This window comes from Cupriavidus lacunae (genome assembly GCF_003353055.1).
In the GTDB taxonomy this organism is placed as follows: Bacteria; Pseudomonadota; Gammaproteobacteria; order Burkholderiales; family Burkholderiaceae; genus Cupriavidus; species Cupriavidus lacunae.
In genome coordinates this window covers 1-56,901 of record NZ_QKWJ01000032.1, presented here as the reverse complement: position 1 = coordinate 56,901, position 56,901 = coordinate 1, and the positions used below count along the sequence as shown (strand labels likewise).

The 56,901-nt window shown below is 63.4% G+C and carries 52 protein-coding genes and 7 pseudogenes (1 of these 59 only partly in view); 31 read left to right on the top strand and 28 right to left on the bottom strand.

Features of this window, described 5'->3' with window-relative positions; translation table 11 throughout:
* From DN412_RS23200 to DN412_RS23180, 5 genes are all read right to left on the bottom strand, one after another.
* Positions 1-264, bottom strand: partial view of a PDR/VanB family oxidoreductase gene (locus DN412_RS23200; protein WP_115213719.1) — the 5' end (the start) only. 714 nt of this gene lie to the left of the window's left edge; only the first 264 of its 978 coding nucleotides appear in the window; it begins with the start codon at positions 262-264; its stop codon lies beyond the left edge, outside the window.
* Positions 265-294: 30 nt separating this feature from the next.
* Positions 295-1,743, bottom strand: coding sequence for an NAD-dependent succinate-semialdehyde dehydrogenase (locus DN412_RS23195; protein ID WP_115213718.1), 1,449 nt, complete (start codon positions 1,741-1,743; stop codon positions 295-297).
* 31 nt (positions 1,744-1,774) lie between these two features.
* Complete coding sequence (locus DN412_RS23190) at positions 1,775-2,911, bottom strand: aromatic ring-hydroxylating oxygenase subunit alpha (RefSeq protein WP_115213717.1); 1,137 nt, start codon at positions 2,909-2,911, stop codon at positions 1,775-1,777.
* A gap of 151 nt (positions 2,912-3,062) precedes the next feature.
* Positions 3,063-4,658 (bottom strand): BCCT family transporter, encoded by a 1,596-nt coding sequence (locus DN412_RS23185; RefSeq protein WP_208647641.1) that lies wholly within the window; start codon positions 4,656-4,658, stop codon positions 3,063-3,065.
* 266 nt (positions 4,659-4,924) lie between these two features.
* Positions 4,925-5,998: a tartrate dehydrogenase gene (locus DN412_RS23180; protein ID WP_115213738.1), complete on the bottom strand. Its 1,074-nt coding sequence runs from the start codon at positions 5,996-5,998 to the stop codon at positions 4,925-4,927.
* 101 nt (positions 5,999-6,099) lie between these two features.
* Here DN412_RS23180 and DN412_RS23175 point away from each other — a divergent pair, with 101 nt between their 5' ends.
* The 9 genes and pseudogenes from DN412_RS23175 to DN412_RS23125 form a co-directional block, all read left to right on the top strand.
* On the top strand, positions 6,100-7,014 hold the full coding sequence (locus DN412_RS23175; RefSeq protein ID WP_115213715.1) for a LysR substrate-binding domain-containing protein: 915 nt from the start codon (positions 6,100-6,102) through the stop codon (positions 7,012-7,014).
* The gene (locus tag DN412_RS23170) at positions 7,011-7,997 is read left to right on the top strand and encodes a PAS domain-containing protein (RefSeq protein ID WP_115213714.1); all 987 of its coding nucleotides are present in this window, start codon (positions 7,011-7,013) and stop codon (positions 7,995-7,997) included. The genes DN412_RS23175 and DN412_RS23170 overlap by 4 nt, the downstream gene beginning before the upstream one ends.
* A gap of 493 nt (positions 7,998-8,490) precedes the next feature.
* A pseudogene (locus DN412_RS23155) lies at positions 8,491-8,742 on the top strand (pyridoxal-phosphate dependent enzyme); the annotation flags it as partial.
* Positions 8,743-8,911: 169 nt separating this feature from the next.
* A pseudogene (locus DN412_RS44075) lies at positions 8,912-9,119 on the top strand (hypothetical protein); the annotation flags it as partial.
* A gap of 33 nt (positions 9,120-9,152) precedes the next feature.
* Positions 9,153-9,434, top strand: a complete 282-nt coding sequence (locus tag DN412_RS45675) for a DUF6537 domain-containing protein (RefSeq protein WP_115213713.1) — start codon at positions 9,153-9,155, stop codon at positions 9,432-9,434.
* Complete coding sequence (locus tag DN412_RS23140) at positions 9,370-10,464, top strand: branched-chain amino acid aminotransferase (protein ID WP_115213712.1); 1,095 nt, start codon at positions 9,370-9,372, stop codon at positions 10,462-10,464. Before DN412_RS45675 ends, DN412_RS23140 begins: the two co-directional genes overlap by 65 nt.
* A gap of 265 nt (positions 10,465-10,729) precedes the next feature.
* Positions 10,730-12,127, top strand: coding sequence for a branched-chain amino acid transporter BcaP (gene bcaP / locus DN412_RS23135; protein ID WP_115213711.1), 1,398 nt, complete (start codon positions 10,730-10,732; stop codon positions 12,125-12,127).
* 462 nt (positions 12,128-12,589) lie between these two features.
* On the top strand, positions 12,590-13,687 hold the full coding sequence (locus tag DN412_RS23130) for a Leu/Phe/Val dehydrogenase (RefSeq protein WP_115213710.1): 1,098 nt from the start codon (positions 12,590-12,592) through the stop codon (positions 13,685-13,687).
* Between the two features lie 26 nt (positions 13,688-13,713).
* Positions 13,714-14,916, top strand: a pseudogene (locus tag DN412_RS23125) (2-isopropylmalate synthase); the annotation flags it as partial.
* 139 nt (positions 14,917-15,055) lie between these two features.
* Here the strand turns inward: DN412_RS23125 and DN412_RS44620 are convergent.
* From DN412_RS44620 to DN412_RS23110, 3 genes and pseudogenes are all read right to left on the bottom strand, one after another.
* Positions 15,056-15,214: pseudogene (locus tag DN412_RS44620) on the bottom strand (cupin domain-containing protein); the annotation flags it as partial.
* A gap of 254 nt (positions 15,215-15,468) precedes the next feature.
* Positions 15,469-15,600 (bottom strand): DUF6434 domain-containing protein, encoded by a 132-nt coding sequence (locus DN412_RS44615; RefSeq protein WP_244222752.1) that lies wholly within the window; start codon positions 15,598-15,600, stop codon positions 15,469-15,471.
* Positions 15,601-15,769: 169 nt separating this feature from the next.
* Positions 15,770-16,930: a DJ-1/PfpI family protein gene (locus DN412_RS23110; protein ID WP_161564031.1), complete on the bottom strand. Its 1,161-nt coding sequence runs from the start codon at positions 16,928-16,930 to the stop codon at positions 15,770-15,772.
* Here DN412_RS23110 and DN412_RS23105 point away from each other — a divergent pair.
* Entirely contained in the window at positions 16,920-17,942 is a 1,023-nt protein-coding gene (locus tag DN412_RS23105; protein WP_115213708.1) for a GlxA family transcriptional regulator, read from the top strand. The genes DN412_RS23110 and DN412_RS23105 overlap by 11 nt on opposite strands.
* Before the next feature lie 426 nt (positions 17,943-18,368).
* Here the strand turns inward: DN412_RS23105 and DN412_RS23100 are convergent, their stop codons facing one another.
* Entirely contained in the window at positions 18,369-19,496 is a 1,128-nt protein-coding gene (locus DN412_RS23100; protein WP_115213707.1) for an IS630 family transposase, read from the bottom strand.
* A 48-nt stretch (positions 19,497-19,544) separates the two neighbouring features.
* On the opposite strand from DN412_RS23100, the gene DN412_RS23095 reads away from it, so the two are divergent.
* Positions 19,545-19,859, top strand: coding sequence for a LexA family protein (locus DN412_RS23095; protein WP_115213706.1), 315 nt, complete (start codon positions 19,545-19,547; stop codon positions 19,857-19,859).
* Here the strand turns inward: DN412_RS23095 and DN412_RS23090 are convergent.
* The 5 genes from DN412_RS23090 to DN412_RS23070 form a co-directional block, all read right to left on the bottom strand.
* Positions 19,856-20,548: a porin gene (locus DN412_RS23090; protein ID WP_115213705.1), complete on the bottom strand. Its 693-nt coding sequence runs from the start codon at positions 20,546-20,548 to the stop codon at positions 19,856-19,858. The two genes, DN412_RS23095 and DN412_RS23090, sit on opposite strands and share 4 nt — an antisense overlap.
* A 181-nt stretch (positions 20,549-20,729) precedes the next feature.
* Positions 20,730-21,890 (bottom strand): MFS transporter, encoded by a 1,161-nt coding sequence (locus DN412_RS23085; protein WP_279635227.1) that lies wholly within the window; start codon positions 21,888-21,890, stop codon positions 20,730-20,732.
* On the bottom strand, positions 21,887-23,242 hold the full coding sequence (locus DN412_RS23080) for an MFS transporter (protein WP_115213703.1): 1,356 nt from the start codon (positions 23,240-23,242) through the stop codon (positions 21,887-21,889). Before DN412_RS23080 ends, DN412_RS23085 begins: the two co-directional genes overlap by 4 nt.
* Before the next feature lie 58 nt (positions 23,243-23,300).
* Positions 23,301-24,059 carry an SDR family NAD(P)-dependent oxidoreductase gene (locus DN412_RS23075; protein WP_208647643.1) on the bottom strand — a complete coding sequence of 253 codons (759 nt, stop codon included), beginning with the start codon at positions 24,057-24,059 and terminating at the stop codon, positions 23,301-23,303.
* A gap of 90 nt (positions 24,060-24,149) precedes the next feature.
* A complete protein-coding gene (locus tag DN412_RS23070) occupies positions 24,150-25,907 on the bottom strand; it encodes an FAD-dependent oxidoreductase (protein WP_115213701.1) in 1,758 nt (585 codons plus the stop codon).
* A gap of 172 nt (positions 25,908-26,079) precedes the next feature.
* Between DN412_RS23070 and DN412_RS23065 the strand changes: the two genes are divergently transcribed.
* Positions 26,080-26,877, top strand: coding sequence for an IclR family transcriptional regulator (locus tag DN412_RS23065; RefSeq protein ID WP_115213700.1), 798 nt, complete (start codon positions 26,080-26,082; stop codon positions 26,875-26,877).
* Positions 26,878-27,294: 417 nt separating this feature from the next.
* On the opposite strand, the gene DN412_RS23060 is transcribed toward DN412_RS23065, so the two are convergent.
* On the bottom strand, positions 27,295-28,326 hold the full coding sequence (locus tag DN412_RS23060) for an AraC family transcriptional regulator (RefSeq protein ID WP_115213699.1): 1,032 nt from the start codon (positions 28,324-28,326) through the stop codon (positions 27,295-27,297).
* A gap of 260 nt (positions 28,327-28,586) precedes the next feature.
* Here DN412_RS23060 and DN412_RS23055 point away from each other — a divergent pair, with 260 nt between their 5' ends.
* Entirely contained in the window at positions 28,587-29,420 is an 834-nt protein-coding gene (locus DN412_RS23055; RefSeq protein ID WP_115213698.1) for a class I SAM-dependent methyltransferase, read from the top strand.
* Positions 29,421-29,749: 329 nt separating this feature from the next.
* Complete coding sequence (locus tag DN412_RS23050; protein ID WP_115213697.1) at positions 29,750-30,700, top strand: hypothetical protein; 951 nt, start codon at positions 29,750-29,752, stop codon at positions 30,698-30,700.
* A 339-nt stretch (positions 30,701-31,039) separates the two neighbouring features.
* Here the strand turns inward: DN412_RS23050 and DN412_RS23045 are convergent, their stop codons facing one another.
* From DN412_RS23045 to DN412_RS23035, 3 genes are all read right to left on the bottom strand, one after another.
* Entirely contained in the window at positions 31,040-32,041 is a 1,002-nt protein-coding gene (locus DN412_RS23045; RefSeq protein ID WP_115213696.1) for a Bug family tripartite tricarboxylate transporter substrate binding protein, read from the bottom strand.
* Between the two features lie 205 nt (positions 32,042-32,246).
* Complete coding sequence (locus DN412_RS23040; RefSeq protein WP_115213695.1) at positions 32,247-32,744, bottom strand: bacteriohemerythrin; 498 nt, start codon at positions 32,742-32,744, stop codon at positions 32,247-32,249.
* Positions 32,745-32,945: 201 nt separating this feature from the next.
* Complete coding sequence (locus DN412_RS23035) at positions 32,946-33,908, bottom strand: PDR/VanB family oxidoreductase (protein WP_115213694.1); 963 nt, start codon at positions 33,906-33,908, stop codon at positions 32,946-32,948.
* Positions 33,909-34,156: 248 nt separating this feature from the next.
* Here DN412_RS23035 and DN412_RS23030 point away from each other — a divergent pair, with 248 nt between their 5' ends.
* From DN412_RS23030 to nadC, 4 genes are all read left to right on the top strand, one after another.
* Complete coding sequence (locus tag DN412_RS23030; protein WP_115213693.1) at positions 34,157-35,503, top strand: MFS transporter; 1,347 nt, start codon at positions 34,157-34,159, stop codon at positions 35,501-35,503.
* 45 nt (positions 35,504-35,548) lie between these two features.
* On the top strand, positions 35,549-36,541 hold the full coding sequence (locus DN412_RS23025) for a PhnD/SsuA/transferrin family substrate-binding protein (protein WP_115213692.1): 993 nt from the start codon (positions 35,549-35,551) through the stop codon (positions 36,539-36,541).
* A 196-nt stretch (positions 36,542-36,737) separates the two neighbouring features.
* Entirely contained in the window at positions 36,738-37,316 is a 579-nt protein-coding gene (locus DN412_RS23020; protein ID WP_115213691.1) for a MarR family winged helix-turn-helix transcriptional regulator, read from the top strand.
* 143 nt (positions 37,317-37,459) lie between these two features.
* Positions 37,460-38,305 carry a carboxylating nicotinate-nucleotide diphosphorylase gene (gene nadC / locus DN412_RS23015; RefSeq protein WP_115213690.1) on the top strand — a complete coding sequence of 282 codons (846 nt, stop codon included), beginning with the start codon at positions 37,460-37,462 and terminating at the stop codon, positions 38,303-38,305.
* A gap of 92 nt (positions 38,306-38,397) precedes the next feature.
* On the opposite strand, the gene DN412_RS23010 is transcribed toward nadC, so the two are convergent.
* The 5 genes and pseudogenes from DN412_RS23010 to DN412_RS44610 all read right to left on the bottom strand — a co-directional run bounded on the left by DN412_RS23010 (position 38,398) and on the right by DN412_RS44610 (position 42,372).
* On the bottom strand, positions 38,398-39,573 hold the full coding sequence (locus tag DN412_RS23010) for a Gfo/Idh/MocA family protein (protein ID WP_115213735.1): 1,176 nt from the start codon (positions 39,571-39,573) through the stop codon (positions 38,398-38,400).
* A gap of 15 nt (positions 39,574-39,588) precedes the next feature.
* Positions 39,589-40,920, bottom strand: a complete 1,332-nt coding sequence (locus DN412_RS23005) for a Rieske 2Fe-2S domain-containing protein (RefSeq protein ID WP_115213689.1) — start codon at positions 40,918-40,920, stop codon at positions 39,589-39,591.
* Between the two features lie 389 nt (positions 40,921-41,309).
* Positions 41,310-41,461 (bottom strand): annotated as a pseudogene (locus tag DN412_RS23000) (LLM class flavin-dependent oxidoreductase); the annotation flags it as partial.
* A 31-nt stretch (positions 41,462-41,492) separates the two neighbouring features.
* Positions 41,493-42,209, bottom strand: a complete 717-nt coding sequence (locus tag DN412_RS22995) for an acetamidase/formamidase family protein (protein WP_244222751.1) — start codon at positions 42,207-42,209, stop codon at positions 41,493-41,495.
* On the bottom strand, positions 42,142-42,372 hold the full coding sequence (locus DN412_RS44610) for a hypothetical protein (protein WP_244222750.1): 231 nt from the start codon (positions 42,370-42,372) through the stop codon (positions 42,142-42,144). The genes DN412_RS22995 and DN412_RS44610 overlap by 68 nt, the downstream gene beginning before the upstream one ends.
* Here DN412_RS44610 and DN412_RS44070 point away from each other — a divergent pair.
* The gene (locus tag DN412_RS44070; RefSeq protein ID WP_208647640.1) at positions 42,362-42,562 is read left to right on the top strand and encodes a hypothetical protein; all 201 of its coding nucleotides are present in this window, start codon (positions 42,362-42,364) and stop codon (positions 42,560-42,562) included. The two genes, DN412_RS44610 and DN412_RS44070, sit on opposite strands and share 11 nt — an antisense overlap.
* Before the next feature lie 235 nt (positions 42,563-42,797).
* Here the strand turns inward: DN412_RS44070 and DN412_RS22985 are convergent, their stop codons facing one another.
* Positions 42,798-43,310 (bottom strand): hypothetical protein, encoded by a 513-nt coding sequence (locus tag DN412_RS22985; RefSeq protein WP_208647639.1) that lies wholly within the window; start codon positions 43,308-43,310, stop codon positions 42,798-42,800.
* Positions 43,311-43,813: 503 nt separating this feature from the next.
* Here DN412_RS22985 and DN412_RS22980 point away from each other — a divergent pair.
* Together DN412_RS22980 and DN412_RS22970 are read left to right on the top strand one after the other, a co-directional pair.
* Positions 43,814-44,035 (top strand): annotated as a pseudogene (locus tag DN412_RS22980) (tripartite tricarboxylate transporter TctB family protein); the annotation flags it as partial.
* Between the two features lie 721 nt (positions 44,036-44,756).
* On the top strand, positions 44,757-45,083 hold the full coding sequence (locus DN412_RS22970) for a hypothetical protein (protein WP_115213687.1): 327 nt from the start codon (positions 44,757-44,759) through the stop codon (positions 45,081-45,083).
* Positions 45,084-45,356: 273 nt separating this feature from the next.
* Here the strand turns inward: DN412_RS22970 and DN412_RS22965 are convergent, their stop codons facing one another.
* Entirely contained in the window at positions 45,357-46,040 is a 684-nt protein-coding gene (locus tag DN412_RS22965; RefSeq protein WP_115213686.1) for an alpha/beta hydrolase, read from the bottom strand.
* 130 nt (positions 46,041-46,170) lie between these two features.
* Complete coding sequence (locus DN412_RS22960; protein ID WP_115213685.1) at positions 46,171-46,602, bottom strand: HU family DNA-binding protein; 432 nt, start codon at positions 46,600-46,602, stop codon at positions 46,171-46,173.
* A 76-nt stretch (positions 46,603-46,678) separates the two neighbouring features.
* Between DN412_RS22960 and DN412_RS45890 the strand changes: the two genes are divergently transcribed.
* Positions 46,679-46,891 (top strand): hypothetical protein, encoded by a 213-nt coding sequence (locus DN412_RS45890; RefSeq protein ID WP_115213684.1) that lies wholly within the window; start codon positions 46,679-46,681, stop codon positions 46,889-46,891.
* A 372-nt stretch (positions 46,892-47,263) separates the two neighbouring features.
* Here DN412_RS45890 and DN412_RS45515 read toward each other — a convergent pair.
* Both DN412_RS45515 and DN412_RS22945 read right to left on the bottom strand, forming a co-directional pair.
* Positions 47,264-47,605, bottom strand: a pseudogene (locus DN412_RS45515) (sigma 54-interacting transcriptional regulator); the annotation flags it as partial.
* 42 nt (positions 47,606-47,647) lie between these two features.
* A complete protein-coding gene (locus DN412_RS22945; RefSeq protein ID WP_115213683.1) occupies positions 47,648-49,273 on the bottom strand; it encodes a sigma-54-dependent Fis family transcriptional regulator in 1,626 nt (541 codons plus the stop codon).
* Positions 49,274-49,612: 339 nt separating this feature from the next.
* Between DN412_RS22945 and DN412_RS22940 the strand changes: the two genes are divergently transcribed.
* The 9 genes from DN412_RS22940 to DN412_RS22900 all read left to right on the top strand — a co-directional run bounded on the left by DN412_RS22940 (position 49,613) and on the right by DN412_RS22900 (position 56,739).
* Positions 49,613-49,867 carry a phenol hydroxylase subunit gene (locus DN412_RS22940; RefSeq protein WP_115213682.1) on the top strand — a complete coding sequence of 85 codons (255 nt, stop codon included), beginning with the start codon at positions 49,613-49,615 and terminating at the stop codon, positions 49,865-49,867.
* A gap of 47 nt (positions 49,868-49,914) precedes the next feature.
* On the top strand, positions 49,915-50,946 hold the full coding sequence (locus DN412_RS22935; RefSeq protein WP_115213681.1) for a ferritin family protein: 1,032 nt from the start codon (positions 49,915-49,917) through the stop codon (positions 50,944-50,946).
* 17 nt (positions 50,947-50,963) lie between these two features.
* Positions 50,964-51,236, top strand: coding sequence for an MmoB/DmpM family protein (locus tag DN412_RS22930; protein WP_115213680.1), 273 nt, complete (start codon positions 50,964-50,966; stop codon positions 51,234-51,236).
* Positions 51,237-51,272: 36 nt separating this feature from the next.
* Entirely contained in the window at positions 51,273-52,865 is a 1,593-nt protein-coding gene (locus DN412_RS22925) for an aromatic/alkene/methane monooxygenase hydroxylase/oxygenase subunit alpha (RefSeq protein ID WP_115213679.1), read from the top strand.
* Between the two features lie 19 nt (positions 52,866-52,884).
* Entirely contained in the window at positions 52,885-53,247 is a 363-nt protein-coding gene (locus DN412_RS22920) for a phenol hydroxylase subunit P4 (protein ID WP_115213678.1), read from the top strand.
* A gap of 33 nt (positions 53,248-53,280) precedes the next feature.
* Positions 53,281-54,339 (top strand): NADH:ubiquinone reductase (Na(+)-transporting) subunit F, encoded by a 1,059-nt coding sequence (locus DN412_RS22915; protein WP_115213677.1) that lies wholly within the window; start codon positions 53,281-53,283, stop codon positions 54,337-54,339.
* A gap of 46 nt (positions 54,340-54,385) precedes the next feature.
* Positions 54,386-55,303, top strand: a complete 918-nt coding sequence (gene catA / locus DN412_RS22910; protein ID WP_115213676.1) for a catechol 1,2-dioxygenase — start codon at positions 54,386-54,388, stop codon at positions 55,301-55,303.
* Positions 55,304-55,597: 294 nt separating this feature from the next.
* A complete protein-coding gene (locus tag DN412_RS22905; RefSeq protein ID WP_208647637.1) occupies positions 55,598-56,086 on the top strand; it encodes a lecithin retinol acyltransferase family protein in 489 nt (162 codons plus the stop codon).
* 101 nt (positions 56,087-56,187) lie between these two features.
* Entirely contained in the window at positions 56,188-56,739 is a 552-nt protein-coding gene (locus DN412_RS22900; RefSeq protein WP_115213675.1) for an IS607 family transposase, read from the top strand.
* Positions 56,740-56,901: the final 162 nt, after the last annotated feature.

Sequence of the window (56,901 nt, the reverse complement as noted above, 5' to 3'; positions counted from 1 at the left end):
GAGGAACGCCGAGCCGCCTTTCGACTTCTCTTCGCGCCGCACGCCGATCTGGTAGCTGCCGAGCGCGTCGGGCGAACTCATCAGCGAGTAGGCGTTGCTGTACTGGCGCTCGCCGTCGCGCATCTGCACGATGACGTGGCTGCCGCCGGTGAAGGGCGGCAGTTCGCTGCCGTCCATCGCTTCCATGGTGAAGCGCTTGATCAGCGGGGTCACGTGCTCGATGCGCGAAACCCGCACCTGGAGGGTCTGGTAGGTATTGCCCATGCTGCTGTCTTCCGGGTGTGCTGCCGCGCGTTACAGCGCCATGCAGAGGTATTTCATTTCGAGGTAGTCCTCGATACCGTACTTCGAGCCCTCGCGGCCCAGGCCCGACTGCTTCACGCCGCCGAACGGCGCCACCTCGTTCGAGAAAAGGCCCGTGTTGATGCCGACGATGCCGTACTCCAACTGCTCGGCCACGCGCCAGACGCGGCCGATGTCGCGGCTGAAGAAGTAGGCGGCCAGGCCGTAGATGGTGTCGTTGGCCATGCGGACGACGTCGGCTTCCGAGGTGAAGCGGACGATTGGCGAGACCGGCCCGAAAATTTCCTCGTCCAGCACGCGCATGCCGGGGATGACGTCCGCCAGCACCGTCGGCGCGAAGAACTGCGCACCGGCCTCATGCACGCCGCCGCCGATGGCGATGCGCGCGCCCTTGCTTACGGCATCCGCCACCAGTTCACCGACCTTGGCGACCGCCTTCTCCGTGATCAACGGACCGATCTCGCTGCCTGCCGTGAAGCCGTTGGCCACGCGCAGTTCGGCCACCTTCCTCACGTAGCGCTCGACGAACTGGTCGTACACGGCGTCGTGGATATAAAGGCGGTTGACGCAGACGCAGGTCTGGCCGGCGTTGCGGTACTTGGCCTGGATCGCGCCTTCGACCGCCGCGTCGATGTCGGCGTCTTCAAACACGATGAACGGCGCATTGCCGCCCAGTTCCAGCGATACCTTCTTGACCGTGCCGGCGCACTGCTGCATCAGCAGGCGTCCGACCGGCGTGGAACCTGTGAACGACAGCTTGCGCACCAGCGGATGACCGGTGAACTGGCTGCCGATGGCCGCCGCGTCGCCGGTGACGATGTTCAGCACGCCCGCCGGGATGCCGGCGCGCAGGGCCAGTTCGGCCAGCGCCAGGGCGCTGAACGGCGTCTCGTTGGCGGGCTTGACCACCATCGTGCAGCCGGCCGCCAGCGCGGGCGCGGCCTTGCGGGCGATCATCGCCGCCGGGAAGTTCCATGGCGTGATGGCGGCGCAGACGCCGATCGGCTCACGTACCACCACCAGGCGCTTGTCGGCGGCCGGGGAGGGAATCACGTCGCCGTAGAGGCGCTTGGCTTCCTCGCCGAACCACTCGATGAACGAGGCGGCGTAGCGCACCTCGCCGCGCGCTTCGGCCAGCGGCTTGCCCTGCTCGCGGGTCATGATGGCGGCGAGGTCGTCCTCGTTCTCGATGATGAGGTCGAACCACTTGCGCAGCAGCGCGGCGCGCTCCTTGGCGGTGCGGGCTTTCCAGGCGGGCAGGGCGGCGTTGGCGGCCTCGATGGCGGCCACGGCGCCGGCCTCGCGCATCAGCGGCACGGTGCCGACCTGCTCGCCCGTGGCGGGGTCGGACACGGCTACAGTGGCGGCGTCGGGGGCGTCGGTCCATTCGGCGCCGATCAGGGCCTGCTGGCGGAAGAGGGCGTTGTCCTTCAGTTGCATTTGTCTGGTCTCCGTTTCGGTGGGACGGGGCTCAGGCGCCCTCGTATTCCTTTGCCACCTTGCGGTGGAAATGCACGATGCCGTGCTCGCTGATGCCGCTGCGCTGGCGGTCAACCATAATCCGGCCCTGGCCGCGGTAGCCGCGCGACTTCAGGCCCTTCTGCACGCTTTCCACCAGGCGCAGGTCTTCCGGGCGGAACACGTCGCGATACCACTCGACCAGCTTCTTCTGGTCCTCGGTCAGTTCCTTGTTCAGGAAGTAGATCTCGTAGTGCTGGAGCGTGACTTCGGCGCTGGCCGGGAACTCGTAGATCACCGTCATGAAGTTGGCGCCCGGCGGCACGTTGAACATCGTGCAAGGCCAGGCCCAGAAGCCGCTGAAGCTCGGATCCTTCACCGACTCGTCCAGCTTGAAAGACTTTTCCGACGACTTGGCGTGGCCGAACTGCAGCGTCCAGTTGCCGTGCAGCGTGTGGGTGTACTTGTCAACCTGCACCGAGTCCGAGAAGCCAGGGTGCGCCGGGCCGCAGTGGTAGCACTCCATGTAGTTGTCGACGATGGACTTCCAGTTGGCCGGCGTCTCGGTGACGAAGCGGGCGCCGAGGTGGAGTTCGTCGATCACCGGGCAGGCGGCGCGCATGCGGGCTTCCAGGCCGGGGAGTTGCTCCTCGACGCTGCCGGCGTCCGGGTTCATGTTTACAAAGACGAAGCAGGCGTATTCCTCGACCTTGACCGGCACGAGGCTGGACTTGTCCTTGTCGAAGTTCGGCACGTTGTCGCAGTTGCGGGCCAGCGCCAGTTCGCCGTCGAGCTTGAAGGTCCAGGCGTGGTACGGGCAGGTGATGACGTTCTTCGCGCGGCCGCTGCCTTGCAGCAGTTGATGGCCACGGTGCGGGCAGACGTTGTAGAAGGCGCGCAGCACGCCTTCGCGGTCGCGCAGCACGACGATGCTTTCGCCGATGATTTCGCGGGTCACGTAGTCGTTTGACTCGGCCAGTTCGCTGCGGTGGCCCACGCAGATCCAGCTATTGGCGAAGATCTTTTCCTTCTCATACTCGAAGACGGCTTCCTTCGTGTAATACGAGGCGGGCAGGGTCCAGGCGTTCTCGTCGTCGGCGCAGAAGTTGGCGGGCAGCTTCACGGCGGCGTTGTCCAGAGTCTTCTCCATGATTCGGGTTCCTTTAGTTAATTTGTGGTTAAGCGTTAAATATTGTTTAACAACAAGGCGGAAGAAAATGCCCGAGGGCGGGCAAAGTGTGGGCAATGAGTCGGGTCAGGGCGGCGGCGGGGGCTGCCCTGACCATCAAACCATCAATTCATCAGACGTTGGCGACGGCGGCTTCGCGGTCGGCGGTCACGGCGCGGTTTTCGCCTTCAGGCCGGGCCGCTTCGATCAGGTGTGCCGGCGTGTCGGCGTGGTCTTGCAGCAGCCAGCGGAACAGGCCGAACAGCTTGAACCCGAGGATGACCAGGAACGGGATTGCGGTCAGCACGACGGCTGTCTTCATGGTGTCCAGCGACGCCTTGACGAACAGCATCGCCAGCGGCACCAGCGTCAGCATCACGCACCAGAACACGCGGCTGGTCGGCGACGGGTCCTGTCCTTCCTCCAGGTTGCGGGTGGTGGTGGCGGCCACGGCGTAGGCTACGGCGTCGACGTGGGCTGCGAGGAAGACGATCATGATCACCAGGTACACGGCCAGGAACATCTTGCCGGCCGGCAGCGCGCTCAGCAGCATTTCCACTGCCGTCTCGCCGCCGTGCTCCTTCAGGATGCGCGGTACGTCGATGGCCCCTGACATGAACTGGTGCATGCTGTAGCTTTCCAGCGCGCCGAAGAAGAACCAGCATCCGACGCTGCCGCCCAGCAGCAGGGCGTAGATGACTTCCTTGATCTTGCGACCCTTGGATACGCGCGCCACAAACATGGCCACGCCTGGCGAGTACGACACCCACCACAGCCAGTAGAACACCGTCCAGCCGCGGCTGAAGGCGCCGTCGCCGGTGGGGTCGGTGAACAGGCTCATGTGGACGTAGTTCTGCAACATCAGGCCCAGGCCGTTGACGATGTTGTTGCCGGAGAACAGGGTGGGCCCGATGGCGAACACGACTGCGGCCAGCAGCAGCGCGCCCCAGCAGACCATATGGCTCAGGCGCTGCATGCCGCCGTTGATGCCGATGTAGGCACTTGCGGAGAACAGCACCGACACGCCGACGATCACGATTAACTGCGTGACGAACGTATCCGGCACGCCGAACAGGCCGGACAGGCCGCGCGTGAAGGTCGATGCTGTCAGCGCGATGGAGACGGTCAGCGCCCCGAACATCGTCAGCAGGAAGATCAGGTCCACCAGCCGGCCGACCGGCCCGGTGGCGCGGAAGCCCGTGATGGCCTCGATGATGGACGCCAGGTTCAGCCCCTTGTTCTTGCGCACGTGGAAGTGGTACGCCATGGCCAGCGAGGGCAGGGCATACACCGCCCAGGCGCTCAGGCCCCAGTGGAAGAACGAGTAGCTGATGGAGTATTCCAGCGCCTCGCGCGTGCCGGTGGGCACGTTCAGGCCGGGTGACTGGTAGTAGTAGACCCACTCCATCACGCCCCAGTACATGGTCGACGACCCCATGCCGGCGCAGATGAACATGAAGACCCACGACAGCGTGGAGTACTCGGGCTTGCCTTCGCCCAGCCGCACGTTGCCGTACTTGCTGAAGGCCAGCGCCAGGCAGGCGATGACGCAGCCGAAGACGAAGATCTGGACCAGCGACCCAAAGGAGCGCGTGGACCAGTCGAAGAGTTGGGAGGCAGTGGCGGCCGCTTCGGCGGGCCAGCGGACCATGGCGATGACGGTGACCAGCACGGCGGTGAGCGTGCAGACGGTCAGGAATCCGTCGCGGCGGGGCGTGGACGTTTTCAAGTGGATCTCCTCCGATGCGTCTTGGCGCATGGTGCTTTGTGGTGGAACTTGTCTAACCGGCGCGGTTGGGTCCGCATTCTTATTTTGCTTTTAGTAAACCAATGGTTTACAGTAACCATTGGTTTACGCAAACTCTATGCAAAATTCCGGGGATGCACAAGCTCCGCGCTGAAAAAAACTACGTGTGTGTCGAATGGGCCTTCGCGCGCCAGGCGGGGAAGACGAGTCGTGCGAATTCTGCGTCACGTCCTCCAGCGCATCTGGCGTCAGATGGCGTCGGCGATGGCCTTGCCCACGTCGCTCGTCCCGGCCTTGCCGCCGGCGTCCGGCGTCAGCGGGCCTTCGCGCAGCACGATCTCGATGGCGGCGAGGATGGCATCATGCGCTTGCTTTCCTGCGGAACCGCCGAGGAAATCGAGCATCATCGCGCCCGACCAGATCATGCCGATGGGGTTGGCGATCTGCTTGCCGTAGATGTCCGGCGCCGAGCCGTGCACCGGCTCGAACAGCGAGGGGAACTTGCGCTCCGGGTTCAGGTTTGCCGAACCGGCCAGGCCGATGGTGCCGGTGCAGGCCGGGCCGAGATCGGAGAGCAGGTCGCCGAACAGGTTGGAGGCGACCACCACGTCGAAGCGCTCGGGCTGGAGCACGAAGCGGGCGCAGAGGATGTCTATGTGCTGGCTGTCCCAGTTCACGTCGGGGTATTGTGCGCCCATGGCGGCGGTGCGCTCGTCCCACCAGGGCATGCTGACGGCGATGCCGTTGGACTTGGTGGCCGAAGTCAGCTTCTTGCGGGGACGCGATTGCGCCAGTTCGAAGGCGTACTTCAGGATGCGGTCGGTGCCGTGGCGGCTGAAGATCGATTGCTGCATCACGATCTCGCGCTCAGTGCCCTCGTACATGCGGCCGCCGACCGAGCTGTACTCGCCCTCGGTGTTCTCGCGGACCACGTAGAAGTCGATGTCGCCGGGCTTCCTGTTGGCCAGCGGGCAGGGCACGCCTGGCAGCAGGCGCACCGGACGCAGATTGACGTACTGGTCGAACTCGCGGCGGAACTTGAGCAGCGAGCCCCACAGCGAGACGTGGTCGGGCACCTTGTCGGGCCAGCCCACGGCGCCGAAGTAGATGGCGTCGAAGCCGTCGAGTTGTTCCTTCCAGTCGTCCGGCATCATCTTGCCGTGACGGAGGTAGTAGTCGCAGTTGGCCCATTCGAAGTGACGCACTTCGATGGGCAGGTTGAACTTGCGCGCGGCGGCTTCGACGACGCGCAGCCCTTCGGGGAGGACTTCATTGCCGATGCCGTCGCCGGCAATGGCAGCGATGCGAAAAGGTTTGGTCATGGCGGTGTCTCGCTCGTGTCTGGTGGTCAGGACGCGATCGAGGATGCCGGGAAACCCCGCGCGGATCATCCGTGCAACCGTGGATACAGGAAACACGAATCGTGAACAATCTGCCCCCAATGGAAGACCTGCGGGTGTTCTGCCTGGTTGCGCAGCGCGCCAGCTTCGTGGCCGCTGCGGAGGAACTGGGCAGCTCGCCGGCCTATGTCAGCAAGCGCGTCAAGGCGCTGGAGCAGGCGATGGGTGCGCAACTGCTGCACCGGAGCACGCGCCAGGTATCGCTGACGGAGAACGGCGACCGCGTGTGCCGCTGGGCGCGCCACATGCTCGACGAGATCGGCCAGTTGATGGACGACGTCTGCGCTGGCGGCGGCGCGCCGCGCGGGCTGGTGCGGATCGGCAGCAGCGTGGGCTTCGGCAGGCGACATGTCGCGCCGCTGATCTCGATGCTGTGCGAGCAGTACCCCGGCCTGGAAATCCGCTTCGACGTGTTCGACAAGCTGGTCGACCTCGTGGCCGAGGGGATCGACCTCGACATCCGCATCGGCAACGACATCGCCCCACACCTGATCGCCCGCCGGCTGGCGCGCAACTGGCGGGTGCTGTGCGCGGCCCCAGCGTATCTCGCGGCGCGCGGCGTGCCGGAGACGCTCGACGCGCTGGCGGAGCACGACTGCCTCGTCACAAAGGAGCGCGACCATCCCTTCGGCGTCTGGCGCATGACCGGGCCGGACGGTGACCGCAACGTCAAGGTCGGCGGGCCCCTGTCGTCCAACCATGGGGAGATTGTCACGGGCTGGGCGCTGGCCGGGCATGGCGTCATGCTGCGATCGATGTGGGACGTTGAACCTGACCTAAAGGCCGGCCGCCTGGTGCATGTACTGCCCGACTACCGCCAGGACGCGGATATCTGGGCGGTGTATCCTTCGCGCCTTTCCGGCTCCACACGGCTGCGCGCCTGCGTCGAGTTTTTCATGCGGCATCTCGGGGATGCCACCGGGGAATCCAGGACATGACAGAAAACAGCTTTGCATTCCGCCTCAAGGAACTGCTCGAACACAAGAAACTCACGCTGCAGGCGGTGGCGAACGCGCTCGACGTGTCGCGCCCGGCCGTGCACAAATGGACGAAGGGCGGTGAGATCGACTACGAGAAGCTCCGCAAGCTGGCGGCGTTCCTTGGCGTCAACTGGATCTGGTTGCGCTACGGCGAGCAGGCGCGGCAAGAGGCGGAAACATCGAGCGCGGTGGAAATCCCCATGACCGACATGCGCCGCCGCTACACGGCCGAGATCATGGAGAGCGAGGCGCGCATGAAGCTGGCGCAGGAGGGCGCGCGCATCGTCACGTGGGAATGGAACCTGATCACGGACGACGTTACCTACTCGTCCAACGTCGAAGCCGTGTACGGCTGGCGCATCGTCAGCAACGAGAGCTTCTGGAAGCATGTGCATGCCGATGACGTTCCCATGATGAACGCCGCCTACGAGGAATCGCTGCGCACAGGCAAGGCGCACGAGTTCGACTTCCGCCTGTACCAGCCCGACGCCAGCATCCGCTGGATTTCGTCCCGCGCCACGCCGGTGCGTGAACTGGACGGGCGCATCGTCAAGATTGTCGGCATCAGTATGGACAACACCGCGCGCAAGCTCGTCGAGCAGTCGCTGCGCGACCAGCAGGCGCGGTTCCGGGCGGTGTTCGAGTTGACGTCGGAAGGCATGGCATTGCTGGACGGGGACTTGCGCTGCGAGTCGGTCAATGCGGCGCTGGTGGAGATGGTCGGCTGCGATGTCGGTGCTCTGCTGGGCGGCGGGTTTGCCGGACGTCTCGCCGATGCCGGGGCGCGCCTGCGCAGGATGACGCGCGCCCGGCCGCAGGCGGAGTTCGGCGCCGAGCTGCAACGGGGGGACGGAAGTGGGCTGGCGGTGACGGTTCGCGCGATGCTGGAGCGCAGCGAGGACGGCGCGTCGTACTACGCGCTGGCGATGCGCGCGGTCTGACTGGGGAGAAAGCGGGGTACGACAAGATCTATCGTGAGGATTTGCTGGCACACGCGTACGCCCAGTGCCGCTCCAACAGGGGCGCGCCGGGTGTCGATCGTCAGGACTCCGCGGAGGTCGAGGAGTACGGGGTGCAGAAGTGGCTCGGCGAACTGACGCTAGCGCTCAGGCAGGAGAGTTACCAACCGGACCCTATTAGAAGAGTGTTTATCCCGAAGGCCAATGGCAAGCTGAGGCCACTGGGCATCTCGACCTTGCGGGATCGGGAGTGCATGACAGCAGCGATGCTGGTGCTCGAACCGATCTTCGAAGCGAATCTTCCACCAGAGCAGTACGCCTACCGCGCGGGGCGATCAGGTGCAGCACGCGCCGATCAACGATGCGTCGCGCGAGCGACAACATCAGTTCGGCGTGTGGAATACTTCCGAAGTAGTCCGCGAGGTCGGCGTCGACAACGTCCGTTTGCCCTCGGTGCAGCCGCTCCTCCACCTCGATCACCTGCCTGAATCACTTCTGCACTTCCTTTTACACGGCTAAGACTCTGTATATCAATACACCGCTGCTTCGATCGCAGTCCAACTCCGTCCGTCTGGGCAAAACCGTCTGGCTGAAGATGGAGGCTCTGCAGCCTTCTGGTTCATTCAAATTGCGCGGCATTTCACATGCGTGCAGTTGGCATATGGAGCGTGGCGCCAAACACTTCGTTTCCTCATCAGGGAGCAATGCCGGTATGGCTGTCGCGTATTGCGGGCGAGTCTCGTCGGTGATCCTTTCCGGTGCCTCGCGAGACTTGGCCATGTCCATCCCTCCGCTATTTGTTTTGTGGATATCAGGTTTTGGAATTTTTGATTTTACGATGGCGCGGGCGCTTCCTACACTCCTCCGGACAAAAGAAGCATGCGGAGACAGACATCGTGAATACCCCACTATCGCCAACCTGCGCGAATCCCTGGCCGCGGCCAGCCTGGACGACAAGGACACCCTCAAAAGAGGCCGCGTCTACATGAGCGGCACCCAGGCGCTGGTGCGACTGCCACTGCGGCAATAGGCCCGCGACCGGGCCGCGGGATTGAATACCGCCGGCCTTATTCCGGGTACCGGAGCTCGCCGCTGGGCGGGCTCCATGACGGCAGTCTGCTGGCGCGGCTGAAGGGCTTGCGCGACACCGCCTTCGATATATTCGGCAGGCCTACCGAACGGCGTGCAGAGCGGCAACTGATTGCCGAGTATCTCGCCACGGTGGAGGAGCTTGCGCAGTCCCTGAGCGACGGCAAACTTGACACTGCTGTCGCACTGGCTTCACTCACCCGCCCCGACGACACTACCGCGGCGGCCAGGGCCATATGGCCCAACATCCTCGGAACACTGAAAAATGAATACGGAAAATCAACTGCAGTTCGTTGTAGAGCCTCGCCCCGGGCCCACCCCCGCCGATGAGATCGCTGCCAAGTTGGCAAATCCGACGTTCGGACGCATTTTCACAGATCACATGGTCACGATCCGTTGGACCGACGGTCGCGGCTGGCATGACGCCAAGGTCGAAGCACGCCGTCCTTTCCAAATCGATCCCGCCTGCGCAGTACTGCACTACGCGCAGGAAATCTTCGAGGGCATGAAGGCATACCGTGGCGAGGACGGCAAGATCTCGCTGTTCCGACCACAGGAGAACGCAAGGCGTTTTCGCGCCTCTGCTGCCCGCATGTCGATGGCCGACCTGCCCGAGGCCACATTTTTGCAAGCCGTGGAAGCGCTCGTCGATATTGACCGCGCCTGGATTCCAGGCGGCGATGGAAGCCTCTACCTGCGTCCATTCATGTTCGCCTCGGAGAATTTTCTCGGCGTGCGCGCGTCGGCCGAATTTGTATTTTGCGTGATTGCTTGCCCGGTCGGCCCGTATTTCAAGGCCGGCAAGTCGGCGGTGACCGTATGGGTTTCGGATCGCTACACCCGAGCGGCCCCAGGCGGCACCGGCGCGGCCAAGTGCGGCGGCAACTACGCAGCCAGCCTGATCGCGCAGACCGAGGGCTCGGCCAATGGCTGCGACCAGGTGGTGTTCCTTGACGCTGCGGAGCACCGCTGGATCGAGGAGCTCGGGGGCATGAATGTTTTTTTCGTGATGGATGACGGCTCTCTGCGCACGCCTCCATTAACAGGGACAATCCTGCCGGGCATTACCCGCGCTTCGATCATCGAACTGGCCAGGCACGAGGGTATTCCGGTCAATGAAACACCATACGACTTCGAGACGTGGCGCACAGATGCAGCCAGTGGCTGGGTTAAGGAAACTTTTGCCTGTGGCACGGCCGCGGTCGTCACCGCCATCGGGCAGGTACGTCACGCTGGTGGGGAGTTCACGATCGGCAATGGTGGGGAAGGCGAAGTTACGCAACGCCTCCGTTCGTTGTTGACCGGCATCCAGCGCGGCAAGATCGCCGACCCGTTCGGATGGGTTCATCACGTCGATTGAGACCGGCGTGTTTGACATCAGCGGCGTGCAAGGAATCGGAGAGCCGTGCGCGCCGCGTTGATTCGGTTTGACGTCTGTCCCCGTGGCCTGGGCGGTCCGGGTAATTCCAACAAATACCGGGACCGGGGCGCGACCTGCGTGCCGGCAAGCCGTGCCGCCGACCCCGGCAGCACGCTGCCCGGATGCCTTCGCGCCCGCATGACTCGTCGCCATCTCCGGCGCGGGCCCGTGCGATCGCTCGGCAGCACATGCAGGAGACACCTATATGAGCTTGTTCCGAACCAAAGACATTGACGCCATGCTGGTGGACAGACACGTTGGCAGCCTGAAGAAGGTGCTGGGTCCCGTGGACCTCGTGCTGATGGGCATCGGCGCCATCATCGGCACCGGCATCTTCGTGCTGACCGGCACCGGCGCTTTGACCGCCGGCCCGGCGCTGACCGTGTCTTTCGTCATCGCGGCCATGGCCTGCGGCTTCGCCGCGCTGTGCTATGCCGAGTTCGCCTCCGCCATCCCGGTGTCGGGATCGATCTATACCTATAGCTACGCGACTCTGGGCGAGATCATCGCCTGGATGATCGGCTGGGACCTTCTGCTCGAATACGGCCTGGCTACCTCGGCGGTGTCGGTGGGCTGGTCGGGATACTTCCAGTCGCTGGCGGCGGGTTTCGGTCTGCATTTGCCGGCGGCGCTGACGGCAGCTCCGGGGGCTGTGCCGGGCGTGCACACCTTGTTCAACCTGCCGGCCTTCCTAATCATGCTGATCACCACTTGGGTGGTGTCGTGCGGCGTGCGCGAGTCGGTCCGTCTCAACAACCTGATGGTGGCGATCAAGATTTCGGTGGTGGTGCTGTTCATCGCGGTCGGCGTCTGGCATGTCAAGCCGGCCAACTGGCAGCCATTCGCGCCGTTCGGGGTATCCGGCATCTTCAATGCGGCGGCGCTGGTGTTCTTCGCCTTTATCGGCTTCGATGCGGTGACCTCAGCCGCCGAGGAAGTGCGCAATCCGCACCGCGACCTGCCGGTCGGCATCATCGGCTCGCTGACGGTCTGCACAGTGCTATACGTGATAGTCGCGGCCATCATGACCGGCGTCGTTCCCTTCGCCAAGTTCGCCGGCATCGACCATCCCGTGTCGCTGGTGTTGCAGTACGCGGGACAGAACTGGGTGGCTGGCTTTGTCGACCTGGGCGCCATTCTCGGCATGACCACGGTGATCCTGGTAATGACCTTTGGCCAGACTCGCGTCATCTTTGCCATGTCTCGCGATGGCCTGCTGCCCGCCAAGCTGTCGTCGGTCCACCCGGTGCACGCCACGCCATTCTTTGCCACCTGGACCGTCGGCATCGTGTTCGCGATGATCGCCGCATTCGTGCCGCTCAATGTGCTGGCCGAGTTGATCAATATCGGCACGCTCTCCGCCTTCACGCTGATCTCGATCGCGGTGCTGGTGCTGCGCCGGACCCGTCCCGAGCTGCCGAGAGCTTTCCGCTGTCCCGGCGTGCCGGTGGTTCCGCTGCTATCGGTGGGCTTCTGCCTGTTCCTGATGGCGCACCTTCAAGCGCTGACCTGGATCGCCTTCCTCATTTGGCTGGGGATCGGCCTGTCGATCTACTTCCTGTACGCGCGCCGCAACGCGGTGCTGCACGGTGGCACCAGGTAGCACGCGGTGCCAGTCGTAAGGGCCTACATGGACGCCACCGTTGGTCAACCAATCCAATTCGCCTTGCGCCTAGCAGTCACGCGCCGGCGATGGGACATAATCGCCGCGACGTGAAATATCAGGGTACCGGCCTCTCGGGATCGAACACCGTCAGTTCCACCGGTGCGAAGGGACGCTGGGCGATTGCCAGCCTCCCGATCATCGCGAGCAGATGCCCGGATTCTCCCGCCGCGAGAAGTCCCGAGACACGGTAAGCGGATGTGGAAGCCGACCTTGGAGTAAGCGAAAACCCCAGCCCCGCCCGCACCAGAAGCTGGGTAAGATGCCAACCCGGCGCCGGCGCGACAAGATCGCCCGCAGCCGAACGGGATTGGGGCTCCACGCCCCATCAACGCCGCACCGCACTGCAACCCAGGCGGTGTGTCAAGGAAGGCAGAGCTACAGCTTTGCATTCCCCACGTCATGGAGAAGAAGTTGAACGACCGTACCCACGCGGCGGCCGCTGTCCGCCTTTTCGGCACCGGCGAAGGCCTGTCCCACGAGCGCGTGACGCTCGCCACCGATCCGGAATCCGGCCTGCAGGCCATCATCGCCATCTACAACACCAGACTGGGCCCCGCCTTCGGCGGCTGCCGGTACTGGGCCTATCCCGCCGAAGCCGACGCGCTGTCCGATGCGCTGCGCCTGTCTCAGGGCATGGCCTACAAGAACGCCCTCGCCGGGCTGCCGTTCGGTGGCGGCAAGGCGGTGATCCTGCGTTCCCCGGCGCAGACCGACCGCCAGCAACTCTTCCGCGCCTTCGGCCGCATGGTCGAGTCGCTGCAAGGCAGCTATATTACGGCCGAGGACGTCGGCACGACGGTGGACGACATGCGTGCCGTCCAGGCCGAGACCCGCTACGTCAGCGGCATGCCGCGCGACGGCGGCTTCGGCGGCAATCCCTCGCCGTGGACGGCATACGGCGTGTTCGTCGGCATCGAGGCGGCGGCGCTGTATCGCCTGGACCGCAAGTCGCTCGCCGGCTTGTCCGTGGCCGTCCAGGGACTGGGTTCGGTGGGCTGGGAGCTTTGCCGCCGTCTCCACGAAGCGGGCGCCACCCTGACCGTGGCCGATATCGACGCCGGCCGCACGACGCAGGCGAAACAGCAGTTTGGCGCCCGCGTCGTATCGCCGGAAGCCATCACGGCCGTCGACGCCGATGTATTCGCGCCTTGCGCGCTGGGTGCCGTCATCACCCCGGCCGTGGCCGAAAGCTGCCGCTTCCGGGTCATCGCCGGCGGGGCAAACAATCAACTCGCTTCGCTCGCCGAAGGCGACACCCTGCACCAGCGCGGGATCTTCTATGCGCCCGACTTCCTGATCAATGCCGGCGGCATCGTGAGTTGCGCCCGGGAATACCTCGGCGGTGTCGACGAATCGGCCCTGCGCGACGAAGTTGCAGGCATCCGCGAACGGGTGCTCAGGCTGGCGCAACGCGTGGAGTCGACCGGCCAGGCGCCGGCGCGCGCGGCGGTGACATGGGCGCACGAGGTGTTGTCGCGTGGCATCGGGCTGAACTGAGCGTGACGTCGACCAGGAGGAAGCCGATGAACGAATTCCCGAAGCCCCACAGTTCGACCAGCGCCAGCGACAAGCTCGTCATCCTTGATACCACCCTGCGCGATGGCGAACAGTCGCCTGGCGCGGCAATGACCGTCAGGCAGAAGATCGCGGTCGCGGAACATCTCGATGCCCTGAACGTCGATGTCATCGAAGCTGGCTTTGCAGCCAGCTCGGATGGGGACCATGACGCCATCCGGGAGATTTCCGGGCAAGTGAAGGGCAGCGTGATTTGCTCGCTCGCCCGTGCCAATGAGCGCGATATCGAGCGAGCCGCCAATGCGTTGAGGAGCGCGAGAAGATCCCGCATCCACACCTTTATCGCCACGTCGGCGTTGCACATGGAGAAGAAGCTGCGCATGACCCCGGAGGAGGTGTATCTGCGGGCGTGCACTGCCGTCCGCTTCGCGCGCCAGTTTACGAACGACGTGGAATTCAGCCCCGAGGATGGGAGTCGATCGGACCCCGATTTCCTCTGTCGCGTGATCGAAGGGGTCATCAAGGAAGGGGCGACCACGATCAACGTCCCCGATACCGTTGGCTATGCCATGCCCGTCGAATTTGCCGAGGGACTGCGGAAGCTTCGCGAGCGCATTCCCAACTCCGACAAGGCCATATGGTCGGTGCATTGCCACAATGACCTCGGCCTGGCGGTTGCCAATTCGCTGGCGGCCGTCAGGTACGGTGGCGCCCGGCAGATCGAGTGCACCATCAACGGGCTTGGCGAACGCGCAGGCAACGCGTCCCTGGAAGAGGTCGTCATGGCGGTGAAGACCAGGCGTGACCTGTTCGGACTTGACGTTGGCGTGAACACCACGCATCTGGTCGCTGCCTCCAGGGCCGTTGCCGAGGCCACGGGGTTCAGCGTTCCGGCGAACAAGGCGGTGGTCGGTGCCAATGCCTTCGCACATGCGTCAGGCATCCATCAGGATGGCATCCTGAAAGCCCGTGAGACCTATGAAATCATGCGGCCGGAAGATGTTGGATGGGACAAGGGCGCGCTCGTGCTCGGCAAGCTTTCCGGCCGGAATGCCTTCAAGCACCGGGTTCAGGAACTCGGGATGCATTTTCCCGACGACGAAGGGCTGTCCGCTGCCTTCGCCCGCTTCAAGCGACTGGCGGATACGAAGGCCGCGATTACCGATGACGATCTGAGGCACATTGCCCTCGGCGTGGCGGAATCCAGTACGGTCAGCGCTTCATAAGCGCTCCCGGCCACGCCGCCGGGAGCTACCGCAGGCGGCGCTCAAGACAGCGCCGTCTGGTCAGCTTCCCGAACGTCGGGACAAGCCGACGCCAAAGCTCCGGTAGCCGCGCGAGGCGCGCAGCATGAATGACCACCAGCGGCGCCGTCGCCACCGTCTTGCCCGGATTGGTGATGGCATGGGCGACGTCCGCGCCATAGCGGGCGGTCTACCCATGTTTCAGCCTCTCTTCTTCCCCGCCTGACCGCACCGTCATTGACCTTGACTGGACCGACAGGTGCTCGGGCTACCCCAGAGGGTCCCATGCCCGCTTCCGACACCGCCCTCCACGATCTGCTATCGGCCTGCCGCGCCCGGATGATCGGGCAGGCCAATGAAGGGAGGCGTTTCTAACAATCGGATGACCGGTTACGGGGCGGAGCCGACGCGTGAACGTCCGAATGACGACGCATGTGAACGGCGGCTTGTGGCCGAATGCGGAAGTTCGCCTCACCAAGGAGCGGATATCAAGGACTGCCTGTCGCCGGGATCGAGCGATCAACCTTCCAACAGCCCGCGCCTTCGCTGCCATTCGTCGGCGACATCGCCCATGGTCTTGCCTGAGCCCTCGCGAATCCATGCCATGACGGGTCGATCGAACGCGAAGTCCGGGGCGCACTGTGAGATCATGAATCGACGTACGTTTTGGGTTGCGGTAGGCCGTGTCTACCTGCGTATTCCGCGTGATAAGGCCGCCGAGCCAATCAAAGGGCATTGTGTCTCCGTCAAAATTTACTGGCCGAACGAGGATGATGTGCGAATCCGCAACCGCATTTGCGTTCGCTTGCCGCGCAGGCGTTCAGTATCCGCCGCGGTCATCATATTCCATGGTCAGTTCGACCAGCTTTCGCGTGTCGTCGCCATATCGCTGGCTAATGTCTGCCAACGTGTGGCGCAGTTGACTGGCTGGCAATGCGTCCGCTAGCAAGGGGACTCGATAGGCGTCGCGGTGGGCAGCGGGCGATGCGGGCACAAGCGTCAATCCGCTGCGCGTCCGCACCGGGCCGGCTGCCTCGGCCATCGCCGTGGAGCGGTAGGTTCGAGACCAGGCATCTGCTGCCAGCGCGAGTTGAAAGTCATCGACGCCATTCACCACCGGAATCGCAATGGTCTCGTGGCGCCAGAACATCAAGGCATTGACGGCCAGCGTCGTGGCGTTGCCCACGTCGATTCGAAAGGGAGCGCCATCATGTACGGCCCCCCAATCGCTCACCCCAATCGACGCGGCTACCAACTCCGCGCGTTCGCGCCCGGCGATGGCTTCGACGAGGGCCACGCTGACCGGCACCGATGCGCTCACGCCCGTCGTCGACACCGTGCCGTTGTCAGCAACGTAGCGCCGATTGGGCAGGTGGACGGCACTCGGGTGTCGGGCAAGCAGTGTGGTCCTGTCATACCAGTGCCCTGCGAACCGGCGATGATCGAGCAGCCCCGCTTTCCCAGCCACCAGGGCGCCCGAGCAGATCGCCACGATCACTGCGCCTTTTGCAGCCTGTGTGCGAATCCAGCCAGTGATGACAGGGTCGCTGTCGGAATGCATTGCGGGCACGATGACATAGTCGGCGCCCTTTGGATACCGACGGTCGAACGACGCCATGTCATGCTGCAGTTCGACAGCGAGCGCGGGCATCAGTGTCACCCGTCCGGGACTTTTTGCCACAGCCTCCACGGTGGCTACCTCGGCGCGGCGCAGCACGGCGTAAGGCACCAGGAAATCGGTCGTTTCCGTGCCTTCGTTGAGTGCGAGCACCGCAATGACCGGCTGTGGGTGGTGCGGTCGGGGAATGGAAAAATCACCGACGGAGATAGAATTCTGGCCGAGGGCTCGCGTACTTGCCATCTGCAACACAGCCATCACAACCATCGCGACGATCGTAACGAACCTGAATGGGAATGCCACGCTATTTTCTCGAAGTCCTGAACATGATTGCAGGGTACGGAGCACGGTGATGATCAACAAGGACAACGCTGCCGCGTTTTCTGCCAGTTTCGCCGCCAGTCCGGTGTCGACTCGCCACGTCGTATTGGTGGTGTTTGACGGGGTTGAGCCCATCGACGTTGCCGCACCCGCCAGCGCGCTGTCGAAGGCATCCGAGTACATCCCGGACGCATACCGGCTCACGATCGCCTCGCCATGCGGCGGCGATGTCCGAACCAACGCCGGCCTGGTCATTGCCGCGACCGAGAGCCTGGAGGACGTGACGACTCCCATCGACACTCTCATCATGGCGGGGGGCGACGAGCCGGCCTTGCGGGCAGCCATCGTGGAGCAGGGCGTTGGCGCATGGGTGGCGCGCAGGGCGCCTGCGGTTCGACGCGTTGCCAGCGTCTGTACCGGAGCGTTTGCACTGGCTGCGGCCGGCATCCTCGACGGCAGGCCGTGCACCACGCACAGGAATGCCTGTGAGACGCTGCAGTCGATGTTTCCGAAGGCTCGCGTGTTGAACGATCCGATCTATGTGCGTGACGAGAATCTCTGGACGTCCGCGGGCGTGACGACGGGGCTCGACATGACACTCGCGATGGTTGCGGCCGACCTGGGGCAGCCCGTGGCGATAGAAATCGCCCGCAATCTTTCCGTTCACATGATGCGGGGAAGTGCGGATTCGCAAGAGAGTCGCACTCTGGCCGCCCAGGCGCAGGCCACACCTCGCATGCAGAATCTGGTGACATGGATCATGCGCAATCTGACTGGCAATTTGTCGGTAGAGGCCTTGGCTCACCGTGCCCTCATGAGCCCGCGCAACCTGACCAGGGCGTTTGCGGCCGAAACCGGCAGCACGCCGGCTGCGTTTGTCACCCGTGCGCGCGTGGACCATGCGGCGACGCTACTTCTGCAAACGGATTGGCCGCAAGAGAAAGTCTCGTCGGAGAGTGGCTTTCGGTCAGTGGATGCCTTTCAGCGTGCGTTTGGCCGCGAGAGAGGCTGCACGCCGGAATCGTACCGGTCCAATCGGGGGGCGCCGGTTTGATGTCATGGTCAAAGGGAAACGATGAATTCGCGATGCCGCGTGCGAAGCGGATGACTCCCTCGCACACGCCGCATCGCTGGTCCGATCGCCGAATGTCGAGCTCAAAATGGTTCCTTCCGGATGATCAGCCGGGCATGGGGCAATCGCGCTCTGGCGAACGGGACCATTCGCGGCACGCGGATACACGTCGTCAAATGCCGGTTTCGGTCCTCTGCCTATCCGGGCAGGGCTTCCTGGTGCCAACGGCAACTATCGACCCTCCTCTGCCTTTCGCGGATCGGATGGGCAAATGGCGGCTTCCAGGCTACAGCGGTCGTCCGAGCCTTCCCGCCGGCCGGCAAGCTCGGCCGTTGCGGAAGTTCGCAGAGGCTTGACCGCCGGCTGCGTGCGATCGTCGGCGAACCCACTAGTACCTCCGCACAGAGGTTATGACGGTTTGTCAGAGGTCGGTACTGGGTAGGCTTTGGCCAATTTTCCCCGGGCCGTTTCGGTAGAGAACATCCAGTTGATGCGAGCGCCGCTGGCGTTTCGCAGTTGCTCCCAAGCCGCGACCTCGGTGATCAGCCGGTCGCGGCAGTCGATGCGGCGATCCAGGCACTGACTTCGCAGCACGCCGATTTCGATCTCGACCATGTTGAGCCAACTGGCGTGCTTGGGGGTGTAGTGGAATTCGATCCGCTGCAGGATGCGGCGTGCCTCCGCCGGTGGCAAGGCTTGGTAGAGTGCAGCAGGCGTGTGAGTCGACAGATTGTCCAGCACGATCCGGATGCGCGGTGCCTGGGGGTAGTGGATATCGACCAGGTCGCGCATGCACTGGGCGAAGTCATCTGCCGTTCTCCGTTCTGTGACTTTCACCTTGCGCCAGCTACGGTGTGCATCGAGGAAGACGAACAGATTGGCGGTGCCGTTGCGCTTGTATTCGCAGTCGTAGCGCAAGGGTTTGCCCGGCTCGGCCGGAATCGGTTGGCGTACTTCGCCGATGAGCTGGGTCGGGCTTTCATCGAAGCACACCACCGGGTGCTGCGGGTCCGGGGTTTCGGCATACAGATCGAGCACGTCTTCCATGCGTGCAACGTATTCCGCGTCGATCTTAGGGATGCACCACATGTCCTTGCGCCAGGGTTTCAGATCGTTCTCGGCCAGGCGCCGGCGTACCGTCTCGCGCGATAACTCTTCGTGCTCGGTTAGTTTGACGAACGTGTCGGCGAGCAATTCCAGCGTCCAGCGTGCACGTCCCGCTGGCGGGTTGGTGCAGGCGGTGGCGATCAACAGGGCCTCTTCCTTGCCGCTGAGCTTGCGCTGGGCCCCAGGCCGAGCCTGTTCGTTCAGCGCCGCTTCCAGACCCATCTCCACGAAGCGACGCTTGGTGCGGTACACCGTGGATTCGCCAACCGCCACGGTGGCGGCAATGCTCGCGTCATCCTTGCCAGCGTGCGCTGCAAGCAGGATCTGCGCTCGCTTGAGCTTGCGTGCCGCGTGCTTGCCGCCGCTTAGCATGGCAGCAAGCGCTTCACGCTCGGATTGGTCGAGTTCGACTCGATAGCGTAGATTCATCCGGATGGCTTCCTTCGGGGGAGCCTCCTTCGACTGCCGGGGTTCCGAATGAATCAAAAATCGCTTCCATTGTCTGGCGAGCGCTCAGCCTGCCCGAGCTTCACCGACAAGCAAGGTCAGTATCTCGCCTTCATCTGGGCCTACAGCTTGATAAATGGTCGCGCTCCGGCCGAGCACGACATGCAGCGATTTTTCGCCGTCACGGCTCCTTCCGTCCACCAAATGGTGCTCAACCTCGAACGCAATGGATTGATCCGCCGGCAAGCAGGCATCGCTCGCAGCATCGAACTGCTCGTTGACCACAACTGCTTGCCTGTCCTACAACCCAGCCAAACTGTCACAACCTCTGTGCAGCGGTACTAGGTGACGTCGCCAATGTAGCGAGACAAGGTGTCAGTCAGCAGGCCAGCCCCTTCACTTTCAGGCCTGCAAAGCCCTCTGCCAGAGTACGAGCGCTGGCGCGTGCCTGCTCCTTGGTTTGCTGCGCCCGCGACGGACCCGGGTACGACCACGCTGCTGTCCGCGCCGAAGCTGTAGAACGCCGACGCGGTCAGGCCGCCAAAGGTGCCGACATATTTGACCGTATTGTCGGCCCGCTGGATGTATGCGAGATCCTGGGTAAAGATCGAATACTTGGTCGCCAGCGTCATGGGATCGTAGTTGCCGACGAAGTCGAAGAACGCGCTTAGCTGCCTTCCCAGCAGGATTCCGCCCCACGATCCCTGCAGTCCGACATAGGCCATGCGGCCAAAGAGGCGGCCACCCTGGCCGGATTTTCCTGTGTCGACGTCGAACCCGCTCTCCAATACGAACACGCCTTGCACACCGTTTCCGAGGCTTTCGGTACTCCGAAGTCCCCAGCGGGAGCCGGCGATATTTCCGGAAGTCACGCGATAGACGCTGTCTCCATTCCCGGGCTGGTGATTGGCGTATTCGATGCCGCTATCAACTACGCCATACAGGGTCGCTTCGGAATAGGCCAATCCTGTGGCACCCAGCAGAGAGAGTGCCACGCAGCAGGTGATACCGCTTCTTGTCGTCAAGTCTTGCATCTTGGGTCCTCCAGTTGTCTTGATGCGTGCTCGTTCGGGTTCTGAAAAAAGGGATATCCTCGACGCGCCGAACGGCGCGTCGTCAGGTGAATCGGAAAGTGAAAGCCAGCAGCGATCAGCGTCGTGATCGCTTCAGGGCAAACTGGTTCGATGGCTGGCAGGTGGCAGGCATCTATGGCAGCTATCCGGGACGGTGACGGTGACCGTCTGTGCGGAGCCGTCCTCCGAATGCCATGCCGAGAAGGGGGAGAGCCACGGCCGCGGCGGCAAACAGCCATCGCTCGCCGAGGGTGCCGGCGACGGCCGCAGCGCCGCTCATGCCGAGCGCCTGCCCAAGGAACAGGCTCGCGGCAAACAGCCCGACCGCCGTACCGCGCGATGGCGGGAACACCTCGGTCGCCTGGGTCTGCAAGGTGTTGTGAAGCATGTAGAAGCCGAGTCCGCCGAGGAAGCATCCGGGCACGCTCCATTCCCACCGTGGTCCGAGCGCCACGATGGCGAAGGCGGCACCCAGGAGCGCGCCTCCTAAGGCGGCCAGCGCATCAGAGCCCAGACGCCTGATCAGCACGCCTGACAGCGCCAAATATACCAGGCCACCGACGCCATACATCGCCATCACCGCGCCGGCCGAACCCAGGCCGAGCCCGAAGCGGCCGTGCAGATAGGTCGGCACAAAGGCAAATCCCGTCAGGGTGAACAGGCCTTCGATCGCCGTCACTGCGAACACCAGTCTGGCGCCTGGCTGACCCAGCACGCTGCGGAACTGCTCCCCGAATGAACGCCAGGCAATCAGGTCGGAGACTATGCCCGATCCCTGCATCCGCACGACGAGCGCCGCGACGGCGGAGCCCGCCGCCAGCACCCAGAAGACAATGCGCCAGTGCAGCCAGTCGGCGATCAGCCCGGACATCCACTGGCCACCGATCATCCCGCCGATGGTCGCGAGGAAGAAGCGGGCAAGTATCTGCTGCCGGTCCCTGACCGGAACCGTATCGCCGATCATCGCCATGCTCATGGGGATGACACCCGCCGCGGCGGCGCCCGAGAGTCCCCGGGCCAGCGCGAGGGCGGGCATGGTCGGGGCCACGGCGGCCATGACGTTCGCAACGGCGCAGCCTGTCAGCGCAAGGGTGACGACGCGGAGTTTGCCGAAGCGGTCGCCGAGCGGTCCATATACGAGCTGCATCAGGCCATAGGCCAGCGCGAACGCGGAGATGGACCACGCCGCCACGCCAATGGGTACATCGAAGTCCGACGACAGTGCCGGAAGCAAGGCATCACAGGCGCGCATGGACGCCATGCTCATGACCGCCGCAACGGCGAGAGTTCCGAACCGCCTCACTCCGCCACCCTTGCCATCGGATAGGCGTGCCGGGGCTTCGCGATCGCGAAGACTGCCCCTGCCGCGAGCAGCGCCGGCACGGCGAGCAGGCCGAATACATCGCCGAAGCTCCAGCCAAGACCGAGAAGGCCTGCGCCGATGAAGGCGCCGGCCATGCCACCGATCCGCCCGATGCCCTGCATCCACGCCACGCCCGTCGTACGCGCCTCGGTCGGATAGAGGCCTGCGGCATAGGTGGACATCGAAGTTGCCGCGCTCGTGACCAGGGTGCCACAAAGGAAAAGCGAGATGCCGAGGAACTCCGGATGATCGACACCGCGTCCCACCACGATGACGAGCACCGCGGCCAGCAGGTAGGCTACGACGATGGTACGGTTGGCATTGAAGCGGTCCATGAGCCAGCCCGCAACAAGGTTGCCGAGCAAGCCGCCAAGGGGAAACAGGGAGGCCAGCAACGCGCCACGTTCCACGCTGAATCCGGCTTCACGGAACAGCGTCGGCATCCAGTTCGTCATCAGGTAATAGATCACCAGCCCCATGAAGCACGACAGCCAGAGCAGGAACGTGCGCCGCCGGTATCCGGCCGACAGGATGAGTGCAAGAGCCGAAGCCTTTCCCTCCTTGCCTGCCGAAGCCATCGGCGCGACGAACACGCAGTGTTCGAGCGATTGCCGAGGTGCAATGCGCTTCAGGATGCGCGCGATCCGCTCGGGCGCCCCGGCGCGCACCGCCAGGAACTGGGCCGACTCCGGAAGCAGCGCAAGGAGCAGCACGGCGAGTATCAGCGGCGCGATGCCGCCAGCCGTCAACACGCTTCGCCAGCCGAAATGAGGAATCAGCCAGGCCGATGCCGCGCCGCCAGCCACCAGCCCACCGGAGAAGCCGCAGTACATGGCATTCACCGCAAGGGAACGCAGACGCGACGGCGCGTATTCCGACATCATCGTGATGGTCGTCGGCATGGCCGCACCGAGCCCGAGTCCGGTCAGGAAGCGCAGGACGGTCAATGTGCCGACGGTCTGTGCATGGGCGGCAATGAGTGTCCATCCTCCGAAGCACGTGACAGCCGCCACCAGTACCGTCTTGCGGCCAATGCGATCCGCCACGGGTCCAGCGAAGATCGCGCCCAGGCTCAGGCCAGCCAGTGCTGCGCTCATGACGACACCGAGTTCGCCGCGGCCGATGCCCCACTCGTGCGCCAGCGACGGTGCGATAAAACCGATTGCCGCCGTGTCATAGCCGTCGGCCGCCACGACGAGGAAGCAGAAGGCGAGGACCAGCCACTGGCAAGGGGAAAAGCGTTCGGCGTCGATGAAGGACTGCACGTCGATCGTGCGGGATGCCTGTTTCATCGTTGTCTCCTGGATGGGCGGGCAAGCGCGCTGTGCGCGCTTGCCTCGTTTGTGAGAGTCAGGCGGCGAGGTACCCGCCGTCCACGGGCAGGGTCACGCCGGTCACATAGGTGGACATCGACGAGGCGAGAAACAGCACCGCGCCCACCAGCTCTTCGGGTTGCCCAACCCGGTTCATCGGGATGCGGGACATGAAGCGCTCGAGCTTCGCCGGGTCCGTACGCGTGGAAACGGTCATGGGCGTTTCGATGACGCCCGGTGCAATGGCATTGACGCGCACACCGTCGCGCGCGAGGTCGGCTGCCAGCGACTGGGTCAGCATCTTCACCGCGCCCTTCGAGGGCGAGTAGCCGAGCGTGTTCGGCTGGCCCGCAAGCGACGCGATGGACGCGACGTTGACGATGGCGCCACGGGTCTGCCGCAGGGCCGGCAGCCACGCGTGGCAGACGTTGAACGTCCCTTCGTGGTTGACCTTCATCACCCGCTGCAGGTTGGCCAGCGCATTCTCGCTGTCGATGCCCTCGCGAATGAGGATGCCGGCGTTGTTCACCAGCACGTCGACGGGGCCGACGCAGGCGGTGATCTCTTCGGCGACGGCGCGGCATTGCGCGGCATCGGTCACGTCCAGCGCGCAGGCGCGTGCCGCATGTCCATGGGCATCGATCATCGCCGCCGTTTCGTCGGCATTGGCTTCGTTCATGTCGGTCACGACGACCGTCGCGCCGGCTTCTGCGAGGCCGATGGCGATGGCCCGGCCGTTGCCCTGGCCCGCGCCGGTTATGAAAGCGACCTTCCCGGTCAGGAGTTGAGGAATCATCATGATTGCAATCGAGGGAAATTCAGGGTGAACGCCGCCACGCGGCCGCCGCAATGCGGCCGCGTGGGTGACAAAAATCGGGTAGGGAATTCAGTGCATGGCCAGAGGCTCGCGCACGGCGGCCGCGCTCGCTTTCGGGGGCGTGGCCTGAACGTGATCGGCGATGTGGTTGCCCGCGACATAGCCAAAGGTCAGACCCGGGCCGAGCGTGATGCCCGCACCGCTGTACTCGCCGCCCATGATGCTTGCCGCGTCGTTGCCCGCTGCGTAGAGGCCGGGGATCGGATCGCCGTCCCGGGAGACGACTTGGGCGTGCTCGTTCGTACGGATGCCCATGAAGGAGCCAAGGTCGCCCGGTACGAGCTTGAGCGCATAGAACGGACCATTGGCCAGCGGCGCGACGCAGGGATTGGGCGTGTGCAGCGCGTCGCCCTGGTAGCGGTTGTAGGCTTTGCTGCCGCGCCCAAACTCGGGATCGCGGCCGTACTGCGCCGTTTCGTTGTACTGGCGAACGGTGGCCGCGAGTGTCGCCGAATCGACACCGATCTGCTTCGCAAGGTCCTCGATCGTCTTGCCGCGCTTGAGGTAGCCGTTGCGCAGATGCGGTCCGAGCGGCATCGGGAACGGCTTCACGAAGCCGAGGCCGTAGTGCCGGATCGCCGCATGGTCGGCGATCAGCCAGCACGCCGTCTCCGGCTTGCCCTTCGAGGCGGCGATCATCGCCTGCACGAGATCGTGGTACGAGTTCGCCTCGTTGGCGAAGCGCTTGCCATCCAGGCTGACGGCAATCACGCCCGGTTTCGCCCGGTCGATGAAGTGGGGCATGATGCCGGTCGTGCCGTCCTTGCGCGGCACGAGCGACATGGGCGTCCACGCAGCGGCATTCGACAGGGTCTTGTCGAACACACCGCCCACCTCTTCGGCCATGCGCATGCCGTCGCCCACATTGGTCTGCGGCGTTGGCGAGAAGTGGCCGTGCCCGGCCTTCACGTGCGGGTAAGTCTCCTTGCGCCGCTCGAGGTTGTGCGGGAATCCGCCGCTGGCCAGCACCACACCGTGACGCGCCTTCACGCTGACCCGCTGGCCGTCGCGATCAAGCACCGCGCCGGTGACGCGCCCCCCCTCCTGCAACAACTGCACGGCAGGCGACGACAGCCATACCGGGATCGACAGGTCGGCGGCCGACTTCGCGAGCCGCGCGGCCAGCGCGTTGCCGTTGGTCAGCGTCATGCCTCGCCCGTACTTCATCACCTCCAGGAAATGTTTGGTCAGACGTTTGGTGACATACCAAGCGGACTGCAGCGATCGCGTCACCCGCATGAAATGGACTATCTCTTTGCCGGAACCGATCGTTACGCCGAAGACCGTCAGTTCCGGCAGCACGGGGCCGAGGGTCTTGAGCAACGGGCCGAGTTCGCGGGCGTCGTACGGGCGCGTCACCATCGAACGGCCGCCTTGCGCGGCGCCGGGCGCTTCAGCGTGGTAGTCCGGGAACGTGAGCGGCATGTCGAACTGGACGACGGTCTTCGTCATGAAGAACTCGATCGCTTTCGGGCCGTTCGCCAGAAAGGCGCGTACACGCGCCTCATCGAACCCGGCGCCGGCCTGGTTCCGGATATAGGTCAGCGCCTGGTCCGGTAGTTCGTGATGGCCGTATGCCTTGCCCAGATGGGTGTTCGGCACCCAAAGCCAGCCGCCCGAGCGGGCCGTCGTGCCGCCGTAATAGCTCGCCTTCTCGGCCACGATGACCTTCAGCCCCCGGCTGGCGGCGGTAATGGCCGCGGACATGCCGGCGACGCCTGATCCGATGACCAGAACATCACATTTTTCCTGTTGCAGTGTAGACATCGACTTCTCCATTCAAGTGCGGGCGGTACGGCCGCCAAGAGCGGCGCCACCATGTTTGCTAGATTAGTACTAGCGCGATTGAAATTATCTACATGTTAACCCTACGCTTGTTCATTAGATAATGTCTAGTGCTATACTGCGCGCACTATCCATCTCATGGCAGGGACATACCGTGGAACAGACCGACCAGGCACCCGAGCGAGAGCGCCGCGGCATCCAGTCGATTGAAGTGGGGGGAGAAATCCTGAAGGTGCTGGCCTCCGAGGCCAGGCCGATGGCGCTACGCGATCTCGTGAAGGCGGCGAACATGCCGTCCGGCAAGATCCATCCGTATCTGGTGAGCTTTGGCAAGATCGGGCTCGTCGCCCAGGACCCGGTCACAGGTCACTACCTGCTCGGCCCGATGGCCATCCAGCTCGGGCTGACCAGCCTGCAGACGCTGAACCCGATCCGCGAGGCCACGCCGTTCGCCGAAGCGCTTTCGGAAGAAACGTCGCACGCGGTCGCGCTCGCCGTTTGGGGAAACCTTGGGCCGGTCATCGTGCGGCTGATCGATGCGTCCTATCCCATCCACACGAACATCCGCACCGGCACGGTCATGTCGCTCGCCAATACGGCGACCGGCAGGGTTTTCTCGGCATTCCTGCCACGCCAGTTCACCGAAAAGCTGTTGCTGGACGATCGCATACGGCTGGGCCCCGATATTGCGCATCCGCTGGACGCCGCCGTGGTCGAGGAAATGATCAAGGAAGCGCGGGCGCGCCACATGTCCCGCGGCATCAACCATCCCACGCCAGGGATCGTCGCCTTTTCTGCGCCGGTGTTCGATTATTCGGGAAACATTGCGCTGACGATCACCATCATGGGACCGACCGGCACTGTTGATACCGATTGGGAGGGGCCGGTGGCCAAAGCATTGGATGCTTGTGCACAGGCGGTTTCGAAGCGCCTCGGCTACAGGGGCTCGTAGAAGTGCTTACAGGCGTCTAGCTTCAGGGGCTGAAATGGTCGTTTCCATGAACGGCCATTTCTTGTCCGACGACGGTCCATCTATCTTAAGGCTTGTGCGATGCGGGCGCTTGCACGTGGGATTGGACGAGCGCTAGAAACGGCCGATGACCCGTCCGACACGACCCCAGTACGGAGGTCCGTTGCTTGAGCGGAGCGGCCGCTTGAATGGCTGTCTGAGCGCGAAGGAGCACGGCTGAAGATGTGAAGCTGGCTTAAGGCGCTGGCCGGACTCGCCAGCGCCTGATGGAATCGCGACGGGTCCGGGCCGGAACCGCCGGCACGATTCGCCAATATCTGAATGCGGCGCCCGGCTGCACGCCAGACTGTGCGCGACGAGCTATGCCGGGACCTAATGTGTGCCGCTGTCGCGGGCGCGTCAGTCAGATGCAGTGCCGCCCGACACGGCGTGGCTCGTATCACCCGGATCGCGAGTCGCGTAGCCAGCGGCGTTCCTGCGCCAAGTCGCCGGCGGCACACCGAACTCGCGCTTGAACGCGCGATTGAAGGCGGCTTCGGATTCGTAACCAACATCCTCCGCAACTGACACGAGCGGCCGATCGGTGAGGCGCAGTTGCTGCGCGGCGAGTTGCAAGCGCCACTGCGCCAGGTATTGCATCGGCGGCACCCCGAGCAGGTCGGCGAAACGCTGCGCAAGCGCGGAACGCGACATGCCAACTTCGTGGGCGAGGTCTTCCACGGTCCACGGGTGCGCCGGGCGCGCGTGCATCAGCGCAAGCACGCGAGCGACGAGGCGATCGCGCAATCCCGCCAGCCACCCCTTGCGATCGTCGGGCATCGTGTCGACGTAGCGCCGCACCGCCTCGACGAACACCAGCTCCGCAAGTTTGGCCAGCACCGTCGCACTGCCGGCATGCGCTGAGGCTGCTTCCTCGGTCGCGAAGCGCAGCGATGATTCGAGCCATGACGCGCTGGACCCGCGCATACCGACCTTGAACAGACGTGGCAGCGCGGAAAGCAAGGGATTTCTCGAAATGTTCTGCGCCGCGAGAAAACCGCAGACCATTCGAGTGGTCGCCCCGCCACCGCCGTGGACGAGCCTCATGACTTCACCCTGCATTGTGTCCACTTGATTCGCCAATAACGGCGCCAAGAGTTCAGGTGACAGGTCAGTGGAACTACCGAGCACGTGGGTTTCGCCTTGCGGCACCACGATGACATCACCTGATTCCACGTGCAACGCGCTACCGGGATCATTTGGCAACATCGCCCAGCACCCTCCTTCTGTTACCAGATGGAATGAGACGACGCGCTCGGAGGGCGGCAGATAGGCCGAGCAAAGTGCTGAATCTGCGTGACCAATGACGCACCATGGCGCCGAAAATGCGCCGTCGAGATAGACGGCGCCGGTCAACTGGACGACGCGCAGTACGTCGGAGAGGGCATCCATCGTGGCGATTGTGCAATCGCGGCGTCGCGCGCAAGAAAGTTGGACGCCCGGTTATTCAATGTCGTTCCTGCTGCGCCAATACTAGCACCACTGGCGCCGTGCCAGAGGGCCGCAAACCGGCAATATCCGGGCGAAGGAGTCGAATGTGGAAGGCACTTCGCAGGTTGTCGCGAGGCACGCACCGGCCAGCTGAGACGCCGTCCGACTAACGCGCTTCTGCACCAAAACAAATCCCCCTGAATGCCATTAGGAGTGTCGCTATGCCCGCCTTCGTCACAACGCCCTCGCCCGCCATCGACCTCGCCACAGTCAAGACCCGCCAGCAAGCCGCCTGGTCCACGGGCAACTATGCCGTGGTAGGCACCACGCTTCAGATCGTCGGGGAGAACCTGTGCGAAGCACTCGATCTGCGTTCCGGTGCGCGCGTGCTCGACGTCGCCGCCGGCAACGGCAATGCCACGCTTGCGGCCGCCCGCCGCTGGTGCGATGTGACCTCCACCGACTATGTGTCCTCGCTGCTCGAGTCCGATCGGGCGCGCGCGCAGGCCGAAGGCCACACGATCCAGTTCCAGGAAGCCGACGCCGAGAACCTGCCGTTCCCAGACGCAGCGTTCGACGCGGTGATGTCCACCTTCGGTGTGATGTTCACCCCGAACCAAGACAAGGCGGCGAGCGAGCTCGCGCGTGTTTGCAAGGCCGGCGGCAGGATCGGCCTGGCGAACTGGACGCCCGAGAGTTTCATTGGACAAGTGTTCAAGACGATCGGCAAATACATACCCCCGGCGCCAGGCGTCAAATCACCGGGACTCTGGGGCACGAAGGGAAGGCTTGAGGAGCTCTTCGGAAAAACTGCACGGCAGATCCGCACGACCACCCGCGAGTTCGCCTTCCGCTACCGCTCGCCTGCGCACTGGATCGAAGTGTTCCGCACCTACTACGGCCCCGTGACCAAGACCTTCGACGCGCTTGATGCCGAGAAGCAGGCTGCCTTCACCCGGGACTTGCTTGCGCTCATGGAGCGCGACAACCGCTCGGGCGATGGCACGCTGGTGCTGCCGAGCGAGTACCTTGAAGTGGTGATCGAGCGGAAGTGATGCCTTCCAGCGGTCATCAATCTGCTGAGCAACCCTACATCAGCAAGATGGTTTACGCGCAACAACGACGCCAACGGAGGCTAGCGCGGCGATAACAAAGTCGGGGTCGATACAGACTGAGTAAAACCGCTTTGCAGTATCGCTAGAGCTTCATGTCGCATCGCCAAAATGCGCTTCGTGCTTTCCGCACCTGCACTGCTGTAGGCGGGAGCTTTTGTACCCGGAAAGGAATCATCACCATGAACACGCAAGACATTAGCCAAGCCCCAGCCGCCGACGGATTCGGCGATGCCGCAGTCGCACTCACCCAAACCTCACGGAGAACGTCCATGCCTGTTGCGCAATCCATCTCGCAACCACACTTCAGTTCCGCGCATTACGCCAAGTGCATCGAGGTGTCCAAGCGTATCCGGTGGGACATCAATCGCGACGTAATTCGCCATCGCGAACTCGACTTTACAAGGAAATTCCTGCCTGACGGCTTGTCGTTCGTTGACCGGCTGCCGTTCCTCGGCCCCGACGAGCGCCGCCTGTTGTCGCAAATCCAGGGACGCTCGTACGCCAATATCTTCGGTTTGGTCGAACGCTTCATAGGCGCCAAGATCCTCGAGGTGAGCCACGACCACTGGCTCGGTGACCAGACTGCGCTCGAGGCGCTGGTTCGCTTCACAGACGAAGAGCTGAAGCACCAAGAGTTGTTTCGGCGAATCGAGATTCTGATCGGCTTCGGGATGCCGGCGGGGTATACCTTTCTGCCGCAGCCGAACGATGTCGCGTCGGTCGTACTGAGCAAGTCGACCTGGTCGGTGCTGGCGCTGACCTGCCTCATCGAGCTATTCACTCAGGAGCACTACCGGGCTAGCATCGCGCCTGACAACGACCTTTGCCCGGTGTTCAAGGACGTGTTTCTGTTTCACTGGAAAGAGGAGTCGCAGCACGCGATCTTGGACGAGCTGGAATGGGTGCGCGAGAATGCAAAGCTTACGGCGCAGGCGCGCGATGCGGCCGTGGATGACGTGATCGCACTTGTAGGCGCCATCGACGGAATCCTGCAGGATCAATCTGCAGCCGATACGCGCTACTTCGTCGGAATCTGTCGCCGGCCAATGACGGCGATGGAGGCCGAAGCCGTAAATGCCACTGTTCTTGCCGCGTATCGCTGGCAGTACATCGTGTCGGGCGTGCAAATTCCGCGTTTCGACGCATTGCTGAACGGGATGATCACGCCAGCCCAAGGGGCGCGAATCGGCGCCGCGCTGGCGCCGATCATGGCCTCATAGGCTCGTTGATAGCGAAGATCCTGATCATGGCAAACCAGATGCCCCATCAAATTCGGCGTAGCCGGGCTGCATGGGGTTTCCAGGCGGGCGTGTCCAAGTGGCTGGCCGCCGCGCTGGTCCCGGTGTGTCGATAGTGCTGCGGTGATCGGAGACCCGGCCAAGAGACAAGGCCTGGAATATGGGACTGTTCAATCGAATGCCATTGGAGCGGGCCGCGTGATCGCCAGGCGGCTCCCTGATAGATGGGCACCGCTAGCAGAATTAGTGGGCGCCAACCGCAGGCGTGAATCCTGAGCCTGGTCATCAGGCTCAGGAATAGCGTCGGATGGACTTTGCTACTTACTCGGCCATGACATGCGCAACCTTGATGGCCTGCGCATAGCGAGCCGCCTCGTCGGCAATGACCTTCGCGTAGTCCGCGCTGGATCCTCCCACGGGTTCGATACCGGCAACGTGGAACTGCGAGACCACCTCGGGCATTTTGACTGCCTCGGAAACCGCGTTGGCCATTTTCTTAACCACGTCGTCACGGGTTCCCTTTGCGGCTAGCAACCCGACCGTCACAGCGAAGTCGTATCCCGGCACCACTTCGGAGATCGCCGGAATCTTCGGCGCAAGAGCGGAGCGCTGCAGGGAGTTGGTGCCGAGAATCTTGACCTGACCCGATTTGACGAAGCCCGACAGCGACGGCAAGGCAGCAAACACCACCTGGACCTGGTCGCCGATCAAAGCCGGAACGGACTGGCCGGAGCCACGAAACGGTACGTGCTTGATATCCAGCGTGAGGGCGGTTTTCAGTGCTTCCATCGACAGGTGATGGGTGCTGCCGATGCCGGAAGATCCATAGTTCAGCGTGCCCGATTTGGATTTCGCCAGCGCGACAAAATCGTTGAGCGAGTTGGCTGGAACGCGTGCATTGACGGCGAGGAAGAGCGGAGACCTGGCGGCAAGCGAGACGGGTACGAAATCGCGCTTGGGTTCATACGACAGGTTCTTGTAAATCGCCGGATTGATGGACATCATCGAGCCGTCGGTCACCAGGAACGTGTAGCCATCGGCAGGGCTCGTCATGAGCGCCTGGGCGGCGACCACGCCATTGGCGCCGGGCCGGTTGTCAACGACGACCGGCTTGCCCAGGCGTTGGGTGAGTTGCTGGGACAAAACGCGCGCAACGGTGTCAGGCAAGCCTCCGGGCGCGTAGGGAACGATAAAGCGGATGGGCTTGGTGGGCCAGGCATCGGGGTTGGCCATGGCCAATGCGGGAACGAATGCTGTGGTGAGGCCGAGGCCCAGGCTGAGGCAAAGCCTGCGTCGTGCAAGCCGAATTTGGGGGCGGTTCATGTATTGTCTCCACTTTACGATCGTAATGCATGCGGCGGCCCTTGGCGATGCCGTTCTGACGACGGCATTCGTGGGCTCGCCGCGCGGGGGTAATCCGGATGGTGGTCTTGGGCGAGCCCAAGGACCGCGCGAGCGCTGCTCACCATGCACAAGAGCAATCACACGGCCAAAAGGCTCTGATTTCTATGTGGCTTTCGTGCGCCATTCAGTCAAGCGTCCGGCGCAACACGATGGGCTTTCCGCCCATGTTCAGTTTGGTCATCCAGGCTGCCAGCGCGGAATCCAGGTAGTCGGCATGACCTGGGAACCAGTCAAAGAGGGCCAGCCCGATGGTTCGAACCAGTTCGGCGCCGGCATTTCCCTGTGCGACGGCTTGCTTAACTTCACCGATCGACTTCAGCACTGCCGCATGCTCGTCGACGTGGCAGTCTCGCGGGGGGAAATTGGTGGAGCGCATCCATTCGTCTTCCTGACCGAAATGGCTGATCGCGTGCGCTTCGAATTGTTCGACCGCTTCCGCGGCGCTCGCATCCGAGCAGGTCACCAGTCTTAGTGCAAGCGCGTAGAACTCCTTATGCACGTCGTCCATGGGAGTGAACCCGAGCAGACGCGCATCGGACCAGGCGAGACTGCTGTCGCTAGTCGGCGTTGGCGCACTGGCATCCCGGGTGGATGGGGCGCGGGAGGAAGTCTGGTCGTTCATGTTCAAGGTCTCGTGTCGTGCCCGCATGTCGCACTGGGGATGCGATGCAGGAACCGCAGCGCTGACGTGGCGGCAGCTTCGCACGTCGCAGATGTATCAATGGGTACTGCTCCCACCTTACTGGCTGCCAGAAGGCCGTTGGCTCAATACGATGGACCTGGTAGGCAACAGCCGGGCAGGGGCGCTGCCATGGATGCGGGCTCAGAGGTCCAGTATCAGTTCGCCCGATTTTGCGCGCGAAACGCAGACCATGATCTGCGCTGCTTTCTCGTCGTCCCGCAGCACCATATCCCGATGATCCGCCTCACCCGAGCACAGTGCGGTTCGGCAGGATCCGCAGGTGCCGCTTTCGCATGAGCTCGCAACGTGCACGTTTGCGGCGCGCAGCACGTCGAGGATCGAACGATCCGTCGGGATCTCCAGCGACGTGCCCGTGCGCTTGAGTTGGACCATAAACGGCGTGTTCACCTGCGCCTTCGCGTTGTTTGCGCCGAAGCTCTCAAAGTGAACCGTGCCAGACGGCCAGTGCCCCGTCATGTCACGCACCGTGTCCATCAGCATCTGAGGGCCGCAGCAGTAGATGTGTGCTGCCTTGGAGCGCTCGAACAGGGACCAGAAGTCGAATGATCTGTCGGGGTCACCGAAATCGTGGTGAATCTTTACTGTCGAGCGCCACTCGTCGCTGCTGAGTTCGTCCAGGAACGCCGTACCTTCCGGGTCGCGGGCCAGGTAGTACAGCTTGAAATCCCGCAAGCCTTCCGCCTTCAGTTGGCGCGCCATCGAGAGCATCGGCGTGATACCAATGCCACCCGCGACAAGAATGAACGACTTTGCACGCTCGTCTAGCGGGAATTCGTTTCGCGGCAGGGATACGTCAATCAGATCACCTGCGGACGTGTTGTCGATCAGGCTCATGGAGCCGCCGCGACCGTTGCCGTCGCGCTTGACCGCGATGACATAGCGATGACTTTCCTGCGAATCGTTGCAGAGGGAATAGCTGCGGCGCATGCCATTGGGCACCACGACGGTCAGATTCGATCCGGCTTCGAACGGCGGAAGAGACGCCCCCTGCGGATCGGTCAGCTCAAAGCGCCAGATGTCGCGTGCAATCTTTTCCTTCTCCGCAATCTTCAGCCGCAGAAAGCCACTTTCCTGGGTAGTCATGTCTGTCTCCCGCTATTTGACTCGTTTCACTTCAGTGGTTGGCCTGTATCATATGACTAGAGATCTAATTATGCAAGCGATGTCATCGGTGGGTGGGTTCGGTATAAACCCTCACTTGTCAGGGACACCAAGTCCTCGTAGTCTTATAACTAGATGTCTAATTAAATGGTTGACAACGAGAGGCCACCACCGCCCAGCGCGGAGGTCCGACCGATCGAGTCGACAAAACGCCCCCAAGAGACCACGCAATGCAAGATTCCACGTTGAGCTACGCGGATGCGCCCCCGCATCCGAGCACCGATTGCGTAGCCGTCGAGGCGACCTATCGCAAGATCACACTCAGGCTGATGAGCTTCTTGTTCTTCTGCTGGGTACTGAACTACCTCGATCGCGTCAATATCAGCTTCGCGCAGTTGCAGTTGCAACAGGACCTGGGACTGAGCGATGCCGCATACGGGCTCGGTGTGAGCCTGTTCTTCATTGGCTACATCCTGCTCGAAGTGCCGAGCACGTTGCTGCTCAGGCGCATCGGCGCACGCAAGACCGTGACCCGGATCATGCTGTTGTGGGGCGCCATTTCCACCGCCATGGCTTTCATGAACGCGCCCTGGCAGTTCTACCTCGCCCGGACGCTGCTCGGTGCGGCGGAGGCGGGCTTCTGGCCGGGGATCATTCTCTATCTCTCGTTCTGGTATCCCGCGAAGCGTCGCGCCCGTATTACGTCGCGATTCCTGCTGGCGATTGCCGTGGCCGGCATCATCGGCGGCCCGCTTTCGGGCCTGATTCTCCAGAATTTCACGGATGTCTGGGGCTTCCGCAACTGGCAGTGGCTGCTGTTCCTTGAGGGCCTGCCAGCTGTGCTTGCAGGTGTGTTTGCCTGGTTCTACCTGGTCGACAAACCGCAGGATGCGGCGTGGCTGACTGCTGCGCAAAAGCGCATCGTCGTGGCCGCCCTGGAGGAAGAACACCGCCAGAAACCGGACAGCGCGCCGAGCCGCCTGATGATTGCGCTGCGCGACCCGCGCGTCTATGTGATTGCAGCAGGCTGGGCCACGGTACCCATTTGCGGCACGATCCTGAACTATTGGACGCCAACCATCATCAAGCAGACGGGCATCTCCAACATGCTGGAGATCGGCTTCCTGTCGGCGTTGCCGTACATCGTTGGCGCCGTTGCCATGCTGCTGATTGCACGCAGCTCCGATATGCGGCTTGAGCGTCGCTGGCACTTCTTTCTGTCTACGACGGCGGGTGCCGCGGGAGCAACGCTGTTGACGATGCTGACCCACAGCCCGGCCGCTGCGATCGTGTGCCTGAGCCTCGTTTCGGTGAGCTATTTCGCCGCCGCGGCCATCATCTGGACCATTCCGCCGAACTACCTCAAGGACGAGGCGGCCGCGGGCGGGATCGGCGTCATCAGCAGTCTCGGCCAGGTCGGCGCCTTCTTCGCCCCGATCGTGCTCGGCTGGGTGAAGACCGTGACGGGCAGTTTCTCGGCGGGCATCTTGCTGGTTGCCGTGCTGGTCTTCGCTGGCGGTGTTGCGGTCCTCTTCGGTGTGCCACGTGAGCAACAGGCGCCGAAATCCGGTGCGTGAGCGCGCACGCAACGGACAGATTTCGATTGTTAGAAAGGAACATAAATGAGCAAGCTTCAACTCTCCATCGCCGTGGGCAACTATGACCGGATGCGTCCGTTGATCGACGGCGACGTCCAGATCGACGGCGTGGATCCTGTGTTCATGTTGCAGGACCCGGAAGAGATCTTCTTCCGTGCTTTCCGGCACGCAGACTACGACATTTGCGAGCTTTCGCTCAGCAGCTATTCGGTCAAGACGGCCGCAGGCACCTCACCGTACATCGCCGTGCCGGTGTTCCCGTCGCGCGCGTTCCGGCACAGCTCGATCTACGTGCGTGCCGATCGCGGCATCAACCGGCCGGAAGACCTGAAAGGCAAGCGGATCGGCGTGCCCGAATACCAACTCACGGCCAACGTGTGGGTCCGCATGTTCCTCGAAGAGGAGTATGGCTTGAAGGCATCGGACATCCGCTGGGTGCGCGGCGGTTACGAAGACCCGACGCGCGTGGAGAAGATCTCGCTGAAGCTGCCGGAAGGCGTCATGCTTGAAAACGCACCGGAAGGGAAGACGATTTCCAATCTGCTGGCCGAGGGGGAGATCGACGGCGTGATCGGACCGCGTGCACCGTCGTGTTTCGACCGTGGGCACCCGCAGGTCAAGTACCTTTTCGACGACCCGCAAAAGAGCGCCGCGGAATGGTACGAGCGCCGCAAGCTGTTCCCGATCATGCACACGCTTGGCATCCGAAAGACACTGGCCGAGCAGCATCCGTGGCTGCCAGGCGCCATCGTGAAGGCCTTCGAGCATTCGAAGGAAGTGGCGCTTGCACGTTTGAGCGATACGTCGGCCACCAAGGTCACGCTTCCGTTCATCGAAGACCAACTGCGCAACGCGCGACGCCTGATGGGTCACGATTTCTGGTCGTACGGATTCGCCAACAATGAACACGTAATCGACCGCTTCCTTGCGCAGCACCACGCCGAGGGGCTGTCGAGCCGTCGTCTTCAGCCGGCTGAGTTGTTCCACCCAGCCAGCCTGGAAAGCTTCAAGATCTGATTCCCGCAGCGGGCGTTGATGCCGTCGCGCATCTGGCAGGAGGCAGATGCGCGGTACCAAGGGGGCGGGACAGCGGTCGGCATTCGTCTTCTGCTCTGAATTTTCAGGGCATCGGTGCGCGGCCAGCAGGCGGCACGCGCACCGGTGAACGCGCTATGATGTGAACCATATTGGATACAGTCACGGCGAGGAAAGCATGGTTGCAACACGTTCTTCTGGCAAGGTAAAGGCTTCCAGAGAGGATCCCATCCTGCGGCATTGGCGCGAGGCCGTGCCGGACGATCGTCTTGCCCACTTGGTCAAGGATGCAGCCCGCGCGATGGTGCGTGGGCTGCAGATGCGCCTGGCGCAGCATGAGGTCTCATTTGGCCATTGGGCGTTCCTGCGCATCCTGTGGGTCACCGACGGGCTGACGCAGAAAGAACTCAGCGACGAGGCCGGCACCACCACACCGACCACTTTCAGCGCGGTGTCCGCGATGGAAAAGCTCGGATACGTCGAGCGTCACTATGCCCCGGGCAATCGCAAGAACACGCACGTGTATCTCACGCCCCGCGGCCGTAGCCTGAAAAACAAGCTCGTTCCCCTGGCTGAAGAAGTCAACGAGATCAGTGTAAAGGGCCTGAAGACCACGGAGATCAACATTGCGCGCAAGGTGCTCCTGACGATCATCGAAAACATGGCGCGCGATGAAGCCGAGGCGGATGATCCGGCGCTGCGGATCCCGTCCACGCGGGAAATGGGCAGTCTGATCGCCGCGCGCGGCGAGGAGTAGGAAAGTACCTGATGCGTGCGGCGGCTCGCATCGGTCGTCGCCAGGTGTCCCTTCTTCACATATTCAATGGATTGGCGGCGGCGCATCAGTGCGGCCGCTGTCGATCTCATGCGGTTTTTCCGCTCAATATACGGACCTTTCAAGTGGATGTAGCAACCCGCGCGGCAATGACGCGCAATGTCTGCGAAGCGCTCGCGGAAGATCTTGGCAATATCGACTGGACGTCCCAGCTCGTCGACCCTGTCGCCTCGGCCGAGGCCGTCCTCACGGTGCGCGAAGCTGCGGTGCTGTGCGGCAGGCCATGGTTTGAAGAAGCCCTGCGGCAGTGCGAGCCGGGCATCACGATCAAATGGTTCGTTGGCGAAGGCGAATGGATGCGCGAAGGGCAGGCGGTATGCCAGATCAGCGGGCCGGCGTGCGGCATTCTGACTGCGGAGCGCACGGCGCTCAATTTCATCCAACTGCTGTCGGGCGTGGCCACGGCGACGCACGCCTTGGTGGAGATCGTCAAGGGCACAAGGGCGCGGGTTCTCGACACCAGAAAGACCCTGCCCGGACTGCGCTTGGCGCAAAAATATGCGGTGCGCATCGGTGGTGGCGAGAACCATCGCCGAGGACTGTATGACGGGATCCTGATCAAGGAGAACCACGTCGCAGCGGGTGGTGGGATTGCGCCGACTGTGCGAGCTGCACAGGTACTTGGTGCGGGCGTGCCGGTGCAGGTTGAGGTCGAGACGCTGGATGAACTGGCGCAAGCGCTCTCTGCAGACGCCGGGGCAATCCTGCTCGATAATTTCTCGCTGGAACAAATGCGCGAGGCGGTGCGCATCAACAACGGGCGCGCGAGCCTGGAGGTGTCAGGCGGCGTGACGAAGGAAACGCTGCTTGCGATTGCGGAAACGGGCGTGGACCGCATTTCGGTTGGCGGGCTCACAAAGCACGTCAGGGCGGTGGATTTCTCGCTGCGGGTTGAGGCGCTAGGCGCGTAGTGTTGGCTGGGGCAGTCCTCGTCGGCTGCTCGCCGAGCCACACAAAAACGAAAAGCCCTCGCTGTGCGAGGGCTCTTGTTTTCTGGCGAGGATCAGAGCGCTACGTCTTTGCCGGTTTCGCTCGATTTCAGTATGGCGATGCAAATCTCTAGCGTGCCCTTTGCCCACTTACCGTCATGAAGAGGCGCCTGCCCCGCGATGACGGCCTCGTAGAGTTCGTCGATCACTTCACCGCGCGGCACGGTGGGGCGGGAAAGCGGCAGCGTCTCCCGTTGCTGGTCGCCGTACACGATGATGGAATCGGGCAGGGGGCGCAGATCGGCGTGTTCGCACGCGACGATCACCGGGCCGAAATGCTGATGACAGCGTGTCGGCTCGTCTGCCGCGGTGGAGGGCGGCTTGTATGCGGCGCCGCCATACGTGCCGGCGGCCTTGAGCTGCGCTTCATCATTCGAGGAGGAGAGGGTCGCAAGCCGCCTCCGAGCGCCACCGTAGGCATCGGGATTTGCGTGGTCACCCATCTCGCCGATCCAGCCCATCCACTCGTCACTGTTGAAGTGGCCATACCCACTGTACGAGAGGGAGGCATAGGCGCCATTCTCGAACCAGATCAGCGCCGAGTACGCGCCTTCGGTCGGACGCTTCGAGTCCCACCGGCCGACACTTGCGCGCAGGCGCGTCGCGCGCGAGCCCGCGAGCATCCGCACGATATCGACCTGGTGCGCGGCCTGGCTGAATACGGCACCGCCACCTTCAGCCGTCATGAGTTCCTCCGGGCGGCGCGGCCGGTATAGATAGTCGGTGTAGTTGAAGGCCTGGATCATCTTCACCGCACCGAAATCGCCCGAACGGATCAGTTCGCGCGTACGCAGGTACGGCGTATCGAAGCTGTGGCAGTGTCCGACGATCAGATGCACGTTTGCAGCCCGGCACGCGGCGATCATGCGATCGCAGTCGGCCGCGTTGAGCGCCATCGGCTTCTCGACCAGCACGTGCTTGCCGTTGGCTGCGGCAATTTCGGTGTGCTGGGCGTGAAACTGATGGGGGCTGGCCACGTAGATGACTTCCACATCGGGGTCGCCGGCCAGGTCCAGCACGTCCGCGTAGGTCCGTGCGCCGAAATCGGCGGCGAACTGCTGCCGTGCTTCCTCGCGCGGGTCGCACGCGGCGACGAGTTGAACCCTCGGGTCCTGCAGGAAGGTGGGCAACATCAGCGAAAACGCTCGCCCCAGTCCTGCCACCCCGATGCGCAAACGGCGCTGTTCCATGGCCGGCTCCATCGCTTATTGCCTGACCTGATAGTCGGTGGCGATCGCTGCGGGCTCGTTATCCGGCAGGGCATGTTTCGCGCTGACATAACGGGCGGCGTACGCACGCCAGTTGGTTTCCTTCGGCACCACTGCCTGATACGAACAGACCGTCTGCGGGATCGCCTTTGCGCCGGTAGCGATGGCTTCGGCGTCCTGCTCGAATTCTGCGATGGCATCGAGCATGCGTCGACGGAATTCGACAATGGCGAGATCGCTCGCGCCCAGACGCTCGTCCGAACGATTGGCGATCGGACCCATCGTGACCCACATGGCGATGTCCTGGTTCGGGAAGCCCGTGATGCCGGTGAAATTGCCGGCCTTCATGGCTTGGCGGTCTTGCCAGAAGCGGTTCTCGTGGTTGCGCAGCGGACGGTAGCGCTCGTCCAGATCGGGGCCGATCTGTTGACGGAGGAACTTGCGCCAGGTTTCGGTTTCCGGCGTCGTCGCGGGATCGCCCCATGCGATGAAGTAGAACGCCGTATTCGTGTCGTCCATCGGCACGTTGATGTTGGCGACGTTATACAGGTTGTTGGGCGGGATCAGCACGGTGCCGGGTGCAACGAACACCGTCGAGCGCACGTAGTCGTGCGTGTTGGCGTTGAAGATCGGGCGGCGCAGCGCAGCATAGCGGAAACCATATTCGGTGCGCTCGACCTGCAGGCGCGGTGCCTTGTCGGTGGACGGACGCAGCCAGTTCTTCGACGTTGCCTCGGCGCCGCCGACGCGTGCCGGCACGAAGTCGGACGAGTGCAGGCTTGAGCTGTGTGCGGAATCAATCGCGCCCTCAAGGATCTGTGCCCAGTTGCACGGCAGCAGCGCCTTCGCGATGCTTACGCGGGTGTCAGCGGTCGGTGCCCAGGCGGGTGCGACGAATTCGGGAATGGCGTCCTGCGGACCCATGTACGCCCAGACCATGCCGCCCCATTCCTTCGCAGGATAGGCCTTGTGCTTGACCTTCTCGGTCATGCCGCTGGCGGCCGGCTCGGACACCATTTCCAGCACATTGCCCAGCACGTCGAACTTCCAGCCGTGGTACAGACAGCGCAGGCCACCGTCTTCGTTACGGCCGTACACCAGCGATACGCGGCGGTGCGGGCAATACTCGTCCATCACACCGACGCGGCCTTCGTTGTCGCGGAACACGACCAGGTCTTCGCCGAAGACGCGAGCCTTGACCGGCGCGCCGTCCGGTTCGCTGATTTCTTCCATCAGGCAAACAGGGGTCCAGTGCTGGCGCATCAGCTTGCCCATTGGGGCATTGCCTTCTACGCGGCACAACAGTTCATTCTCTTCATGGGTCAGCATATTTGTCTCCAGGCGGTCATAGCCTTCTTCAACTGGTGTTGGTCAATTCTATTAGATATCTAGTTAAGCTGACAAGAAGATTTGATCAGGGTCAACCCGAGTCGGAGTCTTGCGTGGGGGAGTGCGGAGTTCGGCATGACTTTCGCCCATTTGGGAGACCGCGCCAAAGCGGGGGCTGACGACTGGACTGCTAATGAGAGTCCAATAAGGCACCTACAATGCGCGCATGGCTTTGGCGGAGGGCCGCGCTAAGCTGGAAGCGCAGGCCGCCGCGCTGGCCGATCGGCTCGCGGTGGCCGAGCAGCGCAGCGCAAGGCGGCGACCGACCTCGACCCCGTGCAGGCGGACCTCGCGGCGGCGCAGCGCCGGGCCGAGCGGGGCGAAGCGGCGCCGCGCGCTTCATGCTCGATACCGAACGCAGGGAATTCGATGGCGCGTCTCCGGACGCGATGCCCAGCACCAGCCGGCCTCCCGTCAACTGGTCAACGCTGGCCGCGGCCTTCGCGGTGTGCAGGGGATGCCGCAGCGGCAGCACGATGGCGCGGGCGACCCCAGGCCCGCGCCATCCATGGTCAGTCTAGCTGGTACTTCTCCCGCACCAGCTTGCCGATCCCCATGCGGTCGAGCACGGCCAGCGGGCACAGGAAGGTGACGCGGACGGTGCCGGGCAGCCTGCTGATGTCGATGGAACCGGTGATCGTCGCGCGATTGAGCACCTCGTCGTACGGCAGCCCGGTCACGTCAGCCGCGCGCTGCAGCCCGTTCTTCGTTGCCGCGTTGAGATCGACGCCGCTGCCGAGGAATGTCACGGGTCCGGATTCCTCGATTTCCAGCTGGCCCCAGCGCGCGCCAAGCTCCCGAGCCTTCTTCCGCTCGGCGGCGGACAGCGGGCGGGCCAGCGGGGGCAGGTCTTCCACATTCTGTAGCAGGATCGGTCCGTCGATCGTAAGGTCCTTGATGACCTCGACAGTCAGCTCCGTCTCGCCGGATACATCGGTCGCATGGCCGGCGATCTCGCCATTGCCCTGCTGGGCATGCATGTCGCCCAAGTACACGCCGGCGCCCGGCACCTTGACCGGGCTGATCAGGATGCAGCCCTCGCGAACCGAGTTGGTGTCCATGTGGCCATCGGTCTTGGCCAGCTGCAGCTCGTCGCTGGTCAGTGCAAAGCGGTGGGGCGCGCCGACCAGATACTGCCCGAAGTCCGCGCAGTTGTGCGAATCAGGCAGGTCCCGCGCCGGCATCGTGCCGATATTGCCCAGGGAATGGCCGCATGCGCGACGCCACACCAGGCATGTCGGCACGCGCCAGCGACAGGATCGAATGCTGCGCAGCCAGTTCGGGCAGCGCGGAAATTTCCGACGCCTTGCCCGCTAGCCGGTCCGCCACCGCCTGGTTGACCGTCAGGCCGAAGCCCGTGGCGGCACGCTTGCCGTGGATCGTGACCGGCAACAGCCAGCAGTCGGTGGACTGGATTGCCCGCAAGGCCGACGGCTGGATCACCTATCCGCGCCGCGTCGACATCCAGGTCGAGCTGATCCGGCAATGGCATGCCTCGGTCGAGGCCGTTACCGAGGATTATCGTGCCTTGTCGCCTCCTTTCGCGTTGCTGCGTCACGTTCATCCGAGCGCCGCTCGCTGAAACACCCCGATGCTTGTCCGAGTGGGCGGGAAACGCAACGGCGGTATCCGGCAAGTTCGTCCACCCAATCTTCGGAGGCCAAATGACCGAGTCGAGCGCTGGAGCGGATGTTTGTAACTGACAGCCATAACGGCACTGGGCGGCTCCAAAGGACGCTCCCCCGAAACGTCCTTGGCTCGGCAAGGATGAATAGATGGTCGTTGTTCCCTGTCGCGTTCCGTCGGCAGCCGTTTGCTTAGCGCAACTCGAAATCGCACAGATCAATCCAGACCAAAGTGCGACTGCGATCCGGTCTCATGTCAGCACCACGTGGGTGTGCCCGCCTGCGACTTGGAAAGTGGATGCCCTGCATTTCAATGAAGTCATGAACATATTGAGCCGCCGCCAAGCCACCGGACACGTCCACCTGATAGTCGTGGCGGCGCAGCAAGAAATCAGGCCCGAAGTAGAAATCCTGAACAGCACTGTGGGTGGCGATAGCCGGGGGAAACGTTGCGCGCAGAACCCGCCAGACTTCACCGGACTCGTACCAAGGTGCTACCTCTTGTACGGCAACCCCTGGCATGGCAAGCAAGAATGGCGTCGACAGATAGGTCCACAGGGCATAGCCACTGAAATAGGCCCGATCCAGTGGATCCCAGGGGGTGTCCACGCCGTGCCCGTCAAACGCTGACCTGGGATTGTCGCGCCCCGCGATGGTCTCGCCCTGGCTGTTCATGATCACAACCCGGTCCGGAGCGAAAGTCATGACAAACTCAGGGGCTCCATAGGGGGCGATGGTCGCCAATTCTTCCACTGCGACAAGCCGCCGGATGAACTGGCAGCAACTGCGCCACCGCGACGGCCATTGAGCCGCTGGCCTCTTCCAGACGAAGCAAGCAAGCGGCTGCGAGAAAGCGGTAGCAAGTAACGGATTCTCCCTAGGGATTTCACCAGGATTACGTGGTTCTGGATCCATTACATCACATCGTGAAATATTCAGAAAGCTTGCCGCAAGCCGACTGAAAGCCGGTTGGAAGCGGCCGACTTTAGAGTCCCCTCACCCGTTGCGCCACCGCCCTGATCGAAGGGCGCATGGTCATCGGCGTTCTCATAGAACGGAGGAGACCAATCCATGATCAGACGACGTGCCAAAGAGCGCTGCCCCGAGGCAGGCAGTGTCAAATCGCACCCCACGCGGCACAACGGCGGGAGGGGCGCAGCATGAATACCTCGCATCGTTTTAGGAAGGACTATTACGGGGGCGCATTGATGACGCTGGTAGGCCTGGCTGCGGTGGCAGCCGGCCTTCAGTACCACACCGGGACGCTAAGCCACATGGGCCCCGGCTTCTTCCCGGTGGCCGTGGGTGCGCTGCTGGCCCTGGTTGGCGTGCTGATTGCAATGTCCGCCCGCGGCGATTCACCTCAGGCCGCGCAGCCTGCCGGACACGGCCACAGCCATAGCGCGCCGGACCTGCGCGGGGCCGTTTGCGGCGGCAGCTGCGTGGCTGCCGCGCAGCAGCGGATATGTCGAGTTTAAAATGCAATTAATCGCCAAGTTTGACCTGCAACCGCACTAATGCGAGCTGGTAGGAGATCGTTCCCCTCTTGGGATAGAGGCAGCCATCAGCATTGAGGCGTATAATTTCACGATAATGAAATAACCTTGCGAGCAGCCTCCACGCTGACTTCCCTTCTTCACAAGATAGGCCTCCATGCCGCGACCACTACCTGATCCGACGCCTCCTTCGCGCGCGACTATTCGCACCATTCACCAACTGGGCGACCGCATTCGAGCCACCCGAGCAGGGGAAGGGATACCCATTGACCAAGCCGCGAGGCATTGCGGGGTCTCCATTGGCATGCTGTCCAAGCGCGGTAGCCGGCGCCGGTGGCAACCGGTATGGTGAAGCCCTGCCCAGTGCGATTGGCGGAAAATGTCTCTGCCGACAGTTACTCCTCCTGAAGGATGCAATCAAGCACATGAAGCGCATTGTTGACGGCCAAGTGCGCTCCGGCGGCGAGTAATGCGCGTAGGATAAGTAAGGGCGGCTCAGGAATTCCGCAATGCATCCAGCTGCGTGCCCGCGGGCGTTTTGGGTGCTTGCCGGAGCCTTTGTGTCGACGCAGCTGGTAACTGCTTTTAGCCAGCCAGAGCCTATCAAATCTCCGGGGAATCGCAGCCACCCACTTGTTCACCACTGGAGCATTTCATGCGCAGAGTACTCACGATGACGTTACTTGTCGCCGCTGCAACGGTTTCAGGTCTGAGCTATGGCCAGCAGAAGAAGGCCGACCCGTACACTGATGGCGCCAAGGCCAGTAAGGCTGATCCCTACACGGATGGTGCGAAATCCGGCAAGTTCGACCCGTACACCGACGGAGCCAAGCAACCCACACAATCGAACCTGAATCCCACGCAAGGCAAGGCCGATCCGTACACGGACGGCGCCAAGGCTGGCAAGCCCGACCCTTACACGGATGGCGCCAAGGCCGGCAAGGCAGATCCCTACACGGATGGGGCGAAGTCTAAATACTAAAATAGCGGCCACCCCTTTGTCGCGCTGTGGTGTGGAACACCGCAGCGCGATCATGCTCAGTGCCGAACCCCTATCGCATCGCATGCCGGTGCGGTTCACTCTTATCTGCTGGACACAGGCGAAATAGCCCAAAAGCATGTCCCTTCGGCTTGCTACACAACGGGAGTGACGCCACCTCCGACTTCATTTGACGGTGTACTCCGTCCCTCAAGGCAGGCGGCGCGTGCCTTTGCGAAGGCCTGTTGCTGCTGCGAGGCGGCCTGAGCTACGCCTTCACACATACTCGGCCTCGGCGCGCGGCGGCGGAATCTTCCAGTAAGGCCTCGAGATTTCCTCGAGCGGCCGGCCCGGGTCGCAAGGCCCGGGCCCGTAGCGAACGACCGCAACCAAGTCTGAACTCACCGCTGGATCGGAGAGGAAATGGCTGTGGCCGATGAAACCGGCTCTGTTGGTGATCTGGACAATGGCGGCGAAGCCCGCGAGTGGGGGAGAGGCAGCGATCTGTTCCTTGCCGAGCTGAGTCTCATCTAAACGGCCGAGCCGGCGCAGGCTGCCCATCAAATACTCGCCCACGCCGAGCGCCTTGTCGCCGGTCGAGGTGTAAACGGTGAGACGAAATTTGGAAGTTGGGAAGACGACCCAGGGATCCGGCGCCTTCCCGTATGGGATGTCGGGGTCGTAGAAGATGCTGAATATCTTGGCTGCTGCCACGTCGAAGTCCAGGTCTGGCGACATGAGCACTACGTTGCGGATCTTGAATCTGGGTTTGAGCAGCGCTCCCGTTACATTGGCCTTGGTGCGCAAGGCCACCACGTCATGTTCATCGGCTACCACATAGATGATCTCGTACTGCCTGAAAAAACCCTTTAACGCAGAGTATTCCTGCCGCTCCGTTTGTGGGTATCGATGCGCTGTGCAAACGTTCTGTGGGCTTTGGCGTTCGTCCTGCGACTGCACAGGCTGGCTGGAGGCAGTCGGCCGTGACGCAACCCGCGCTCTTTTGACTCAACCTTTCGTGCAAATAGCCCTGGAATCCTCACGGATTCCAGGGCTATTTCTTTTTCGTCCGGACGGGAGCGCCGCCAGCTTACAGAGCGGCGTCCTTCAGCTTTTTCAGCGGGCGCACCTTGACTTTCACGCTGGCCGGCTTTGCCGCGAACCATTGATCCTGACCGGTGAACGGATTCTTGCCGAAGCGCTTTTTGGTCGCCGGCACCTGGATGGCTGCCACCTTGAACAGACCGGGTAGGGTGAACTCGCCGGCGCCCTTTTTGTGAATTGCGCTCACGATGGTGTTCTCGAGGTGAGCGAGCACCGTCTGAACGGTCTTCTTGTCCAGCTCGGTCTGGGCGATCAGGTGTGCCAGCAGACTGGACTTGTTGAATGTGTCCTTCAGCGGCTTAGCGACCGGCGCAGCCGCGGCAGCCTTTTTGGCCGGGGCGGCCTTTTTTGCCGGTGCAGCCTTCTTTGCAGCGGTCTTCGTTGCAGTCTTTGCTACGGGTTTTGCTTTTGTGGCCATAGTCTTGGATCCGGTTGGAATATGCGCGCCTGCAGGCTGGATTTCAGCGTGCAGCGCTGCCGGCAAAGCATAGCAAATGCTGCCACGCACGCAAGGGCGGGAAAACAAGGGACTGGCTAGGCTGGCGGCGGCAGAACGTGCGCGCCGCGCTGGAAGCCATCGACTCTTCACCGCCGCCGACATGAGCCCGCGAATTCTGCGCAACACGCTTTTGGCTGGCCACCCACGCGACGACGTCAGCGCGATGCTCGGTCTGATCACGCCCAGGGTCCTGACGGTCATCGACTGACCGTTGGTTTGCAATGAAAAGATGAGGTCACCGGCGATGGGTAAGGTGGCGCGGCGTTCCTGCCATGCCGCGAGGTGGGGACGCCGAACGGCGTAATGTGGACGGTACGGGTGTCCCGCGCGCGCCGTGCGCGGGCACGCGCAGGAAGGGCGGTGCGGTCTCCGGGTGCAGATCGCCCACCACGGCCGATTGCCCCTCGGCGACGGTAATTCCGGTCCCGAGAAACAGCGCCACGAGGGCCCGGCTACGCAACTGCGCGAGGTCATCGCCGGGTGTTGACTGCGCCCAGTCCTGCAGGCGCGTGTCGGCGGCTTCCGGCAGGAAGATTGGTTCTGGCTCGCCCTCAGGCCAGTGGGCTTCACGCACCAGTGGCGCGGCCGAGCCGGTGAAGGCACCTTTCTCGGCGCCGAACAGCTCGGATTCGATCAGCGCATGCGGGATCGCGGCACAATTGACGGCGACGAAGGGCCTTGCGGCGCGCGGACTCAGGTTGTGCAGCGCGGGCGCAAAACGCTCATTGCCGACGCCGGTCTCGCCGGTCAGCAGCACGGTGACGCGAGTGGGGGCCGCGGTCTCCAGCAGTGTGTAGGCCTCGCGGAACGCGTTGGACTGGCCGACCAGCCGCGTGCGGTCGGAGTCTGGCATGATCTCCAGGCGCAGCGAGTCGACCTCGGTCTGCAGGTCGTGGATGGTGCTGAGCAGCGAGCTGGCCTTGATGCGGCGACCTCTACGGTCGACTGTGAGCCGGATCGACGGTCACTTCTTCAACCGATACGCCAGCTGAGGCCGCGTGATTCCCAGCATCCGCGCCGCCGACGACAGGTTGCCGCGCGTCGTGTCGATGGCCAGTTGCATCAGCCTTGATTCGATCTGCGGCAGTGACACCTGCTGGTCCAGCAGCTTCTGCAGCAGGGCGTCGGCGTCCTCCGGCGTCTCCGTCGTCCCCGCCTGCTGGCTGGCAAAGAGGTGGGATGTGTCAATCAACCCTGCGGCTGGCGCGAGCAGCACGCCGCGCTCGACCATGTTTTCCAGCTCGCGGATATTGCCGGGCCACTGGTACTGCATCAACGCATCGCGCGCGCGTTGGCTCAGCCCACGCACCTGCTTCTGGTAGCGGGCGTTGAAGCGCTGAATGAAGGCCTGGGCGAGCTCGGCAATGTCCTCGCGGCGCTCGCGCAGGGCCGGAATGGCGACAGGGTAGGTGCTGATACGGTAGAACAGGTCCGCGCGGAACTGCCCCTGCCGGATCGCCTGCGCCAGGTTGACGTTGGTGGCTGCAATCAGCCGCACATCGATCTTGCGCGTCTCGACGCCGCCCAGCCGCTCGACTTCCGCGTTCTGCAGCACGCGCAGCAGCTTGACCTGTGCCGACAGCGGCAGGTCGCCGATTTCATCGAGGAACAGCGTGCCGCCGTGCGCACGTTCGAAGCGCCCGGGGCGCGACTGCTGGGCACCGGTGTAGGCGCCTTTCTCCACGCCGAAGAGCTCGGACTCGATCAGCTCGTGCGGAATCGCCGCGCAGTTCACGGCGATAAACGGCTGCTCGCTGCGCGGGCCATGGTCATGCAGCCAGCGCGCAAACATCTCCTTGCCGGCGCCAGTTTCGCCGGTCAGCAGCACGGTGATGTGGCTGTCGGCCGCGGCGGACAGCAGACTGAAGGCCTCGCGGAAGGCGGGCGACTGGCCGATCAGGTTGCCCTGGTTGGCGCCGCACAGTGTCTCGCGCAGCGTGCTGACTTCCTGCTGCAGCGTCAGCAGGTCGCTGATGACGGAATCGGGCTCGAAGTATTTCAGGTAGTCGGGGTCGGCCCATTCCTCGGCCGGTTTGCCGACGATGCGGCACAGCGCGTCGAGGCGGCGCTGGCATTCGGTTTCCTTGTAGATGACCAGGCGGTCCATGAACGTGCTGCTATAGCCTGACGCATAGCCGAGCTGCACCCAGCAGCCGCCTTCCTCGCGGCTGAGTTCTTCGTTGTAGGGCGCCTCGCCTTCCCATGAGTCCTGCCACAGGAACTCGCCGTAGAAGTGGCCAGTGTCGCGGTCGATCTCCAGGCGCACCGGGTCGACGCGCGTCACGCCTTCCAGCATGTGAAGCTGCGGGCCCAGCAGGAAGGCATCGTTGGGGGAGGTCTCCAGTTCTTCCTTGCGCTCGCGCTTGACCATCTCGGCATCGCGCATGCCCTGCGCGTAGCCCATGCGGATCAGCAGGCCTTTGCCGCGCTCCAGTCCCAGCGTATCCAGGATCTCTTTGCGCAGGTAGCTCAATGCTTCAGTGTGCATCAGCACCATGCGGGAATCGCCCAGCCGGATCTGTGCGGCCTTGGGGTCGATCGTCAGCAGCGAAGCCAGGTCGAATGGCGGCTGCTTGGGGGGCGCGGTCATCTCCATCTCCAGAATGCCTGCAGGCACGAATCGATCCGGAGGGGAGCGTCCTGCCTCGTTTTCTCCGTAGCCTACACGCCGGTTCGCAGGCCGCGCAAGCGCCCGAGCGGTATCGCAGACGTCATGGTGCACCGCAATATCCCCGGATTTGATCATTTGGTGAAAACCGGCTTTTTCACCTCATCAAATCGTCAAGCGAGTGCCCGGCGAAAACTTGCGCCGAATTCCTGCCAGCCCTTGTGGCGTATGGCTGCGCATCCGCTGGCACGGCGTTCGCTATATCTGTCCTCACCAAAAACAGCGCGCACCACCCGGTGTGCAACGCAGCAAGAGCGAGACATGACCATGCCGATTGTCCATTCCACCGCGCCAGCCCCGCGACACGTGCAGCCTTATGTCCGGGTAACGGCGCGCGACTCGCAGTGGGTCGAGTTCGAGTTCTCGCTCGGCGACCCGGCGCTCTATGTGGAGCTGGTCATGCGCCCCGACCAGTTCACCGCGTTCTGCGCGGCGCAGTGCGCCATCACGGTGTCGCACCTGCTGGGCCGCTCACTGGAGCGAGAGCGCGATAAATGGAGCGAGACCGTTGCCTGAGGCGACGGCCAAGCCGAACACCACCAGGGAGACAGGAGCAACCCACCATGCAAATCGATATCCGCACGGACAGCGTCAGCCCCATCCGGCAGACCTTTGCCAACCTCGCCAGGCGCCTTGGCGCCGACAAGCCCGCCACGCGCTACCAGGAGGCGATGTACGACCTTCAGCCGGAAACCAGTTTCCACTATCGCCCGCTGTGGCAGCCGCAGTACGAGCTCTACGACGCGGGCCGCACGCAGGTGGTCATGCAGGACTGGTACGCGCTGAAGGATCCGCGGCAGTTCTACTACGGCAGCTACGTCAACGCCCGCGCCCGCCAGCAGGAAGCCATGGAGAAGAACCTGGAGTTCGTGGATAAGCGTGGCCTGCTGGCGTCGCTGCCCGTGCCGCTGCGCGAACTGCTGACGCTTGGCGTGGTGCCGCTGCGCCATGTGGAGTGGGCGGCCAACATGAACAACGCCGCCATCACCGCCTATGGCTACGGCTCCGCCATCACCGAAGCGGCCATGTTTCAGACCATGGACCGACTCGGTATTGCGCAGTACCTGACCCGCATCGGCCTGCTGGCCGGAGACAAGGACGCCGTCGACGCAGCCAAGGCCGCATGGATGGAAGATCTGGCCTGGCAGCCGCTGCGCCACGCGGTGGAAGACCTGCTGGTGCGCGACGACTGGTTCGAGTTGCACGTCGCGCAGAACCTGGTGATGGACGGGCTGGTGTACCCGCTCATCTATCAGCGCCTGGATGCGCGGTTGTCCGCCGAAAGCCCGGCGTTCTCGCTTGTCACCGACTTCATGACGGCCTGGTACGCGGAAGCCGCGCGCTGGGTCGAGGCAACGGTCAAGACCGCGGCGCAGGAATCGCCTGAGAACGCCAGCGTGATCGCCGGCTTTGCCTTTGCATGGCTCGACCGCTTCCAGCATGCGCTGGCCCCGCTGGCGCGTCGCCTGTTCGCCGAGGACGCAGATGTCGCGCTGGCCGAGGCGGTGGCCGCGCTCGCAAAGCGCCTCGCCGGGCTTGGGCTGGTCCGCGCCACGGATACGGCATCGGTGGCGCCGGTTGCTGCCGCTGCATGACAACCAAGGAGCCCGCCATGACCGCACAGATCGTATTCATCGCCCTGCAAGCCAACGAAGATATGCGTCCCGTGATTGACGCCATCGAGGCCGACAACCCACATGCCACCGTCAACCGCTATCCGGCCATGGTCAAGATCGACGCCCCCGGGCGCCTGGAGATCAACCGCGCCAGCGTGGAAGAGCGCCTGGGCCGCGCGTGGGACGTGCAGGAGCTGCAGCTCGGCCTGATCTCGCTGGCCGGCAACATCGACGAAACCGAAGACCAGTTCGTGCTGGCCTGGCACTGAGCCGCAAGCCAAGCCTGAACACCAGGAGACAAGGACATGACCACCGCCACCGCTATTGCCGCAGCCGCACGACAGGCTGCCCGGCCCAAGCTCTCGCTCAAGGAAAAGTACGCCGTGCTGACGCGCGACCTGGGCTGGGAGACGACCTACCAGCCAATGGACACCGTGTTTCCGCACGACAAGTTCGAAGGCATCATCATCCATGACTGGGACGGCTGGGAAGACCCGTTCCGCCTGACTATGGATGCGTACTGGAAATTCCAGTCCGAGAAGGAACGCAAGCTGTACGCGATCATCGACGCGTTCCAGCAGAACAATGGCCAGCTCAACGTCACCGACGCGCGCTATGTCAATGCGCTCAAGCTGTTCCTGACCGGCGTGTCGCCGCTGGAATATGCCGCGCATCGCGGCTTTGCCATGGCCGGCCGCAGCCTGCGCGGCGTGGGGGCGCGCGTGGCCTGCCAGATGCAGTCGATCGACGAACTGCGCCACTGCCAGACCCAGATCCAGACCATCAGCCACTACAACAAGTACTTCAACGGCTTTGCCGATTGGCGCCACCTGCATGACCGGCTGTGGTACCTGTCGGTGCCCAAGTCCTACTTCGAAGACGCCATGACGGCAGGGCCGTTCGAGTTCATCACGGCGATCTCGTTCTCGTTCGAGTATGTGCTGACGAACCTGCTGTTCATGCCGTTCATGTCGGGCGCGGCCTACAACGGGGACATGGCAACGGTGACCTTCGGCTTCTCGGCCCAGTCGGACGAATCACGCCACATGACGCTGGGACTGGAAGTGGTGAAGTTCATGCTGGAGCAGGATCCGGCCAACCGCCCAATCATCCAGAAGTGGATCGACAAATGGTTCTGGCGCGGCTACCGCCTGCTGACGCTGGTGGCAATGATGATGGACTACATGCTGCCCAAGCGCGTGATGAGCTGGAAGGAGGCATGGGAGATCTACTTCGAGCAGAACGGCGGCGCGCTGTTCGCCGACCTGGCCCGCTACGGCATCCGCATGCCCAAGTACCACGAGCAGGCCGCGAAGGAGAAGGATCACCTCTCGCACATTGCCTGGTCGATCTTCTACAACTTCAACCACGCCGCGGCGATCCACACCTGGGTGCCGGAGCCGTCGGAAATGACATGGCTGGCCGAGAAGTATCCCGACAGCTTCGACAAGCACTATCGCCCGCGCTTCGACTACTGGCAGCAGCAACAGCAGGCGGGGCAACGCTGGTTCAATCCGGGCCTGCCGATGCTGTGCCAGGTGTGCCAGATCCCGATGGCCTTCACCGAGCCCGACGACCCGACGCAGATCTGCTACCGCGAGGCCGAGCACGACGGCGACCACTATCACTTCTGCTCGGACGGCTGCCGCGACATCTTCCTTGGCGAGCCTGAGAAGTATGTGCAGGCCTGGCTGCCGGTACACCAGATCTTCCAGGGAAACTGCGGCGGCGCAACGTTGCCGGAGGTGCTCGACTGGTACCACCTGCGCCCTGAGGACCGAGGCGACTACGCCGATTCGCAGGACCGCGCCAATTGGCAGCGCTGGACAGGCGCCGAGGGTGCGCAGGCACCGGAGCAGGGCGGCGGCGCGCCGTGCTGCGGCCACGGAAACGACTGAACCGGACACGGAGACCACCATGCCAGTCATCGCACTGAAGCCGGGCTACGCGGGAGAGACCCGCGACCGCATCGAGAACTTCCACGGCAACCAGCTCGTGTATTTCGGCTGGGACCAGCACCTGCTGTTCTGCAGCCCGTTCACGCTGCCGCTGCCGCCTGACATGCCGTTCGGGGTCATGGTCAGCGACGTCATCGCGCCGCTGCTGGCAGCCCACCCGGAAGGCGCTGCCATCGACTGGACGCAGGTGCAGTGGCTGCGCGGCGGCGAGCCATTCGCGCCGGACGCGGACGCGAGCCTGGCGGCTAACGGGCTCGGGCACAAGTCGCTGCTGCGGCTGCGTACGCCCGGCCTGACCGGCATTGCCGGTTCCTGCAACTGACGCTGTCGCGCCCACGGTATTACGGAGGCTGTCATGACCTACCAATTGACCATCGAGCCCCTCGGGCAGACCATCGACATCGAGGAGGGGCAGACCGTGCTCGACGCGTGCCTGCGCGCCGGCGTGTGGCTGCCGCATGCCTGCGGCCATGGCCTGTGCGGTACCTGCAAGGTCCAGACGCTGGAAGGTGAGCTCGACCATGGCGAGGCATCGCCGTTCGCGCTGATGGACTTCGAGCGCGAGGAGGCTAAGTGCCTTGCCTGTTGTGCCAGGCCGATGTCCGACATGGTGATCGAAGCTGACATCGAGCCCGATCCGGATGCTCAGTGCCTGCCGCTGATGGATTTCACGGCCGAGGTTGTACGCATCGACGCGCTGACGCCGACCATCAAGGGCGTGTTCCTGCGCATCGAAGGCGAGCCGCTGCGGTTCCAGCCAGGCCAGTACGTCAATGTGTGGATCGGCCAGGAAGCCGCGCCGCGCGCGTTTTCCATCGCCAGCGCACCGGCCGCGGGGGAGATCGAGCTGAATATCCGCCTGGTGCCGGGCGGCAGCGCCACCACCTTCGTGCATGAGCAACTGCGCGTCGGCGAACGCCTGCAGCTGTCCGGCCCGCTGGGCCGGTTCTTCGTGCGCAAAAGCGACCCGCGGCCACTGGTGTTCATGGCGGGCGGGTCGGGGCTGTCGAGCCCGCGCTCGATGATCCTCGACCTGCTCACGTCCGGCGATCCGCGCGAGATTGTACTGGTCCAGGGCGCGCGCAACGCCGGCGAGCTGTACTACCGCGACGCCTTCGAGGCATTGGCGCAGCAGCACGACAACTTCACCTACCTGCCGGTGCTGTCCGGCGAGCCCGAGCAAAGTGGCTGGGCAGGCGAGCGTGGCTATGTCCACGACCTGGCGGGCCGCCACTTCAGCCACGATTTCCGCTGCTGGCGCGCTTACTTGTGTGGGCCGCCGCCGATGATCGAGGCCTGCATCGCCACGCTGATGCAAGGCCGGCTGTTCGAGAAGGACATCTTCACCGAGAAGTTCCTGTCGGCGGCCGACGCGAGCCAGGCCACCCGCAGCCCGTTGTTCCGCTCGCTCTGAACCGCATTCATTCCCCACTTCACCCACAAGGCCTTAGGAGACAACCATGGACAAGATCGCCATCGACGCCGTGCTGAACCGTATCGAGGAAAGCACCGGCCGGGACGCCAACCCGCGCATTGCCGCCATCGTGCACCGGATGGTGCGCGACCTGTTCTACATGATCGAGGACCTCGACATCCAGCCTGAGGAATTCTGGGCCGGGCTCAACTACTTGGCCGAAGCCGGCCGCAGCGGCGAGCTGGGACTGATCGCCCCGGGTCTGGGCTTTGACCACTTCCTGGACCTGCGCATGGACGAGGCCGAGGTGCGCGCGGGCATCGCGGGCGGCACGCCGCGCACCATCGAAGGGCCGCTGTACGTGGCTGGCGCGCCGGTGGCGCAGGGCGAGGCCCGGCTGGACGATGGCAGCGACGACGGCGAGGTGCTGGTGATGGAAGGGCAGGTGTTCGACAGCATCGGCAAGCCGCTTGCCGATGCAAAGGTGGAGGTCTGGCACGCGAACTCAATGGGCAACTACTCCTACTTTGACCCGACCCAGAGCGCGTTCAACCTGCGGCGCACCATCGTCACCGACAGTGAAGGGCGGTATCGCCTGCGCAGCATCGTGCCGGTGGGCTACAGCGTGCCGCCGAACGGCGCCACGGATCGCTTGCTCAAGAAGCTGGACCGCCACGGCACGCGCCCGGCCCATATCCATTTCTTCGTGTCGGCGCCGGGACATCGCAAGCTGACCACGCAGATCAACATCGACGGCGACCCGTACCTGTGGGACGACTTTGCCTTCGCCACGCGTGAGGGGCTGGTGCCGGCGGTCACGCGCGTCGAGGACGCGGGCGCCATGCGGGCGCTGGGCGTGGACAAGCCGTTCTCGCTGATCCGCTTCAGTTTCACGCTGCATGCCGACAACGTGGACGCCCCGCAGGCAGAGGTGGCGCGCCAACGCGCGACGGTGACGGCGTAAGAGGCAGGCGCGCCTGGGCCAGCCATGCGGGTGGCCCTGGCGCGCGCCCGTGATTTGATCATCTGATCGAACGGCGGGGTCGAACTTGATCATTTGATAAAGGCAGGTGCGGGCCGGTCGGTCGATCGCCGGGTGCGTCGGGCCGAAATTGTCCCAGGCCCTCCACATCACGCACCTTGGCGTAGTTCACGAGCCACCCGGCACCTGCAAATACTGTCTCGGGCATGCCCGATGCAATGAAAGGACATGCACGGGGGGACGGTGATGGTGTCCAGCAGCGAAACGAGGAAGGTGATGACCGGAGCAGCCTTCGAGGCGACGGCAGGCGCGTCGCCGCTGGCCTCCGATATAGAACCGCCTCTCGGCGCTCACCTCATCGCGCCGCGCCACGGCTACGCGCACCACGGTCTCTACGTTGGTCACGGCATGGTGGTGCACTACGCGGGCTATTGTCACCGTCAGCAACGCGGCCCGGTGGAAGAGCTGCCGCTCGCCGCGTTTGCCGACGGCCATGACATCACGATGCTCTCAACGACTGCGGCACGCTACACCGCGACAGTGTCCGTTCAACGTGCCCGCTCCCGACTGGGAGAAGACCGGTACCGCCTGCTGACCAACAACTGCGAGCACTTCTGCACGTGGTGCCTCTATGGGGAAAGCCACAGCACACAGGTTCGGCATTGTCTCATCCATCCGCTCAAGGGCCTGCGCCTTGCCGGGGGCATGCTGATGAGCTGGTTGAGGACCATCGCGGCGCCTGCATGGCAATGCGTCGAAATGTGACGCCTGTGCGTAGATGGCTCGGCGCAAGGCTTTTAAACTGTAGCCAGATTCTACGATCAAATCTACTCATTTTCACCCGCAACGCGGCGTAACGGAGTCAGGTGCAGTTGTTTTCGATCGGTGAGTTGGCGCAGATGCTGGGTGTGGCAGTGATTACGTTACGCCGTTGGCACAAGGCAGGCAAGTTGGTGCCGGCGTGCCGTACCGTCGGTGGGCACCGTCGTTACGACGCCATGAAGGTGCGTGAGGTGATGGGCATGACGACGCCAGCGGCGGGCAAAACGATTGCCTACGCCCGCGTCTCCTCGCACGACCAGAAGGAACAGTTGCAAAGCCAGGCGATGCGGCTACGGCGACATTGCGAGGCCCAGAAATGGGACGACGTCGAAGTCATCACCGATCTAGGTTCAGGCCTCAACTACAAGAAGAAAGGTCTACTGAAGCTGCTGACCGAGATCCTTCATCACCGTGTACGGCGCCTCGTGCTGGTGACCAAGGAACGTCTGCTGCGCTTTGGCTCGGAGTTGCTGTTCCGCATCTGCGCGATACACGGCGTCGAGGTCGTGATTCTGAATGCGGACGAAGATATCCCGAAAGAGCAACAACTCACGGAAGACCTCGTTGAGATCCTCACCGTGTTCTCGTCAAGGTGATACGGCTCACGCAGTCGTAAAAACTTGCGCGCACTTGCATCATAGGCATAATTGCGGTCACCTTTACCCCATTGCTCACTTCGTGCAACTCACTACCCAGACCCGGCCGACCATCACGCCTGAGGCAGCCCTCGTGCTGGCCAGGCTCGTCGGTCATTACGG

Coding starts and splice junctions, on each gene's coding strand:
- bcaP (WP_115213711.1), top strand. CDS start 10,730: ATGAGCTTGTTCCGAACCAAAGACATTGACGCCATGCTGGTGGACAGA.
- DN412_RS23080 (WP_115213703.1), bottom strand. CDS start 23,242: ATGAAACAGGCATCCCGCACGATCGACGTGCAGTCCTTCATCGACGCC.
- DN412_RS23005 (WP_115213689.1), bottom strand. CDS start 40,920: ATGCTGACCCATGAAGAGAATGAACTGTTGTGCCGCGTAGAAGGCAAT.
- DN412_RS22920 (WP_115213678.1), top strand. CDS start 52,885: ATGCCAGTCATCGCACTGAAGCCGGGCTACGCGGGAGAGACCCGCGAC.
- DN412_RS44615 (WP_244222752.1), bottom strand. CDS start 15,600: ATGATCTCACAGTGCGCCCCGGACTTCGCGTTCGATCGACCCGTCATG.
- DN412_RS22925 (WP_115213679.1), top strand. CDS start 51,273: ATGACCACCGCCACCGCTATTGCCGCAGCCGCACGACAGGCTGCCCGG.
- DN412_RS23105 (WP_115213708.1), top strand. CDS start 16,920: ATGATCAACAAGGACAACGCTGCCGCGTTTTCTGCCAGTTTCGCCGCC.
- DN412_RS23025 (WP_115213692.1), top strand. CDS start 35,549: ATGAGCAAGCTTCAACTCTCCATCGCCGTGGGCAACTATGACCGGATG.
- DN412_RS22960 (WP_115213685.1), bottom strand. CDS start 46,602: ATGGCCACAAAAGCAAAACCCGTAGCAAAGACTGCAACGAAGACCGCT.
- DN412_RS23170 (WP_115213714.1), top strand. CDS start 7,011: ATGACAGAAAACAGCTTTGCATTCCGCCTCAAGGAACTGCTCGAACAC.
- DN412_RS23030 (WP_115213693.1), top strand. CDS start 34,157: ATGCAAGATTCCACGTTGAGCTACGCGGATGCGCCCCCGCATCCGAGC.
- DN412_RS23055 (WP_115213698.1), top strand. CDS start 28,587: ATGCCCGCCTTCGTCACAACGCCCTCGCCCGCCATCGACCTCGCCACA.
- DN412_RS23100 (WP_115213707.1), bottom strand. CDS start 19,496: ATGAATCTACGCTATCGAGTCGAACTCGACCAATCCGAGCGTGAAGCG.
- DN412_RS23075 (WP_208647643.1), bottom strand. CDS start 24,059: ATGATTCCTCAACTCCTGACCGGGAAGGTCGCTTTCATAACCGGCGCG.
- DN412_RS23195 (WP_115213718.1), bottom strand. CDS start 1,743: ATGCAACTGAAGGACAACGCCCTCTTCCGCCAGCAGGCCCTGATCGGC.
- DN412_RS22905 (WP_208647637.1), top strand. CDS start 55,598: ATGACCGGAGCAGCCTTCGAGGCGACGGCAGGCGCGTCGCCGCTGGCC.
- DN412_RS45890 (WP_115213684.1), top strand. CDS start 46,679: ATGCTGCCACGCACGCAAGGGCGGGAAAACAAGGGACTGGCTAGGCTG.
- DN412_RS23060 (WP_115213699.1), bottom strand. CDS start 28,326: ATGGATGCCCTCTCCGACGTACTGCGCGTCGTCCAGTTGACCGGCGCC.
- DN412_RS23020 (WP_115213691.1), top strand. CDS start 36,738: ATGGTTGCAACACGTTCTTCTGGCAAGGTAAAGGCTTCCAGAGAGGAT.
- DN412_RS23070 (WP_115213701.1), bottom strand. CDS start 25,907: ATGTCTACACTGCAACAGGAAAAATGTGATGTTCTGGTCATCGGATCA.
- DN412_RS23035 (WP_115213694.1), bottom strand. CDS start 33,908: ATGACTACCCAGGAAAGTGGCTTTCTGCGGCTGAAGATTGCGGAGAAG.
- DN412_RS23095 (WP_115213706.1), top strand. CDS start 19,545: ATGAATCAAAAATCGCTTCCATTGTCTGGCGAGCGCTCAGCCTGCCCG.
- DN412_RS23045 (WP_115213696.1), bottom strand. CDS start 32,041: ATGAACCGCCCCCAAATTCGGCTTGCACGACGCAGGCTTTGCCTCAGC.
- DN412_RS23040 (WP_115213695.1), bottom strand. CDS start 32,744: ATGAACGACCAGACTTCCTCCCGCGCCCCATCCACCCGGGATGCCAGT.
- DN412_RS23190 (WP_115213717.1), bottom strand. CDS start 2,911: ATGGAGAAGACTCTGGACAACGCCGCCGTGAAGCTGCCCGCCAACTTC.
- catA (WP_115213676.1), top strand. CDS start 54,386: ATGGACAAGATCGCCATCGACGCCGTGCTGAACCGTATCGAGGAAAGC.
- DN412_RS22970 (WP_115213687.1), top strand. CDS start 44,757: ATGCGCAGAGTACTCACGATGACGTTACTTGTCGCCGCTGCAACGGTT.
- DN412_RS22915 (WP_115213677.1), top strand. CDS start 53,281: ATGACCTACCAATTGACCATCGAGCCCCTCGGGCAGACCATCGACATC.
- DN412_RS23090 (WP_115213705.1), bottom strand. CDS start 20,548: ATGCAAGACTTGACGACAAGAAGCGGTATCACCTGCTGCGTGGCACTC.
- DN412_RS22945 (WP_115213683.1), bottom strand. CDS start 49,273: ATGACCGCGCCCCCCAAGCAGCCGCCATTCGACCTGGCTTCGCTGCTG.
- DN412_RS23050 (WP_115213697.1), top strand. CDS start 29,750: ATGCCTGTTGCGCAATCCATCTCGCAACCACACTTCAGTTCCGCGCAT.
- DN412_RS22935 (WP_115213681.1), top strand. CDS start 49,915: ATGCAAATCGATATCCGCACGGACAGCGTCAGCCCCATCCGGCAGACC.
- DN412_RS23130 (WP_115213710.1), top strand. CDS start 12,590: ATGGAGAAGAAGTTGAACGACCGTACCCACGCGGCGGCCGCTGTCCGC.
- DN412_RS23140 (WP_115213712.1), top strand. CDS start 9,370: ATGAATACGGAAAATCAACTGCAGTTCGTTGTAGAGCCTCGCCCCGGG.
- DN412_RS22985 (WP_208647639.1), bottom strand. CDS start 43,310: ATGACTTTCGCTCCGGACCGGGTTGTGATCATGAACAGCCAGGGCGAG.
- DN412_RS23010 (WP_115213735.1), bottom strand. CDS start 39,573: ATGGAACAGCGCCGTTTGCGCATCGGGGTGGCAGGACTGGGGCGAGCG.
- DN412_RS22930 (WP_115213680.1), top strand. CDS start 50,964: ATGACCGCACAGATCGTATTCATCGCCCTGCAAGCCAACGAAGATATG.
- DN412_RS22940 (WP_115213682.1), top strand. CDS start 49,613: ATGACCATGCCGATTGTCCATTCCACCGCGCCAGCCCCGCGACACGTG.
- DN412_RS23180 (WP_115213738.1), bottom strand. CDS start 5,998: ATGACCAAACCTTTTCGCATCGCTGCCATTGCCGGCGACGGCATCGGC.